31 protein-coding genes are annotated in these 44,738 nt (G+C 64.9%); 18 read left to right on the forward strand and 13 right to left on the reverse strand.

Translation table 11 applies throughout. The features are described 5' to 3' along the window. From PHP91_RS08665 to PHP91_RS08710, 10 genes are all read left to right on the forward strand, one after another. The coding region (locus PHP91_RS08665; protein ID WP_300139602.1) for a calcium-binding protein at window positions 1–4,864 on the forward strand (4,864 nt) is incomplete at its 5' end. Window positions 4,865–5,002: 138 nt separating this feature from the next. Further along, a complete protein-coding gene (locus tag PHP91_RS08670) occupies window positions 5,003–6,016 on the forward strand; it encodes a glycosyltransferase (protein WP_300139604.1) in 1,014 nt (337 codons plus the stop codon). 13 nt (window positions 6,017–6,029) lie between these two features. Continuing rightward, on the forward strand, window positions 6,030–6,650 hold the full coding sequence (locus PHP91_RS08675; RefSeq protein ID WP_300139606.1) for a class I SAM-dependent methyltransferase: 621 nt from the start codon (window positions 6,030–6,032) through the stop codon (window positions 6,648–6,650). 12 nt (window positions 6,651–6,662) lie between these two features. After that, window positions 6,663–8,363, forward strand: coding sequence for a tetratricopeptide repeat protein (locus tag PHP91_RS08680; RefSeq protein ID WP_300139608.1), 1,701 nt, complete (start codon window positions 6,663–6,665; stop codon window positions 8,361–8,363). A 452-nt stretch (window positions 8,364–8,815) separates the two neighbouring features. Beyond that, complete coding sequence (locus PHP91_RS08685) at window positions 8,816–9,208, forward strand: LysR family transcriptional regulator (protein WP_300139610.1); 393 nt, start codon at window positions 8,816–8,818, stop codon at window positions 9,206–9,208. A gap of 147 nt (window positions 9,209–9,355) precedes the next feature. Then, complete coding sequence (gene fdnG, locus PHP91_RS08690) at window positions 9,356–12,397, forward strand: formate dehydrogenase-N subunit alpha (protein ID WP_300139612.1); 3,042 nt, start codon at window positions 9,356–9,358, stop codon at window positions 12,395–12,397. 15 nt (window positions 12,398–12,412) lie between these two features. Then, a complete protein-coding gene (locus PHP91_RS08695; protein WP_300139614.1) occupies window positions 12,413–13,147 on the forward strand; it encodes a 4Fe-4S dicluster domain-containing protein in 735 nt (244 codons plus the stop codon). A gap of 66 nt (window positions 13,148–13,213) precedes the next feature. Next, window positions 13,214–14,128, forward strand: a complete 915-nt coding sequence (locus tag PHP91_RS08700; protein ID WP_300139616.1) for a formate dehydrogenase accessory protein FdhE — start codon at window positions 13,214–13,216, stop codon at window positions 14,126–14,128. Window positions 14,129–14,135: 7 nt separating this feature from the next. Next, the gene (locus PHP91_RS08705; RefSeq protein ID WP_300139618.1) at window positions 14,136–14,963 is read left to right on the forward strand and encodes a formate dehydrogenase accessory sulfurtransferase FdhD; all 828 of its coding nucleotides are present in this window, start codon (window positions 14,136–14,138) and stop codon (window positions 14,961–14,963) included. Between the two features lie 61 nt (window positions 14,964–15,024). Beyond that, window positions 15,025–15,705 (forward strand): M15 family metallopeptidase, encoded by a 681-nt coding sequence (locus PHP91_RS08710; protein ID WP_300139620.1) that lies wholly within the window; start codon window positions 15,025–15,027, stop codon window positions 15,703–15,705. 35 nt (window positions 15,706–15,740) lie between these two features. Here the strand turns inward: PHP91_RS08710 and PHP91_RS08715 are convergent, their stop codons facing one another. Further along, complete coding sequence (locus PHP91_RS08715; RefSeq protein ID WP_300139622.1) at window positions 15,741–16,682, reverse strand: sulfite exporter TauE/SafE family protein; 942 nt, start codon at window positions 16,680–16,682, stop codon at window positions 15,741–15,743. 144 nt (window positions 16,683–16,826) lie between these two features. Here PHP91_RS08715 and PHP91_RS08720 point away from each other — a divergent pair, with 144 nt between their 5' ends. From PHP91_RS08720 to nhaB, 8 genes are all read left to right on the forward strand, one after another. Further along, entirely contained in the window at window positions 16,827–17,849 is a 1,023-nt protein-coding gene (locus PHP91_RS08720; RefSeq protein ID WP_300139624.1) for a TOBE domain-containing protein, read from the forward strand. Window positions 17,850–17,958: 109 nt separating this feature from the next. Next, window positions 17,959–19,359 (forward strand): sigma 54-interacting transcriptional regulator, encoded by a 1,401-nt coding sequence (locus PHP91_RS08725; RefSeq protein ID WP_300139626.1) that lies wholly within the window; start codon window positions 17,959–17,961, stop codon window positions 19,357–19,359. A gap of 7 nt (window positions 19,360–19,366) precedes the next feature. After that, window positions 19,367–19,705 carry a NifB/NifX family molybdenum-iron cluster-binding protein gene (locus PHP91_RS08730; protein ID WP_300139628.1) on the forward strand — a complete coding sequence of 113 codons (339 nt, stop codon included), beginning with the start codon at window positions 19,367–19,369 and terminating at the stop codon, window positions 19,703–19,705. 213 nt (window positions 19,706–19,918) lie between these two features. After that, window positions 19,919–20,290 (forward strand): response regulator, encoded by a 372-nt coding sequence (locus tag PHP91_RS08735; protein ID WP_300139630.1) that lies wholly within the window; start codon window positions 19,919–19,921, stop codon window positions 20,288–20,290. Between the two features lie 42 nt (window positions 20,291–20,332). After that, entirely contained in the window at window positions 20,333–20,851 is a 519-nt protein-coding gene (locus PHP91_RS08740) for a CBS domain-containing protein (RefSeq protein WP_300139632.1), read from the forward strand. 14 nt (window positions 20,852–20,865) lie between these two features. Then, window positions 20,866–22,341, forward strand: a complete 1,476-nt coding sequence (locus PHP91_RS08745; protein WP_300139633.1) for an SLC13 family permease — start codon at window positions 20,866–20,868, stop codon at window positions 22,339–22,341. 81 nt (window positions 22,342–22,422) lie between these two features. Then, window positions 22,423–23,844 carry a transferase gene (locus PHP91_RS08750; protein ID WP_300139635.1) on the forward strand — a complete coding sequence of 474 codons (1,422 nt, stop codon included), beginning with the start codon at window positions 22,423–22,425 and terminating at the stop codon, window positions 23,842–23,844. A 49-nt stretch (window positions 23,845–23,893) separates the two neighbouring features. Beyond that, complete coding sequence (gene nhaB / locus PHP91_RS08755) at window positions 23,894–25,513, forward strand: sodium/proton antiporter NhaB (protein WP_300139637.1); 1,620 nt, start codon at window positions 23,894–23,896, stop codon at window positions 25,511–25,513. A 76-nt stretch (window positions 25,514–25,589) separates the two neighbouring features. Here nhaB and PHP91_RS08760 read toward each other — a convergent pair whose 3' ends face one another. The 12 genes from PHP91_RS08760 to nifJ form a co-directional block, all read right to left on the reverse strand. Then, window positions 25,590–26,354 carry a transporter substrate-binding domain-containing protein gene (locus tag PHP91_RS08760; protein ID WP_300139639.1) on the reverse strand — a complete coding sequence of 255 codons (765 nt, stop codon included), beginning with the start codon at window positions 26,352–26,354 and terminating at the stop codon, window positions 25,590–25,592. Window positions 26,355–26,582: 228 nt separating this feature from the next. Next, window positions 26,583–26,951 carry a hypothetical protein gene (locus PHP91_RS08765; RefSeq protein WP_300139641.1) on the reverse strand — a complete coding sequence of 123 codons (369 nt, stop codon included), beginning with the start codon at window positions 26,949–26,951 and terminating at the stop codon, window positions 26,583–26,585. 101 nt (window positions 26,952–27,052) lie between these two features. Next, window positions 27,053–27,355 carry a Dabb family protein gene (locus PHP91_RS08770; protein WP_300139643.1) on the reverse strand — a complete coding sequence of 101 codons (303 nt, stop codon included), beginning with the start codon at window positions 27,353–27,355 and terminating at the stop codon, window positions 27,053–27,055. A 130-nt stretch (window positions 27,356–27,485) separates the two neighbouring features. Further along, the gene (locus tag PHP91_RS08775) at window positions 27,486–29,063 is read right to left on the reverse strand and encodes a methyl-accepting chemotaxis protein (RefSeq protein ID WP_300139645.1); all 1,578 of its coding nucleotides are present in this window, start codon (window positions 29,061–29,063) and stop codon (window positions 27,486–27,488) included. A gap of 217 nt (window positions 29,064–29,280) precedes the next feature. Further along, on the reverse strand, window positions 29,281–31,434 hold the full coding sequence (gene ldhH, locus PHP91_RS08780; protein WP_300139647.1) for an L-lactate dehydrogenase (quinone) large subunit LdhH: 2,154 nt from the start codon (window positions 31,432–31,434) through the stop codon (window positions 29,281–29,283). Window positions 31,435–31,436: 2 nt separating this feature from the next. Beyond that, window positions 31,437–32,063 carry a lactate utilization protein gene (locus PHP91_RS08785; RefSeq protein ID WP_300139649.1) on the reverse strand — a complete coding sequence of 209 codons (627 nt, stop codon included), beginning with the start codon at window positions 32,061–32,063 and terminating at the stop codon, window positions 31,437–31,439. Between the two features lie 75 nt (window positions 32,064–32,138). Continuing rightward, window positions 32,139–33,341 carry an acetate kinase gene (locus PHP91_RS08790; protein WP_300139651.1) on the reverse strand — a complete coding sequence of 401 codons (1,203 nt, stop codon included), beginning with the start codon at window positions 33,339–33,341 and terminating at the stop codon, window positions 32,139–32,141. Window positions 33,342–33,371: 30 nt separating this feature from the next. Then, window positions 33,372–35,489 (reverse strand): phosphate acetyltransferase, encoded by a 2,118-nt coding sequence (gene pta / locus PHP91_RS08795; protein WP_300139653.1) that lies wholly within the window; start codon window positions 35,487–35,489, stop codon window positions 33,372–33,374. Window positions 35,490–35,516: 27 nt separating this feature from the next. After that, window positions 35,517–36,797: a (Fe-S)-binding protein gene (locus PHP91_RS08800; RefSeq protein ID WP_300139655.1), complete on the reverse strand. Its 1,281-nt coding sequence runs from the start codon at window positions 36,795–36,797 to the stop codon at window positions 35,517–35,519. A gap of 9 nt (window positions 36,798–36,806) precedes the next feature. Then, window positions 36,807–38,186 (reverse strand): FAD-linked oxidase C-terminal domain-containing protein, encoded by a 1,380-nt coding sequence (locus PHP91_RS08805; protein ID WP_300139657.1) that lies wholly within the window; start codon window positions 38,184–38,186, stop codon window positions 36,807–36,809. A gap of 139 nt (window positions 38,187–38,325) precedes the next feature. Then, window positions 38,326–40,035: an L-lactate permease gene (locus PHP91_RS08810; RefSeq protein WP_300139659.1), complete on the reverse strand. Its 1,710-nt coding sequence runs from the start codon at window positions 40,033–40,035 to the stop codon at window positions 38,326–38,328. Between the two features lie 111 nt (window positions 40,036–40,146). After that, a complete protein-coding gene (gene nifJ, locus PHP91_RS08815) occupies window positions 40,147–43,737 on the reverse strand; it encodes a pyruvate:ferredoxin (flavodoxin) oxidoreductase (RefSeq protein ID WP_300139661.1) in 3,591 nt (1,196 codons plus the stop codon). Window positions 43,738–44,738 lie beyond the last annotated feature (1,001 nt).

Raw genomic sequence — 44,738 nt, forward strand, 5'->3', positions numbered from 1 at the left:
CGGCGGCGACGGCGCGGATACCCTGGCCTTCGACGGCGCGTCCGACACCCTGGCGCTGAACAACGTCACCTCGGTGGAATACCTTCAGCTCGGCACGACGTCCGTGGACATCGAGTCCACGCCGGACGCGCTGGTGGGCGCGGGCGGCACCCTGACCCTGGACGGATCCCAGACCGCCAGCGTGACCTTCTGGGCCTACAACGACACGGACAGCCACTTCTACCTGCTCGGCGGCGGCGGCAAGGACTACCTCAAGGGCGCGGACCTCGCCGACACCATCTTCGGCGGCGACGGCGACGACACCCTGCGCGGACTGGGCGGCGACGACAGCATCTTCGCCTACGGAGACGGCAACGACTCCATCGACGGCGGCGATGGCGACGACAGGATTTACATGGGCGTCCGGCTCGACGGCAACGACACCATCGACGGCGGCGCGGGCGACGACTCCCTCTACTACACCGACGCCGGGGGGACCTCCGAGCTCGACAACGTAAGCTTCGTGGAGCACGTCTACCTGGACGACGTGGACAACGTCATCGTCTATTCCGGCTCCGGCCTGGATGACGAGGAGACCATCACCATCATGGGCGACGACGTGGGCGCGTCGCACACCATTTCCTATGACGGCTCCTCGGCGGCCAAGTACCAGAACGTCATCGGCGGCCACGGCGACGACGCGCTGACAACCGGCGCTTACGACGACACCATCGAAGGCGGCGACGGCGCGGACGTCCTGACCGGCGGCGACGGCGACGACGCCTTCGTCTTCAACACCGGCGACGTGGACGCGGGCGAGGAAATCCACGGCGGGGCCGGCAACGACCGCATCCTGGTCCAGACCTCCACCTCCTTCGCCGACGCCGGGACCGTGGACGGCATCGAGGAACTGGCCGTCTCCGCCTCGCAGACCGCCACCCTCGATTTCGGCATGGAGAACGTCCTGACGGGCCTGACCGCCATCTACGGCGACGGCCAGGGCAGCTCCACCGGCGAGACCGTCCTGGTCCGTGACGTCGGCGGGGTCGACATCCTCAACCTCGGCGGCGACACCATCGCGATGAACGAATGGGACGCGAACGACCTCTTCAAGATCGAAGGGCTCGCGGGCGACGACGTCATCACCACCTGGAACGCCGCCACCTACATCGACGGCGGCGAAGGGGACGACTCGCTGACCGGCGGCGCGGGCGACGACACCCTGAAGGGCGGCGCGGGCGCGGACACCCTGGTCGGCGGGGCCGGGTTCGACATCCTCTCCTACGAGGGCGACACCACCGGCGTCACCATCGACCTGAACAACCTCACGGCCACGGGCGGCGACGCCACGGGCGACGTCATCTCCGCAGGCGACTTCGAGGGCGTCCGGGGCGGCGACGGCGACGACCAGTTGACGGGCACCTCGTCCGACGAATTCTTCGCGGGCGGCGCGGGCGACGACACCTTCCATGGCGGCGGGGGCGAGGACACCATCCTCGGCGGCTCCGGCACCGACTGGGTCTACTTCGAAAACGGCACCCCCTCGACCCTGGACAACATCGAGGGCGTCGAACACATCGTCCTCTCCGACGACACCGACCTCACGGCCCACGACGGTCTGGCGGACGCCGGATCGACCCTGACCGTGGACGGCATGGCCCTGACCGACGGCCAGGCCCTGCTCTGGGACGGCTCCACGGTCGGAAGCTTCGACCAGATCATCATCGGGGCCGAAGCGGACGACGCGCTCGTCGGGGGCGCGGGCGACGACAACCTGGTCGGCGGCGACGGGGCCGACTCCCTGGACGGCGGCGACGGGGCCGACTCCCTGGACGGCGGCGCGGGCCAGGACTGCCTGATCGGCGGCGCGGGCTCGGACTCCCTGGCCGGCGGCGACAACGACGAGGAGCGGCGCGAGCTCGACCTGGCCTCCTACGAGACGGCGGACCAGGCCATCAACGCCAACCTGACGACCGGCATCGTCACCTGCGGATCGGACACCGACACCCTGACCGGCATCGAGGCCGTGCGGGGCACCGCCCACGACGACACCTACACCGGCGACGACGGCTGGGCCAACGTCTTCTTCGACGGCGGCGGGTCCGACTCCATCAACGGCGGCTCGGTCCACGACTCCGATGCCGGGACGGGCTTCGACATCGTCTCCTACGAGTACGCCACGGGCGGAATCTCCGCGAGCATGACCGGCGCCAACGGCACGGTCGACGCCAGCGGCGAGACCGATACCCTGACCAACATCGACATGGTCTGGGGCTCGCACTTCGACGACACCTTCTCCGGCGACGGCGGCGACCAGGAGTTCATGCCCGGCGAGGGCGACGACATCGTGGACGGCGGCAGCGACCCCCTGAACGGCGGCGACTGGGACAAGGTCACCTACTGGGCCCTGAACAACGGCGTCACCTTCACCTGGGACGCGGGCGACAGCCGGTGGATCGTTGAAGGCGGGGACGCCATGTGGAGCGACACCCTGACCAACGTCGAGGAGCTTGAGGGCACGGCCGGGGACGACACCTTCACGGGCGGCGGCGGCAACGACTATTTCGGCGGCTGGGACGGCGCCAACACGTTCGACGGCGGCGCGGGCGTCGACACCGTCACCTACGAAGAAGACCCCGACGCCATCCAGGTCTGGCTGGGCGACGGCTACGTCGTCAACGGCTGGGGAGAGACCGACAGCGTGAACAATGTCGAGGTCATCGTCGGCTCCGACTACGGCGACACCCTGCACGGCAATTACGACAACAACACCTTCTACGGCGGCGACGGCGGGGATTCGTTCGGCAACATCGTGGGCGCGGACTCCCTCTACGGCGAGGATGGCGACGACACCTTCACCATCGGAGGCCAGGTCGGCGACGGCACGGTCATCGACGGCGGCGACGGCTCGGACACCGTCGAGATAAACGGCTCCGACACCCTCGACCTGACCAACCTCGCCACCCTCGACAACATCGAGAACCTGAGCATCTCCGGCGGCACCGTGGCCCAGCTTTCCGGCAACCTGCTCGACGGGCGCGACTGGAAGCTGAAGGGCCTGTCCGATTCCGGCAGCATCGCCACCCTTTCCGTGATCCTGGCTGCGGGCGACGTGGTGGACCTGACCCATCTCGACCTCACCGACTGGAACTACTTCGACGCCCTCTCGGTCCTCGGCTCCTCGGGCGACGAATCCGTCACCGGCACCGGCCATGGCGAGACCATGGCGGGCGACGAGGGCAACGACACCCTGTTCGGCAACGGCGGCCGCGACACCCTGATCGGCGGCCTGGGCAACGACAGCCTCTCGGGCGGCGACGGCGACGACCTGCTCATGGCCTACGGCGGGCAGGACACCAGCACGGGCGTCCACAGCTCGGACACCATCGACGGCGGCGCGGGCAACGACACCCTGACCGACACGGCCAGCGTGGACTTCTCGAACATGACCCTGTCGAACATCGAGGTCATCGAAATCCCGGACTACCAGGCCTTCACCTTCGGCGCGAGCCAGGTCTGCGGGTCGGGGTACGAGTTCGACGGCTCGGCCGACGCCACCCTGCTCATCCAGGGCACGGCGGGCAACGACGTCCTCTACCTGGACAGCATGGACTTTTCGAACATGCTCGGCGAATGGACCGTGCACATGGGCGACGGCAACGACGCGGTCTACGGCAGCAGCGAGGACGACTTCATCTACGGCGACGCGGGCAACGACACCCTCCAGGGCCTGGCGGGCGACGACTGGCTCGACGGCGGCGACGGCGCGGACCGATTCGTCTACCAGTATGCGGCGAACGTCATCCAGAGCACGAACGGCGACACCATCGAAAACTTCGAGGGCGGGACGGACATGATCCTGCTCACCGGCGACATGGCCGACACGCCCCTGCGCTGGTACGTGGACGACTCCATCCCCTACGACGGCGTCATCGACGGCGAAAGCACCGACCAGCCTTACCTGCACTTCGCCACGGACGGCAACGTCCTGACCTACGACGAACACCCGACGGACGCCGACGGCGCATATCAGGGCGTGGTGGCCAACATCTTCGGCGACTCGTTCAGCTTCAACGACGTCTTCGCCCGGGGCTCCACCATCACCAACCCCGGCGGCGACATCAACTGGGCGGGCGACACCACCGACGACACTTACGAGGGCACCACGGCCAACGAGCGGCTCTTCGGCGACGACGGCAACGACACCCTGCACGGCAACGACGGCAACGACGCGCTGATCGGCGGCAAGGGCGCTGACGTCCTGGACGGCGGCGTCGGCGAGGACACCATCTGCCACTCCTACGACCCGCAGGGCGTGACCGTGAACCTGTCCACCGGCCAGGCCACGGACGGATGGGGCTACACCGACACCTTCTCGAACATCGAACACGCCGTGGGCTCCGCCTACAACGACGTGCTCATCGGCAATTCCAGCGGCAACACGCTCTTCGGCGCGGGCGGCGACGACCTGCTCTCGGGCGGGGACAGCGCGGACAACCTGAGCGGCGGCCTGGGCAGCGACACATTCTCCATCCAGACCATCCCGGCCGCAGACTACGACGAAATCATGGACTTCAACGCCAACGTGGACAAGATCGGACTCAACGCCACGGCCTTCGACTTCTTCGACGGCGACACCTTCAACACCGACAACTTCTGCGCCCTCACCAGCTACGACGGCACCAACGCCACCTTCGGAGCCGGCGAGACCTCGGGCCTCGTATACCTCAGCAATGGCGACACCGGCCTGCTCTGGTACGAGTCGGACACATCCAACGACAGCACCCCGGACTACCTGGTTGCCCTCATCCACGAGGTGGACGACAACATGCAGCCGACCGACAACAACATCGACGCCGCCAGCTTCGTGGCGACCGCGATCTAGCCCCTGCTCCGCACGGATCACGACAAGGGCGGGCCCGCCTCCAAGGACGGGCCCGCCCTTTTTGCCGCCCCTCCGGAAACGCCCGCCGCCTTGACCCGCAACCCGCTTCCCTTTATCAACCTGGTAATGAATGAAACGGTGGTCATACTGATCCCGGCCTACCAGCCCCAAAACGCCCTCGTGACGCTCGTGGACGCGCTCCGGGCCAACGGCCCGCACCCCGTGGTCGTGGTCAACGACGGCAGCGCAGCCGGAACGGCCCCGGTCTTCGCCGAACTGAAAAAACGGAACGGCGTCACCGTCCTCATCCATGAAAAGAACATGGGCAAGGGCCAGGCCCTCAAGACCGGCCTCAACCACATCCTGCACGGCTTTCCGGAAGCGGTCGGCATCGTCACCGCCGACGCCGACGGCCAGCACCGCCCCGAGGACATCCTGGCCGTGGCCGACGCCCTGGTCCGATCGCCCGGCTCCCTGGTGCTCGGCACGCGGGACTTCGGCGGCGGGACCCCGCTGCGCAGCCGCATCGGCAACCTGCTGACCTCGAAGCTCTTCCGCTTCTTCCTGCGCTGTCCGCTGACCGACACCCAGACCGGCCTGCGCGGGCTCCCCCGCGAGTTCGCCCGCGACATCCTCTCCCTGCCCTCCTCGGGCTACGATTTCGAATTCGAGGCCCTGGCCAGGGCGTGCCGCCAGTCCGTCCCCCTGATCCAGGTGCCCATCGCCACGGTCTACCTCGACGGCAACCGGGGGTCGCATTTCAATCCGGTCCTGGATTCGATGAAAATATACTTCGTCTTCTTCCGGTTCATCACCTCCTCGCTGTTCGTCAGCCTCATCGACACCCTGGTCTTCTCGGCCTTTTTCTTCGCCTCGGGCACGCTGCTGTCGAGCATCCTGGCGGGCAGGATCGTGGCCGGGCTCTCCCAGTTCATCCTGTCCAAGAAATTCGTCTTCAACTCCGACCGGAGCATCCTCTGGGAGCTGCTCAAATACGCGATGCTCGTCACCGCCCTGACCACCGTCGCCTACCAGGGCATCAGCCTGCTCGTGGCAGCCGGATGCAACCCCTACCTCGCCAAGATCCTTGTCGACACGCTCCTGTTCTTCACCAGCTTCGCCCTCCAGAAGATCCTCGTCTTCATCCACTGACAGGACCGCGCACATGCAGACAGACTGGGACAAATACTACGAAACGCCCTTCTGGGCCTCCCGCTTCACCCGCGCCTACACCACCGGGCGGCTCGTCCGCCTGATGAGGCTCCACGGCCCGGCCCGGCCCTCGATCCTCGAATACGGCGGCGGCAACAGTTGCTTCTTCCGGGCCCTGCGCGACGCCCTCTCCCCGGCCGCCTACACCGTGATGGACAGCAACGCGAAGGCGGTCCGGATGTTCGCCGACGCCACGCGCGACGACCCGGCCGTCCGCGCCGTGCAGGGCAGCGTGCTGGACGCCCCGGACTCGACGATGCGGGCCGACATCGTGTTCAGCGCCGGGCTCATCGAGCATTTCGACCCGGCGGGCACCCGGCGGGCCGTCGAGACCCATTTCGCCGCCGCCCGGCCCGGCGGGCTGGTCATCCTGACCTTCCCCACCCCCACCCAGCTCTACCGGGCCATCCGCCGGGGAGCGGAGCGGCTCGGGCGCTGGGCGTTCCCCGACGAGCGCCCCCTGTCCGCCAGCGAGGTGGCCGACGCCCTCCCGCCCGGCGCGTCCGTCCTGGCGACCGGCATCCTGTGGCCCCTCCTGCTGACCCAAGGGATCATCGCCGCCCGCAACCCTTAACCACCCATGCCCATGCAGCCGAGACAAAACGACCTTTTCACCCGCTGGTTGCCCCTTGGCGTCATCGCCCTGGCGACCGTCGCCGCCTATGCGAACAGCCTCCAGGGAGGCTTCCTCCTCGACGACGGCAACTGCATCTACCAGAACCCGTCCATCACCCGTTTCTGGGACTCCTTCACTCCCCCGAGCTCGGTCAACATCTTCCGGCGGCAACTGGTCAACGTCTCCCTGGCCGTCAACTACGCCATCAGCGGCCTCGACGTCTGGAGTTACCACCTGCTCAACATGCTCATCCACCTGGGAGCGGCCCTGGCCCTCTTCGCCATCCTCCGGCGCATGCTGGCAGGGGAACGGACCGGCCGGTACGCGGCGGCGGCTCCCTGGCTGGCCATGGCCAGCGCCACCCTGTGGGCCGTCCATCCCCTCCAGACCCAGGCCGTCACCTATATCATCCAGCGGTGCGAATCACTGCTGGGGCTCTGCCTCCTGGCCAGCGTGCTCCTGGCCATGATCTCCATGGACCGGGCCAGGCCCCGCCCCTGGCAGGCGGGCTCCGTCGCCTGCTGCCTCCTGGGCGTCTTCGTCAAGGAGGCGATCGTCCTGGCCCCGGCGCTCATCCTGTTCTATGACCGCTGGTTCGTCAGCGACTCCCTCAAGGAGGGGCTGCGCCGACACCGGCTCCTCTACGCCGGGCACCTGGCCTGCCTGGCCGTCCTGGCCTTCAACCTCGGCCAGTACGTGTCGAGCGACACCACCGCGCAAAACTTTTCCGTGCTGGACTACGCCCTCTCCCAGCCCGAGGTCATCCTGCACTATCTGCGGCTGGCCGTCTGGCCGGTGGGGCTCTGCCTCGACTACCAATGGCCCGTCTCCCCCGTGGCGCGGGCCCTGCCCTTCGCGGCCGTGATCCTGCTGTGCCTCGCGGGCACGGTCCTGCTGATCCGTCGGCGCAGCGTCTACGGCTTCTTCCTGGGCTGGTTCTGGATCTGCCTGGCCCCGTCGTCCAGCTTCCTGCCCATCAACGACCTGGCCTTCGAGCACCGCATGTACCTGCCCCTGGCGGGGCTGACGACCCTGGCGTGCCTGGCCGTCCACGACCTGGCGCGCCTGGCCCGCCAACGGACCGGCGTCAACCTGACCATCGCGGCCCTGGCCCTCTGGGCGACGGCCGTCGCCGCCTGCGCCATGCTGACCTTCGCCCGCAACATGGACTACGCCCAGGGCGAGCTGTTCATGTGGCGGGACGTCATCGCCAAGCGGCCGGAGAACGCCAAGGCCCAGTCCCTGGTGGGCAAGGGGCTGGCCCAGTTGAACCGGATGGACGAGGCCATTCCCTATTACCTCACGGCCATCGGGCTGGAGCCGGACAACTTCTTCTTCCGCAACGACCTGGCCCTGATCTACGAAGCCGGAGGCGACCTGGACAAGGCCGAGGAGCAACTGCGGGCCATGATCCGGCTGCGCCCGGAAGTCCCCCTGCCCTACATCCGGCTCAGCCGTATGCTCTTCGCCCAGCGCCGCCAGGCCGAGGGCGTGGCCCTGCTTGAAGAGGCGGTACGGGCCAACCCGAAGCTGATCTCCATCCGGGCGAACCTCGCCCAATACTATTATCAGACCGGCCAGTACGCCAAGGCGGTCCCCCACCTGGAGGCCTACCTGGAGGCGACCCCGGACAACGCCGCCGCCCGGCGAATGTTGGAACAGATTCGCTGATCCGGCCCGCATCCTGAAAAAAACTGGAGGGTTGCGACGTCATGCCGCAACCCTTTCGTTTTTCTTTGCTTGCCGCCGACAGACGGCGGGCCTCCCCCCGAGCCCCCCGGACTCGTGTGCCGCACAGGTCGATTTCTCCTGTTTACCGGACTGCCCCACGGTTTGGCATAGCTATTTTCTTCTTTTTTCTCGCTCCCGTAACAATTTAATAACACGCTGAATCCACTGACTATATTCAGAAGAACATTCGTTTTTGCATTTCACCGTCATCGGGGAGCAAGCCTATAACCATCCTGTTATACACACAAAAAAATATCCGGTGCCAAAGCACGAGCAAGTGGTGAGCCATTGTGACGCGTCACGTCTTTTCCTAGGAATGCATTATGTCAAACGGAGCAGAATGCGCCCTTGCCCGAAAGTCGCCGGGCTCTCGCAGCCGCAAGGAGGCCGCCATGCATGAACTCGAAACCGTGCCCACCGGTCCCGAATGTCCTGAGCGCCCCGTCATGCGCCTGCACCTGTGGCTGGAGACGGGCGACGGCGTCCTCTTCGGCCTCGGTCGGTTGCAGCTATTGCGCAAGGTGGAGCAATGCGGCTCGCTGAAAGCCGCCGCCGAGTCCCTGGGCATGTCCTACCGGGGCGCCTGGGGCAAGATCAAGGCCACGGAAAAACTCTTCGGCGAAAAGCTCATCGAACGGGCCGGGAGCCGACGCGAGGGCTACCACCTGACCCTCTTCGGCAGCGGCCTGGCCCACGACTTTGACGAGTGGTTCCGGGAAGTGGAACGCTTCGCCCTGGAGAAAAGCGGCCAGTATCTTCCCTTCGCCCCGGTCAAATACCGCTGAAATGTTTTCGCCGTTTTTGCTATGTGTTAAATTTAACACATTGATATAATTTACTTTTATGCTATCGTGGCAATACCTGGGCGGCGTGCCCGGGACGAACGCTGCCGCGCCGCCCTGGCGGGGCACAAATTCAGGAGGCCACTGTTTATGCAACTCGACCGCCGAAGCTTCATGAAGCTCGCGGGCGTGGGTGCGGCGTCTCTCACCCTCGGCCAGCTCGGAGTCAGCCTGACTCCGGTCAAGGCCTATGCCGGTCAGCTCAAGATCACCGGCGCCAAAGAGGTTGTGACCGTCTGCCCCTTCTGCTCCGTAAGCTGCCACGTCATCGGCTACGTGAAGGACGGGAAGCTCGTCAGCACCGAAGGCGACCCGGACTACCCCATCAACGAGGGCGCGCTGTGCGCCAAGGGTGCGGCCATGTTCTCCATGACCACCGAGCACAACCGGCTGCACAAGCCCCTGTACCGCGCCCCCTACAGCGACAAGTGGGAAGAGAAGCCCTGGGACTGGATGCTCGACAAGATCGCCCGGCGCATCAAGGACACCCGCGACAAGGACATCATCCTCAAGGACAAGTCCGGCAAAACCGTCAACCGTCTCGAATCCATGTTCCTGCTGGGCACCTCCCACGCGGGCAACGAGGAATGCGCCATCGCACATCAGGCGATGCGCGGCCTGGGTGTCGTCCACATGGACCACCAGGCGCGTATCTGACACAGCGCCACAGTTGCGGCTCTGGGAGAGTCGTTCGGACGCGGTGCGATGACCAATCACTGGATCGACATCAAGAATGCCGATTCCATCCTCATAATGGGCAGCAATGCTGCCGAACATCATCCGATTTCCTTCAAGTGGGTGTTGCAGGCCAAGGACAAGGGAGCCACCGTCATGCACGTGGACCCGAAGTTCTCGCGCACGTCCGCCAGATCGGATTTCCATGTCCCCCTCAGGTCCGGCACGGACATCGCCTTCCTGGGAGGCATGATAAAGTACATCGTCGACAACGAGAAATACTTCAAGGAATACATCGTTGAATACACGAACGCCTCGCTCGTGGTGGGCAAGGACTTCGGATTCAAGGACGGCATTTTCACCGGCTACGACCCCAAGACCAGGACCTACGACAAGTCCAAGTGGGGCTTCGAGCTCGATGAAAACGGCGTGCCCAAGAGGGACAAGACCCTCAAGGACCCCCGCTGCGTCTTCCAACTGCTGAAGGAACACTACAGCCGCTACGACCTGGACACCGTCTCCACCACCACGGGCGTGACCAAGGAGAACCTGCTCAAGGTCTACAAGGCCTTCGCCGCCACCGGCAAGCCGGACAAGGCGGGCACCGTCATGTACGCCCTGGGCTGGACCCAGCACACCGTGGGCGTCCAGAACATCCGCTCGGCGGGCATCATCCAGCTCCTGCTGGGCAACATCGGCGTGGCGGGCGGCGGCATCAACGCCCTGCGCGGCGAACCCAACGTCCAGGGCTCCACCGACCACACCCTGCTGTACCACATCATCCCGGGTTACATGGCCATGCCGCACAACGGCTGGCAGACCTACGACGAGTATATCAAGGGCAACACCCCGGTGAGCAACGATCCCATGTCCGCCAACTGGTGGCAGCACAAGCCCAAGTACTTCGCCAGCCTGCTCAAGGCCTGGTACGGCGAGCACGCCACCAAGGAAAACGGCTTCTGCTACGAACTGCTGCCCAAGATCGAAAAGGGCGAGGACTATTCCTACCTCTTCCTGTTCGACCGCATGTACCGGGGCGAAATTCGCGGCGGCATCATCATCGGCCTCAACCCGATGAACTCCGTGCCCAACACCAACAAGCTGCGCAAGGCGCTGGACAACCTGGAGTGGCTGGTCACCTCCGAACTGCACAACACCGAGACCACGGACAACTGGCACCGCCCCGGCATCGACCCCAAGAAGGTCAAGACCGAGGTGTTCCTGCTCCCGTCCGCCCACCGTCTGGAGAAGGAAGGCTCGGTGACCAACTCCGGCCGCTGGCACCTCTGGCACTACAAGGCCGTGGAGCCCGCATACGAGGCCAAGCCCTTCGGCGACATGTTCTGCGGCTTCATGAAGCGCGTGCAGAAACTGTACGCGAAGGAGGGCGGCAAGCTCCCCGAGGCCGTGACCTGGCTGGACTACCCGGACAAGTACGACCCGGACGACCTGTGCGCCCGCATCAACGGCCGCTTCACCAAGGACACCGAGGTCAAGGGCAAGCTGTACAAGGCGGGCCAGCAGGTTCCGTCCTTCACCGCGCTGGCGGACGACGGCTCCACGTCCAGCCTGAACTGGCTGTACGCGGGCAGCTACACCGAGGAGGACGGCAACAAGTCCAAGCGCCGCAGCACCAAGCAGACCGAGATGCAGAAGAACATCGGCCTGTACCCGAACTGGGCCTGGTGCTGGCCGGTCAACCGCCGCATCCTCTACAACCGCGCCTCCGTGGACCTGAACGGCAAGCCGTACAACCCGGCCAAGGCCGTCATCGAGTGGAAGGACGGCAAGTGGATCGGCGACGTGCCCGACGGCGGCTGGCCGCCCATGGCCACCGGCAAGGGCAAGCACCCGTTCATCATGTCCAAGCACGGCTTCGGCCAGCTCTACGGCCCCGGCCGTCAGGACGGCCCGTTCTCCGAGCACTACGAGCCGGTGGAGACTCCCGTTGACAGCAACAAGTTCTCCAAGCAGCTCAACAGCCCGGTCTACAAGTTCGTGGCGAGCGAGATGGACAAGCTGGCCAAGCCCGCGGACCCGAACTACCCCATCGTCCTGACCACCTACAGCCTGACCGAGCATTGGTGCGGCGGCGGCGAGACCCGCAACGTGCCCAACCTGCTCGAAGCCGAGCCGCAGCTCTACGTCGAGATGAGCCCGGAACTGGCCAAGGAGAAGGGGATCAAGAACGGCGACGGCGTCATCATCGAGTCCATTCGCGGACGGGTCGAGGCCATCGCCATGGTGACCATCCGCATACGGCCGTTCCAGGTGCACGGCCGCACCATCCACGAAATCGGCATGCCGTTCTGCTTCGGCTGGACGACCCCCGGGACCGGCGACTCCACCAACCGGCTCACGCCGTCGGTGGGCGACCCGAACACCACCATCCCGGAGTTCAAGGCCTGCTGCGTCAACGTCCGCAAGGCCGACAAGCTCACCGAGCTCGCAACCTAGCGAAAGGAGAACGCCATGCCCAAGACCATACTCGTAGACACCTCCCGCTGCACCGCGTGCCGCGGATGTCAGATCGCCTGCAAGGAATGGCATGAGCTGCCGGCCAACAAGACCACCCAGTACCACTGGGGCAGCCACCAGAATCCGCAGGACCTCAACGCCTACAACTACAAACTCGTCCGGTTCAGCGAGCACCTCGACAACGGGACGGTCCGGTGGAACTTCTTCCCCGACCAGTGCCGCCACTGTGAGATCGCTCCCTGCAAGGAGACCGGCGACCTGTACATCGAGAACGCCATCGTCCAGGACGAAAAGACCGGGGCCATCCTCTACACGGAGAAGACCCGGAAGTTCAGCGACGAGCAGTTCAAGGAGATCAAGGAAGCCTGCCCGTACGACATCCCCCGCCGCGACGCCAAGACCGGCCTCCTGGCCAAGTGCACCATGTGCAACGAGCGCGTCCACGCCGGGATGCTCCCCGCCTGCGTGAAGGTCTGCCCCACCGGGGCCATGAACTTCGGCGAGCGCGAGGAGATGCTGAAGCTCGGGCAGGAACGGCTGGCCAAGCTCAAGGAGAAGTGGCCCGACGCCATGCTGGCCGACCCCGACTCGGTCAACGTCATCTACCTGCTCATCGACAAGCCGGAGAACTACCATAAGCACTCCGTGGCCGACGCGGGCCTCGGCCCGATGTCCAAGCAGCAGTTCCTCGCCACCCTGGCGAGGCCCTTCAAGGCCATGAAGGCCTAACGACAACCCGCCCTTCCGGCCGGGACGCGTCGCGCGTCCCGGCCCGGAAGGGTCCAAAGGACGCACATGCGCACGCAATCCGCCCTCGCCCGGGTCAACGACACCCTCACCCTCCTCACCGAACGCACCCCCGCCTACCGGGAGCTGACCGAACGGTTCGGCCCCCTGCTCCGCGCGGTGGCGCAAATGGCCGACGAGCTCGCCGACACCATGCCGAAACTCCCGGCCCCGGACCCGTCTCGGCTGGCCGCCGGGGTCTCCCTGCTGGTGGACGCGGACCTCGCCCCCTGCGGCGAGGCGCTCAAGCGTTCGGCCGCGGCGCTCCTGCCTGTCCTGGCGGACGCCCTGCGGCTGAACGGGGAGACGGCGGACCGGATCGCCGCGCATTTCGCGGCCTCGGACAACCTCGTGGGGCTTGCCCAGGCCAGGATTGAGGGCAACGCAAAACGCTTCGAGAACACCTCCGCGGAGCTGGGCGTCCAACCGGCGGCCACGCTCCTGTTCCTTTCGGAGACCATTTTCGCTCCCGTCCTCCGTGCTATAATCTCGGGCCTGGACAAGCCCCTGACCGACTCGGACTGGGATCAGGCCTACTGCCCGGTCTGCGGCTCCTCGCCGTCCATCTCCTACCTCTCGCCCAAGGAGGTCACGGGCCTCGACCAACTGGTGGGCGGCGGCGGCAAGAAGTATCTTCACTGCTCCCTGTGCGGCCAGAACTGGCGATACAAGCGCAACGCCTGCGCCGCCTGCGGCAACGACGAGAATCAGTCGCGCGAGGTGTTCACCTCGGACAAGACCCGCTTCGAACGGGTGGAGGCCTGCCACAAATGCGGGCACTACTGCCTGAGCATCGACCTGCGCGAGTGCGAGCCGCACCCGGACCTGGACGCCATCCAGGTGGGCCTGATCCACCTGGATATCTTCGCCCGCAAGAGCGGCCTCGTCCCCGTCACCGCCACGCTGTGGAACAGCGCGGAATAAAGGCCCCATGGGCACGCCGCACCTGAAACCCGTCCCCGCCCCTCCCCGGCAGCCCCGCGCCGGGGAAGGCGGGCTCTCGCGCCTGCATCCGACTACCCTGCAACGGTACGAGAACGGCCGACTCGTCTTCCGTGACGACGCCATCGCCGAGGAATCGACCCTGCGGCTGCTCATCAACGGGCAACAGGAGGCCCTGCTCTCCCGGACGCCTGGCGACGACCTGAACCTGGTGGCGGGCTACCTCTTCTGCACCTCCCGCATCCGCGAGGCCGGGGACTTGGCGTCCGTCGGCTTCAGCTACCGGGGCGTGGCCAGGGCCGAGGTCGGGCTCGACGCCCCGGCGGACATCCGGCGCATCTTTCCCTCGCCCCGGCCCGTGCGCATCGGGGCCCACCGGCTCTTCGAGTTCAAGGCGGCTTTCGAGCGCCGCCAGAACCTCTACCGCGACACCGGCTCCACCCACGCGGCCGCCCTGTTCACGGCCGACGGCCAGCTCATCGCCTTCGGCGAGGACGTCGGGCGACACAACGCCTTCGACAAGGCCATCGGCCGCGCCCTGCTGGAGGGGACCCTCGGGCAGGCGGCCATCGCCATGCTCTCCTCCCGCCTGGCCCTGGAGCTGGCGGTCAAGGCGGCCACGGCCAACATCCCGGTCCTCTGCGGCTTTTCCGCCGCCACCAGTTCGGGCGTCCGCTATGCCGAGGAGAACAACCTGACCCTGGTGGGCAGGCTGCGCAAGGAATCGTTCAACATATACGCCAACGGCTGGCGCATCCTCACCGGCGAGTCCGACAAGACAGAAAGGGCCGGCATCTTTCCCGCGCCCGCCCCTTGAATCCGGCAGGCGATTCGGGGTATCGTGGGGGCCATCACTCCCCGAAACCAAGGATGCGCCCATGCGACTTCCACGCCTGCTGCCCTTCCTCCTGGCTCTTTTCTGCCTCGCGGCGCCGGTCCGCGCCGCCGAACTGCCCGAAGGCTTCGTCCACGTCGGGGACCTCGTGCCCGGCGCGGTCCTCGACGTCCGCTACTGCACCGCCCACAACTTCGTGGGTGCGCCCGTAGACGGCTACCTGGCCCCGCAGGTCATCCTCAGCCGACCGGCGGCCGAAGCCCTGGCCGGGGTCCAGGAGGACCTCAAGGCCTTCGGGCTCGGGCTCAAGATTTACGACGGCTATCGGCCGCAACGGGCCGTGGACCACTTCGTGCGCTGGGGCCGGAACCTCAAGGACACCAAGATGAAGGCGGAATTCTATCCGGACGTGGACAAGAAGAACCTGTTCCGCGATGGGTACATCGCCACCCGGTCGGGCCACACGCGCGGCTCCACCGTGGACCTGACCGTCATCGACCTGCGGACGGGCCTTGACCTGGACATGGGCGGCCCCTTCGACTTCTTCGGCCGCCTCTCCTGGCCCGGCAACCTCGACCTGCCGCCGCAGGCCAGGGCCAACCGCGCCCTGCTGCGCGAGGCCATGGCCCGCCACGGGTTCAAGCCTCTCAGCGAGGAATGGTGGCACTTCACCCTGATCGACGAGCCCTTCCCGGACACCTACTTCGACTTCCCGGTGGAGTAGGGCCCGCCGCGACAGGCAGGCCCTACAGTCCGGCCCTACAGTCCGGCGATGAAGGCCCGCAGGTACTTGAAGGCGGTGAACAGGATGATGGCCACCAGCATCCACTTGATGACCCTGGCCGGAACGTGCTTCTGGCAGCGGGCCCCGAAGTACATGCCCGCCATGCCGCCCAGGCCGAAGAGGATGCCGAGCAGCCAGTCCGGCGAGACCGACATCTCGGGATAGATGGGGGCGATGGCCTGGAAGAAGACCACTCCGGCGATGGACGTGACGAAGGTGCCCATCAGGGCCGCCCCGGCCACGATGTAGACCGGCAGCCCGTACACGGCCACAAAGAACGGGGCGATGATCGAGCCGCCGCCGATGCCGTAGATGCCGCCCACGATGCCCACCCCGAAGCTCAGGGCGAAAATGCCCGGCGTGTGGATGACGAATTCCTCGCCATGGAAGCAGAAGGCGATCTCGCGCAGGTTCATTCTGCGGACCGACACGGCGGCCCCGGCGCCGCACGCGTCCCCCCGGTTGCGCACCAGGTCCTGGAACCGGCGCTCGGCCGCGGCCCGGTCCTGCCTGCCGTTGCGCCCCCTCGCCAGGTCCCAGACCATCCGGCCGCCGATGTAGAGCATGACCAGGGCCGCGAACCCCTTGAAGTTTGCCGGATCGGGCAGATACGCCACGCGCACCACCGCCCCGACGATCACACCCGGCAGGGTGCCGAGGATGACGACCCAGGCCAGGGGCCAGACCATCCGCCCTTCCTTCAGGTAGCGGTACACCCCGCTGGGAATGGCCACGATGTTGAAGAGATGGTTGGTCGCGCTCACCGACGGGGACGTGAACCCGAGAAAGCTCATCTGGAAGGGAAGAAGCAGGAATGCGCCGGAAACCCCGGCCATGGAGGTGAAAAAGGAGATGCCGAACGCCACCAGCGGCGGAATCCAGGGATCAACGGTAATGCCTGCGGTCGGGAAAAACATGGCTGCCTCCGATCATTGACACGATTATATAATATTCGTGTCAATGATAGATGTCTCGCGCTGGAAGTCAAGGGGAAAATCGTGTATGCAATTCCGGTTGGCGGGACTGGCCCGCCCGACGCAACGGAAAACACGGAGTGTTCCATGGCCGGAACAGGGACGGGCGGCGAAATCTATCTGGATTCGGTGCAGATGCAGACCCTGGAGCGGGCGTTCCGGGAGTGGGCCGAGGCGTCCCCCCGGCAGGACGTCCGCCTGTCGCGGCGGCGCATCCTGCTCCTCTTCCTGCTCATCCGCTACACCGGGGCCAAGCTGAACGAGACCCTCTCCCTGGACCTGCGGCGGGACATCGACACCGCCGGGTGCCGCGTCCACCTGCGCGGCGGGGACGAGGACGGCGCGTCGCGGGACATCCAGCTCTCGGAGAGCCTGGCCGGGGAGCTGCGCCGCGCCATGTCCGACCCGGACTTCATGGACTCCATCGACCACAGCTTCGACGTGGACCCGGCCTTTGTACGGCGCAAGTTCTACGAACGGGCCGAGGCGTGCGGGTTCGACAAGCGGCTGGGCAGCCCGGAGATGCTGCGCAAGGCCAGGGCCGTGGAACTGATGCAGGGCAACCTGCCCCTGCCCGCCGTGCAGCTCATGCTCGGCCAGTCCGTGGTTAGCCAGGCGGCGTCCAGCGGCTCCTTCTCCGAGTCCGACCTGCGCGAGGTGACGCGGCTCTACATGGACCGCGAGTCCGACCGCCGCACCAGCGCGCGCAACGCCTTCTACGGCAAGGTCACGGCCATCGCCAGGGGGGACATTCAGGCGCGCGTGGAGCTGGCCACGGCCGACGGCCACGCCGTGGCCACGCTCATCACCCTCAACAGCCTGGAGCGGCTCTGCCTGACCCCCGGCAAGCTGGTCACGGCCGAGGTCAAGGCCCCCTACGTCATGCTCGAACGCGGCGGGACAGCGTCCTCCAGCGCGGACAACGTCTTCGAGGGCGCCGTGGTCCGCATCGCCTCCGGAAAGATCAGCACCGAATACATCGTCCGCATCTCCGAGGCGGCCGAGCTCTGCTCCGTGGTCTCCACGGCCAGCGCAAACCGGCTCGACCTGCGCGTCGGCGATCCGGTCCGCGCCCTGTTCAACGGCTATTCCGTGGTCCTGCACGCCTAGCCGCCCGACGGCAGCAGACGCTCCCCACGGGAACCGCTTGCCACGGCGGCGACGTTTCATTACGGTTCACGTTGCATCGAAATACGACAGTGAACAGGAGCGGCCCCCCGTGCCCACCCTCGATCCCGCCATCCTCAAGTGGCTGCTGCCCGACACGGACAGCCTCACCGACCTCCTCGACGAACTGCCCCTGGGCGTGGCCGTCATGGGATGGGACGGCACCCTGCTCGCGGTCAACAAGACCTACGAGACCCTGACCGGGGCGGACCGCCAGTCCCTGGTGGGCCTCAAGTGCCTGCACGGCCTGCGCTGCGACTACTGCTTCAAGGGCTGCCCGGTCCTGGCCGGGTGGAAGAAGGTGGACGCCCGCAGCGCCGAGGCCAACATCATCAGCCGCAACCGCAACAAGGTCTACGTCCGCCTGACCATTTCGCCCATCCTTGGCGACAAGGGCGAGGTGCGCGGTGCGGTGGAGACCGTGTCCACCCGGGCCACCCACACCCTGGAGGAAGGGACCGCCGGGCTGACCGGACTCGGCAACCTTGTTGGCAACAGCCCGGAAATACAGCGCATCTTCACCATGGTCCCGGCCATCGCCCAGACCGACTCCTCGGTGCTCATCACCGGCGAAACCGGCACGGGCAAGGACATGCTCGCCGAGGAGATTCACAACGCCTCGGACCGCAACGACGGCCCGTTCATCAAGGTCAACTGCGGCGCCCTGCCCGACACCCTGCTGGAGTCCGAGCTCTTCGGCCACGCCAAGGGCGCGTTCACCGGCGCGGACCGGGCCAAGCCCGGCCGATTCCGCATGGCCCACGGCGGCACCCTCTTCCTCACCGAGATCGGCGACCTGCCCCTGGCCCTCCAGGTCAAGCTCCTCTCCTTCCTGGACGACAAGGTCATCTATCCCCTGGGCTCCACCAAGGGGTTCCACGCCGACGTGCGCGTCATCGTGGCCACCCACCGCGACCTGGAGGAGATGGTCCGCCAGCGCAGGTTCCGTCAGGACCTCCTCTACCGCCTGAACGTCATCCGCCTCCACCTGCCGCCCCTGCGCAACCGGGGGGACGACATCCACCTCCTCCAGGACCACTTCCTGAAGATGTTCCAGGCCCGGTTCGGCAAGAAGGTCGAGGGATTCTCGGCCAACGCCCAGGCCCTGCTGGAGGGCTATCCCTACCCCGGCAACGTCCGCGAGCTGCGCAACCTCATCGAGTACGCGGTCAATTTCTGCGACGGCAAACAGATCCACACCCACCACCTGCCCGGCTACCTGCTGCGCGCCCCGGCCGCCCCGTCGCCCGAGCCCGAGCCGGAGCCGGCCGGCCCCTCGGCCGCGCAGCCCGACGTCCGCCCGGCCCGGACCGAGAGCTGGGAGGAGGTGCAGCGCCGGATGGTCCTCGACGCCCTGGTCAAGACCGGGGGCCGCAAACGGCAGGCCGCCGAGCTGCTCGGCTGGGGCCGCTCCACCCTGTGGCGCAAGATGAAACACTACGGCATCGACTGAGGCGGCCATGGAAAAGATACTCATCCCCCTGCTGGACAGCGACGTGGCCCCCCGGTTCGACCTGGCCACCGACGTGCTCGTGGTCTCCTTCTCCCGCGAGACCCTGACCATGGGCACCATCAAGGAAAAGGTCGTGGTCCTGAACAACGCCTCGTCCGAGGCCGCCTGCCGCCTCGCCCTGAGCGAAAACGTCCGCACGGTCATCTGCGCGGGCATCGAGGCGGAATACCACGACTTCCTGACCTGGAAAGGAATCAAGGTCCTGGACGACGTCTGCGGACCCGTGGACCTGGTACTCGAATCCTACCTGACCGACGCCCTGGAAAAGGGCATGTGCTTCTACTGAGCCGACACCGTTTCTATACGTTTCAAAATGACACTTGGCCAAAAACGCGTTTTGGACCAAAACGTTTCATTTTGCTTCTAAGCGTTTCCGCACCCCATTCTCATTTTTCATTCAACATCCGGCAACAACTGAAAAACTTCATATTGGCATAGCCATTGCCTATAAGGGGCCAGTCGCGTGAGGAACGACAACCGCTTTTCAGGCAAGGGTATCATGCACGTATTGCTCATCGACGCCGACGACGACTTTCGCCGCAACCTGGCGGACAGACTGTCCAAACGCGGACTGACGGTTCTGGACACCGGGGACGCCGAAGAGGCCGCCCGACTGGCGCGCGGGGAAAACGCCGAGGCGATTCTGGCCGGGCTCTCCAGCCCCAAGGAACCGCTGCTCTATTTCCTGTCCGAACTCCGGCAGGAACGCCCGGAAAGCACCGTCATCCTCATCAACCACTCCGGCGAGGTGTCGCTCTCCATCGAGGCCATGAAACTTGGCGTCGTTGACGAGGCGGGCGTCCCCGTGGACCTGGAGGACCTGCTCGGGAAGCTCCGGGCGGCGGTTGCATCGAGGAAAAGCGGCCATTAGGGGTTTGTGAAGTTGTTACCGTTTGTTGGGAGGAAGGAAGATATGAAAGTCAAAGACCTGATGATCCCCGTGGGCGAGTACCGCACCGTCGGCGTGGACGCCATCTTCGGCGAAGTGGCCGCCGCGCTGGCGGACAGCGGCCACCGCGACGTCATCGTCGTGGACGGGGACGGCAATCTGGCGGGCGTGCTGACCATGATCGACATCATGCTCGCCCTGGAGCCCAATTACAAAAAGCTTGGCAAGAAGGACCTGGGGTCCGACACACTGTCCAACCGCTACGTGGCGGACATCTTCAAGGAGTTCGGCCTCTGGTCCGACACCCTGACCAAGGTCTGCCAGAACGGATATGGCACCAAGGTCTCCGAGGCCATGCACGTGCCCGCAGAGACCGACTACCTGGACGAGGAAGACGCGCTGGAGCACGCCATCCACCGCTTCATCATCGGGACGCACCAGCCCCTCATCGTCCGCAGGGACGGCGCCATCACCGGCGTGCTGCGCATGGGCGACGTCTTTGGCGAAATCACCAGGCGCATGCTCGCCTGCCACGTCAAGTAGGGGAGGAGGAAACCATGGAAGCAGCTCCCGCCATCAAACCCGCCTTTGACTGGAAGCGCCTGGTCTTCATGCTCATCGGCGCGACCCTGTTCACCGTCGTCTATTTCTCTCCCTCCTGGCCCGACGCCATCGACCCGATGGGCCAGCACTTCATCCTGTCCAAGGAGGCCAAGGGCGCCATCGCCGTCTTCCTCCTGGCCGGAACATGGTGGGTCTTCGAGGTCGTGCCCATCGGCGTCACCTCGCTGATGATCGGCATCCTCCAGGTCATGTTCCTGATCCGGCCCGCCAAGGTCGCCTTCAAGGACTTCATGGACCCGTCCGTGCTCTTCATCTTCGCCTCCATCATGATCGGCCTGGTCTTCACCAAGACCGGCCTGACCAAGCGGCTGGCATACAAGATGCTCGACATCGTGGGCGAGCGGACCTCCATGATCTATCTCGGCGTCTTCGTGGTCACGGCCGCGCTGACCCACATCATGGCCCACACCGCCGTGGCAGCCACCATCTATCCCCTGCTCCTCGCCATCTACGCCCTCTACGGCGAGGGCGACCGGCCCACCAAGTTCGGCAAGGGACTGTTCATCGGCATGGCCTATGTGGCCGGCGCGGGCTCCATCATCACCCTGCTCGGCGCGGCGCGCGGCGCGGTGGCCCTCGGCTTCTTCAAGGAAATCGTCCACGTCGAGGTCGGATTCTTCGAGCTCACCTACTACATGGCCCCCATCGGATGGGGCATGACCTTCCTGCTCTGGCTGTTCTTCATGATCTTCCTCAAGCCCGAAAAGGACCGCATCCCCGGCCTGCGCGAAAAGGCCCGCGAGCTCAACGCCAAGATGGGCAGCCTGACCCGCAACGAAATCATGGCCGCCGTCATCGTGGCCACCGTCATCATCATCATGTCCCTGCGCGCCTTCGTCCCCGCCCTCAAGGCCGTGGACAAGACCGCCATCATCCTCTGTTCCTCGGTCCTGTTCTTCGTCTTCAAGATCCTGGACCTCAAGGACCTGGAAGACATCCCCTGGAACATCATCCTGCTCTTCGCGGGCGCCATGTCCATCGGCTTCTGCCTGTGGGAGACCGGCGCGGCCAAGTGGATGGCCGTCAACTGGCTGGTCATGTTCCAGGAGGCCAACTGGTTCGTCTTCATCATGTCCATCGCCTTCTTCGTGATGATCATGACGAACTTCATCATGAACGTGGCGGCGATAGCCATATCGCTCCCGGTCGCACTCGTCATCGCGCCCTACCTGGGCGTGGCTCCTGAGGTCATCCTCTACGCCTCGCTGGTCATGGCGGGCATGCCGTTCCTGCTCCTGGTGGGCGCGGCTCCCAACGCCATCGCCTACGACTCCGGCCAGTTCACCCCCGGCGAGTTCTTCAAGTGGGGCGTCCCCGCCTCGCTGCTGCTCATGGTTATGGTGGGCCTCGCCGTGCTGGTCATCTGGCCCCTCATGGGTATGCCTATCACCCTGCCCGCAGGGGGGTAGCCAAGCAAACCAAGATATGGAATAACTACGGTTGCCGTGTTGAACACGGCAACCGTAGTTCTCCACAACCCCCGGAAAGCCATGGAAAAATTAGAAGCCTTATTCGACCATATCGCCTCCAGGGTCAACGTGAACCTCAAGCCGCTCGGCATCGACGTCCGCCCCCTGCTGCAGAATTCCATCCCCAGGGAACGCCACCTGCTCTACTACGCGTTCTACGCCCTGACGCAGGACCACCCCCTCAGCTTCAAATTCCTGAACTCCAATCTGGCCGGGAGCTATTTCCTGGGCAAAACCATGGTCGACCGATCGGTCCTCTACAAGAGCGACATCCGCGGCGACGAGCTTAAGCGCAAGGGCGACGTGGTGGAGTTCAACGGCGTGAAGACCAGGCTCTTCTATGACGAGGTCATCCGCATCATCAATTCGTTCCTGGTCAAGACCCTTGTCCACAACAACTCGAAAAACGCCGAGATGCCCGAGGTGTTCCGCATCCTGAACACGGTCGCCATGCACTTCTCCAACATCCACGGCACCACCTGCGAAGGCGTCTACCTCGGCCCCTTCGCCACCGCCGACTTCTCGGTCATGCACAACTGCGTGGTCGGGGACTTCTCCTACGTCCAGGCGGGCGACCTGGCCAACAAGATCATCGAGCCCGGCAGGGTCTGGATCCGGGCGCGGGGACTCTATGAATTCAACTACGTCTTCCCGGAAGGCGTGGTGGAAAAATACGTCAAACTGAACGAGCACGGACAGCTCTCCGGCAAGTTCATCGAATACGTGGACGAAACCAAGGAGGACTTCGTTCCCGTCTACTCCACCCTCGCCCCCGAGCCGCTGGAGAACATTCCCGAGTCCACTTATGTAAGCCCCTATGCCGTCATCAAGGGACAATGCGAGATAGGGGAGAACTGCCTGATCGTGCAACGCGCCCACGTGGAGAACTCCGTCGTGGGCAAGGGCTCCAACGCCCAGGAAAACTGTTTCATCAAGAACTCCGTCTACGAGGGCAACGACGTCACGGCCCACGGCGGAAAGGTCATCCACGCCCACATAGGCAAAAACGTTTTCGTGGGCTTCAATTCCTTCGTTCATGGAACCAAGGACGCGGCCATCACCATCGGCCGCGACTCCATCGTCATGCCGCACACCATCATCGACGCCGAGGAGCCCATCGAGGTTCCCGAGAACTCGGCCATCTGGGGTTACGTGACACGGCAGGCGGACCTGGCCAACCAGTGCGTGGATTTGGAGCAATTCTCGAAGACTACCGATCTCACGCTCGGAAACGCCACCTTCAAGGGGGATGGCGACGCCTTCGTCAAGGCGTTCCGGCACCGCATCGAGCACATCCGCGAGGAAAACGGCGCCTACTACAACGGCACGGAAAAGACTCGCGGTCACGCACAAAAGACGCAGGATGCCTGCTTCAACATCCTCCAGCCGTTCCAATCCGGTCCGGGGATGGGCATGTATCCGACAATGACCATCGGCGAATAGGTTGCCGGCGGATCAGCGACAACCAGTCACACGAGTTAGGAGAACCACCATGTCCCAGTCACTAGCGGCTGCCTTCGGCAAGAACTTTCTCGGCAATGCGCCGGGATGGTACAAGACGGCGATTCTTGCCTTTCTCATCATCAACCCCATCCTCATCTACACGGCGGGCCCCTTCGTCGCCGGATGGGTGCTCATCGGCGAATTCATCTTTACCCTGGCCATGGCGCTCAAATGCTACCCGCTCCCCGCGGGCGGCCTGCTGGCCATAGAGGCCGTCATCTTCAAGCTGACGACCCCGTTGACGGTCTATCATGAAGCGAAGAACAACTTCGCCGTCATCCTGCTGCTGATTTTCATGGTGGCGGGCATCTACTTCATGAAGGACTTCCTGCAATACACCTTCACCCGCATCCTCACCAGGGTGCGCTCCAAGATCGCCATCTCCCTGATGTTCTGCTTCGCGGGCGCGTTCCTCTCCGCCTTCCTGGACGCCCTGACCGTCACCGCCGTCATCATCGCGGTGGCCTTCGGCTTCTACAACGTCTACCACCGCTTCGCCTCCGGCAAGAACATGCAGTGCGAGCACGACCTGTGCTCCGACAGCACGGTCAAGGAGACGCAGCGCGAGGAGCTGGCCCAGTTCCGCGCCTTCCTGCGCAACCTGATGATGCACGGCGCGGTGGGCACCGCCCTGGGCGGCGTGTGCACCCTGGTCGGCGAGCCCCAGAACCTGCTCATCGGCGAGGAAATGGGCTGGCATTTCATACCGTTCTTCCTCCAGGTGGCCCCGGTCTCCATGCCGGTCCTGGCCGTTGGCCTCCTGACCTGCATCTTCGTGGAGCGGTTCCACATCTTCGGCTACGGCGCGGTCATGCCGGGCAACATCCGCTCCCACCTGCTGGAGACCGCCATCCAGATGGAGGAAAAGCGCGGCGCCGAGGGCAAGGCCAAGCTGATCGTCCAGGGGCTTATCGGCGTCTGGCTGATCGTGGCCCTGGCCCTGCACCTGGCCGAGGTCGGCATCATCGGCCTCTCGGTCATCGTCCTGCTGACCTCGCTCAACGGCTACACCGACGAGCACCAGTTCGGCCCGGCCTTCGAGGAAGCTTTGCCCTTCACCGCCCTGCTGGTGGTCTTCTTCTCCATCGTGGGCGTCATCCATGACCAGCACCTGTTCGCCCCGGTCATGCATCTGGTCCTCTCCATGCACGGCCACATGCAGATGGCGGCCTACTACATCGCCAACGGCCTGCTTTCCATGATCTCCGACAACGTGTTCGTGGCCACGGTCTACATCTCCGAGACCAAGATGCACTTTGTCCAGTTGCTCGGCACCGTCCCCGGCGTCACCGACTCCGTGGCCCTCATGGACAAGCTGACCGACCCGCACCTGAACCGCCCCGATGTCATCGCCTCGCTGCCCCAGGCCATCCAGGGCCAGGTCGGCGACATGATGCGCCACTTCGACAAGCTGGCGGTGGCCATCAACACCGGCACCAACATCCCGTCGGTGGCCACGCCCAACGGGCAGGCGGCCTTCCTCTTCCTGCTGACCTCGGCCCTGGCCCCGGTCATCCGGCTCTCCTACGGCCGCATGGTCATCCTGGCCCTGCCCTATACCATCACCATGTCCATCACGGGCCTAGCCGCCACCTACTACTTCCTGTAGCCCCGGCGGAAACACGCAATAAAAAAGGGCTCCGCACGAATGCGGAGCCCTTTTTTTCACGTCCTCGGTCCGACCGCTACCGGCCGGGGAAAATCATCTCCAAATACCGCGCCTGGACGTCCCCGGCCGATATCCGCCGCAGCCCCTCGTTGAAGACCCGGAGCAGCTCCCGGCCCCGCGCCCCCCTCTTGAAGCAGACGTGCAGGGAGTTGATCCCGAGCAGCCGGTCGTTGAGCTTGAGCAGGTGCGCCCGCGACCGGAGCGACTCGTCCGTCAGGCACAGGTAGCGGAAGACATTGACATCCACCGCGGCCATATCCACACGGCCGCCCAGGACCTTGCGCAGGTTGAACAGGTCGTTGACCGACGTGTCGACCTCCAGCTTGCCGTCGGCCACCATCCGGTCGAACGGCTCCGTGTTCACATAGCCCTTGACCGTGCCGATGCGCAGCCCGATCAGGTCCTCCAGCCGCTTCCACGCGAAATCGTGGCCGGCATACTCGGCAAAGCCCAACGAACTGGAGCCCATGGCCTCGGAATAAAGGAAAAGCCCACTGCGGAGGCTCGATGCGTATTCGGGATAGAACCCGTCCACGTCGGGGTCGTGCAGGGCGAGGTCGACGGCGCGCTTCCAGGGGAAATACCGGACCTCGACGACGTAGCCCATGCTCTCGAAGGCGGTGCGGACCACCTCGCCGCTGGCTCCGCCGCGCGTCAGGGCCGCGCCCGTATAGGGCGGCCACTCCAGGGAAGTGAGGACCACGGTCCGCTCGGCGCACCAGCCGGACGTCGCGAATCCGATGGCGAGGGAAAGGAGAAGGAGGAACAGGCGACGACTCATCCAGCTCCGCATACTTCCTCCATGGCGACGGTCATGCGTGCACTGCCCGACCCGTGGCGCACAGGGGGGACGGAAGGATCGAAAACGAGGCTACCGGCCTGCGCCAATGCCGACCAACTGCGACGCCGATTCGGCGGACGCTTCGGACAACAGCTACCGCCTGCAATGAATCATATCACAACTCCACCGGGGATGCCCGAAAAAAATCCGGGCGCCGGTGGAGCCGCGTCAGGCGTTCACCTTGGGCGATTCGGTCAGATGTTCGCGGCACAGCCAGATGATGGACTGACGATTAACGTCGAAATGCGGACTGACGTCGCCGGTCGCCCCGCAGATGGCGCACTGGTGCCCCTCCTCGCACTGCGGGAAGCAGTCGATGGAATTGAGCATCTTGTTGAAGCGATCGATGTAGCGAAACATCGGATGCTTGCGATGGCGGCGGATATCCTTGCTGTTCAGCTTGCCGTTGTCGTTGACCTTGACCGTGATCATGCGGGAGCGGTTGATGAGCCCCTCCTTCTTGTTCATGACCACCTTGGTCGGTTCTTCCCAGCGGCAGATGATCCGCTTTCGTTCCTGATCATAACGCATGGACATGGCGTTCTCCTTTGGTTGACCCTTTTCAAGCCTTCCCTGTCAGCCATCGGGAATAGTTGCTCGTATCCACACCCCCGGACCGGGCCCCAACCGGTCCTTGACTACATCACGAAATCGACGGCCTTGCGGCTGTTCACCACACCCTTGATGAAGGCGACGCACGCCTGGTGCTCGGGGTGGCTCTGGTAATGATCCAGGGCGGCCGCGTCGTCGTGATCCGAACACAGCAGGATATCGCAGCACGGCTCTCCCCCCAGGATCTCCATGCTCACGGCGATGTCACGCAGCCCCTCGATACGCCCTTTCAGCGCTTCGAGCATACCCTTCATTTTTACGGCGTTTTCCTTGGCGGTGACGCCGTCCACTTCCTCTTTCAACGTCCACATGACGATGTGTCTGACCATTTGTCTCTCTCTTACCTGTGCAATTCCAGAATGTTGCGAGCCACCAGGGCCAATGCGCAGTTTTCCTTAATAGGAACTGTAAGCATTAACCGACCACTTGTCAGCATTTCCGATCAATTTATAAAGGCTCTCATTGCATTTCGCGGATGATGCGGCCGAGATCACCCGAAAGCTGGGCCAGCCGCTCGATGGCCTGTGAGGCGTCCTGCATCAGCAGGCCGGTCTCGCCGCAAAGCTGGTTCATGTCTATGGTGGCCCGGTTGATTTCGTCGCTGGTGGCGGACTGCTGCTCCGCCGCCGTGGCGATGGAGCGGACCCGGTCGGACGTGGCCTGGGCCACCACGACGATGTCGGCCAGGGCGTCGCCGGACTTGCCCGCCATCTCGGTGCTCCGTCCCACGGCGCGCACGGCGGCCCCGGTGGCCTCCACATTGGCCCGCGCGCCCTCCTGGATGCCGGTGATGGCGGCGTGCACCTCGTTGGTGGCCTGCATGGTCTTCTCGGCCAGCTTGCGGACCTCGTCCGCGACCACGGCGAATCCCCGGCCCGCCTCGCCCGCCCGGGCCGCCTCGATGGCGGCGTTGAGGGCCAGCAGGTTGGTCTGGTCGGCGATGTCCTCGATGACCCCGAGCACCTTGCCGATCCCGTCGGCCCGCTCGTCGAGCTCCTCCATGGACTGGCGCAACTCCTCCGCACGGCCCGCCACTTCGTTGATCGCCGTGACCGCGTCGGCCACGATGTGCGAGCCGTCCTCGGCGCTGGCGCGGGCCTTTTCGGCGTCCTCGGCCGCCTCCTGGGCATGGCGGGCCACTTCGAGGACCGTGGCGTTCATTTCCTCCATGGCCGTGGCGGTCTCGCCGGTGCGGGCCGTCTGGAGTGCGGCCCCCTCGTGCGCCCTGCTCACCAGCGTGCGCAGTTGGGTCGCGGCGTCGGCCAGCTCCTCGGACACCTCGGTGGCCTCGGCGGCGGCCTTCCCGATGCGCTCGTTCTGCTGGGTGATCGCCCGCTCGTGGCGCTTCAGCTCCGTGGTGTTCAGGTACAGGCAGCAGCCTCCGGTAACCTCGCCCTCCACGTCGGTCAGGGGGAAAAGGTTGATGAGCACGTGAATGTCGCTGCCGTCCTCGTGGATGAACTTGGCCTCCACGTTCATGCCCCGGCTGTTGTGCTCCATGCAGTCGGCGATCTTGGAGCGCCTGTCGTCCTTGTAGAATATCCGGGAAATCTGCTTGCCGTAGAAAAACTCCGGCTCCCTGGGGGAACCGAGCATATCCAGGCACTCGCGGTTCAGGAAGGCCACGTTCGAGTCCGTATCCACAATGCAGATGGGAATGGGCAGCCCCTTGAGAAAGCTCTCGGAAAAGCCCAGGCGCTCCTTGAACCGCTCCGACAGCTCGCGGATGCCCGCGCCCAGGACGGGCAGCGCGCGGGCCAGCCCGTCCCCGTCCGTCTCGGCATAGCGGGCGTCGAGAATGCGCCGTACATATTCCGAGGCCAGGGTCAGGGGGAGGCCGACGCTGCGCCCAAGCAGCAACGCCAGCGCGACGCCGTACAGGCAGAAGACGGCAAGCAGGATGCCGAGGGCCCCGCCCGAGCCCAGGCTGTCGCCCAGCCAGGCAACCGCCCCGAACGAGAGCGCCGCGCCCAGGGCGAGCACGCCAAGATAAGTAATGAAAACAGTACGAATCGGGGAATCTGTCTTTACCGACATCAGCTTTCCCTCCCGGATCGGTTCAATGAACTCTCGTTATCTGGATACACGTCCGGCCTATGGAGAAAAAATGGACTCCCCGCCCCGCAGCGGGCGGGGAGTCCGACATGAAGGCTCGGTCCGGAGGAAGCGGTTTTGCTTCGAGGAATTGCGGTCCAACCGTCAATAAGCCTCATGCCAAATATGGCGCGGCGGCCGCATAGCGGCCGCCGACGGGTTATTTCTTCTTGCTGTCGTCCAGGAGCTCGGCCACGTGGCGTACCTTGATGCTGGAGCCGCGCCGCTTGAGGCCGCCGCGCAACTGCATGATGCAGCCCGGACAGTCGGTATACAGCTCGGAAGCGCCGGTGGCCTCCACGTTGTCCAGCTTCTTGCGCAGCAGCTCGGCCGAGAGTTCCGGGAACTTCATGGAGAAGGTGCCGCCGAAACCGCAGCAGACCTCTTCCTCGGCGCAGGGCACGTACTCCTTGCCCGCCTTGGCCAGCAGCTCGCGCGGGGCCTCATGCACGTCCAGCCCCCGGCAAAGGTGGCACGGCGCGTGGTAGGTGGCCTTGCCGCCGCTGCCCTTGAACTCGTCCGCCTTCACCTTGAGCACGTCGTTGACGAAGGAGGAATAGTCCATGATCTTGGCCGAGAAGTCGTCTGCGCGCAGCTTGAGGCTCGGCTTGCCCATGACCAGCTTGGGGTAGTTGTGCTTGAGGTGCGCGGCGCAGGAGGCGCAGAGCGTGATGATGTAGTCGTACTTCGAGGGATCGAAGGCCGCCAGGTTCTGGGCCGCCACGTCGTGGGAGGCCTTCATCTCGCCCATCATCTGCACGGGCAGGCCGCAGCAGGTCTGGCCCATGGGATAGTCCATGGACACGCCCTCGGCCTCGAAGAGGCGGACGGCGGACTGCATCTGCTCGGGATAGACGAAGTCCTGCACGCAGCCCGAGAACAGGGCCACGCGGTACTTCGGGTTCTCCACGCGCGGCGCATTCTGCTGCCACCAGTCGCGGAACGGCTTTTCCGCGATGGTCGGCAGGGCCCGGAAGGAGTGCTCCTTGGAGAAGATCATGGGCAGGTGGCGGATGAAGCCGTCTTTCTCCGCCACGGGGCGCTGCCCCCACTTGGCGGCGCGCAGCAGGCCGTGGAAGAGCTTGCGGTTGCGCAGCACCTGGCCGAGCAGCACCGAGGGCAGCGGATGCCCGTCCTCCTCCATGATCCGGGCATGGATGGTCTTTATCAGGCGGGGCAGGTCGATGCCGCCCGCGCAGACGTCCTTGCACGCCTCGCAGTTGATGCAGTTCTGGACCAGGTTCTTGGCCTTTTCCTTGCCGTGGAAGAAGTAGGTCAGGATCAGGCCGATGGCGCCGATGTAGATGTGGCCCATCTTGTGCCCGCCCACCAGCCGGTAGACCGGGCAGACGTTGGCGCAGGCGCCGCAACGCACGCAACGGTTGACCTGGGAGAAGAGCGGGTCCTTGACCAGCTCGCTGCGCCCGTTGTCCAGAAACACGTAGTGGATTTCCTTCTTGCCGTCCTCGGCCGCCAGGCACTCGTTGGCCCCGGTGATCCAGGTCACGTAGGACGTGATCTGCTGGCCGGTGGCGTTGCGCGGCAGGACCTTGAGGATGCGCAGTGCGTCGTGCAGGGTGGGCAGCAGCTTGTCGATGCCCATGAGCGCGACGTGGACCCGGGGCAGCGTGGTGACCAGGCGGGCGTTGCCCTCGTTGGTCACGATGCCGATGCCGCCGGTCTCGGCGATGGCGAAGTTGGCGCCGGAGATGCCCATGTCCGCTTCGATGTACTTGCTGCGCAGCTCGCGGCGGGCGACCTTGACCAGCTTTTCGATCTCGGTGTCCTGCTTCTTGCCGGTGACCTCGGTGAAAAGGTCGCCCACCTGGAAGCGGGAGAGGTGGATGGCGGGCATGACCATGTGGGACGGGCCCTCGTGGCGGAGCTGGATGATCCACTCGCCCAGGTCGGTCTCGGTCACTTCGATGCCCGCGGCCTCCAGGTCGTGGTTGAGGAGAATCTCCTCGGCGGTCATGGACTTGGATTTGACGATCTTCTTGCACTCGGCGTCGCGGGCGATCTTGGTGATGATCTTGTTGGCCTCGTCGGCATCGTGGGCGAAATGGACGTGCACGCCCGCCGCCTCGGCGTTGGCCTTGAACTCGGCGTAGAGGCGATCGAAATCGGCGGCCGCGGCGTCCTTGGAGGCGGCGATCTCGCCGATCAGCCCCTTGACGTCTATTCCCTTGAAGGCGTTGGCCCGGCCGGCGCGGTAGGCGACGGCGAAATTGTCCAGGGTGGTGCGCAGGAAGTCGTTGTCCAGGGACTCGCGCAGTTCCTCGCGGTATTCCTTGAGATCGTGAGCTTTCTGCATGGCTAGTCCTCCAGGAGCAGGATGTGCAGTTCAAGGGGGCCGTGCACGCCCAGGGCGAGCACGCGCTCGATATCCGCAGTACGGCTCGCGCCGGTGACGAAGGCCAGGTAGTCCGGCGTGTTCTTCATGCGGGTGAGCATCATCTTTTCCACGGCGTAGGTGTTGGCTCGTATCTTGGACGCGGACAGCATGCAGACGTGAAATTCGCTGACCATGGTCGCCAGTCGCAGGTCCTCGCTCGGGCAGTCGATCATCAGCGTGCCGGTGTCGGCAATGCCGTACTCGGCAACGGTGAACCCGATGTCCAGACCGGCCAGCTTGTCGCGCAGGCCGCTGTTGATGCACTCGAAACCGGCCTTCTTGGCCTTGGTGGCGAGCTTTTTGTAGAGCTCGGGCTTCAGGCCGGGCGCGGCGATGACCTTCCGCTGCTTCTCGTCGCAAAGGTCGCCCGCCTTGTCGGAGACCGCCAGGTCGCAGCCGCTGACCAAAAGCTGGCAGGCCTCTTTCCGGTCACACAGGTCGACGACGTAGGCGATGGCCTCGTCCTCGTTCGCTATGGCGACCACGGTGGCGGAAACGAGCTCCGCCTTTTCCTTGAATCGCTGGGAAATGGATTCCTGCGAAGACATTGATATTGACCTCCTCCGTATGCCCCAAGCCCCCTCCCTCCGGAGGGGGCTCCGCAACGGGCTTGTAGTTATACCCTAACCAGCGACAAGCGCCAGGGTCTCACGGGCAATGGCCAGCTCCTCGTTGGTCGGGATGACCCATATGGAGACGGGGCTGTCGTCCGTGCTTATCTTGCGCGGGTCCTTGGAGCGGACCGCGTTGGCCTCTTGGTTGATCTTCATGCCGAAGGGCTCCAGCCCCTCGATGGTCTTGGCGCGCACGACGTCGTCGTTCTCGCCGATGCCCGCAGTGAAGACCACGCCGTCCACACGGCCGAGAACGGCCATGTAGGCGCCGATGTATTTGCGGCTCCGGTAGGTCTGGACGGCCAGGGCCAGTTTGGCGCGCTCGTCGCCCTTCCCGATGGCCGCGTGGATGTCGCGCATGTCGTTCATGCCGCACAGCCCCTTGAGGCCGGACTCCTTGTGCAGGATGTTGTCGATGGCGGCCACGTCCAGGCCGCGGTTCACGGCCAGGTAGTTGTGCACAGCCGGGTCCACGTCGCCGGAGCGGGTGCCCATGACCAGCCCCTCCAGCGGGGTCAGGCCCATGGAGGTGTCCACGCACAGGCCGTTCTTGACGGCGGCCATGGAGGCGCCGTTGCCCATGTGGATGGTGATGAGGTTGGTCTCCTCCAGGGGCTTGCCCAGGAGACGGGCGCACTCGCCGGCCACGTACTTGTGGGAGGTGCCGTGCGCGCCGTAGCGGCGGATGCGGTCCTTCTCGTAGTACTCGTAGGGAATGGCGTACATGTAAGCGTGCGACGGCATGGTCTGGTGGAACGCGGTGTCGAACACCAGGATCTGGGGCACGCCGGGGAACAGTCTGGTGGCGTCCTTGGCCCCGCCCAGGTTGGCCGGGTTGTGCAGGGGCGCCAGCCGCTCGGTTTCGGTCAGGGCGGGCCACAGGTCGTCGGTGATGATGAGCGAGGCGTTGAACGGGCCGCCCGCCACCACGCGGTGGCCCACGGCGCTGATCTCGTCCTTGGAGCAGACCGCGCTTTCGCCCTGGGTAATGAGGTCGATGACCATCTGGAGGCCCACCCCGTGGTCGGGGATGGGCTGCTCCAGGTTGACGACCATCTGCCTTTCGGTGCCGGGGTGCGCCTTGTTGATCAGGCTGCCCTGCTCCTCGCCGATGCGCTCCACCAGTCCGGAGACCAGGACGGACTCGTCTTCCATGTCCAGCAGTTGATACTTGATGGAGGAACTGCCGGAGTTGATAACCAGAATCTTCATTATGCTGACGCCCTTTCTCGGTTGCTTAAACTACTTGCCCTTTTCAGCCTGGGCCTGGATGGCCGTGATGGCCACGGTGTTGACGATATCCGGGACGAGGCAGCCGCGCGACAGGTCGTTGACGGGCTTGTTCAGTCCCTGCAGCACCGGGCCGATGGCCACGGCGTTGGCGGCGCGCTGCACCGCCTTGTAGGTGTTGTTGCCGGTGTTCAGGTCCGGGAAGATGAAGACCGTGGCGTGTCCCGCCACGTCGGAATCGGGCATCTTGACGGCCGCCACGTCCGGGTCCACGGCCGCGTCGTACTGGAGCGGCCCCTCGATGGGGAAGTCCAGGCCGCGCTCCCGGCACAACTGCTTGGCGATGGCCGCGGCCTCGGTGACCTTCTCGACGTCCTCGCCCTTGCCGGAGGAGCCGGTGGAGTAGCTGAGCAGGGCCACGCGCGGCTCGATGCCGAAGACCTTGGCGGTCTCGGCCGAACCGATGGCGATCTCGGCCAACTGGCGGGCGTCCGGATTCGGGTTGACCGCGCAGTCGCCGTAGACCAGGACCCGGTCCTTGAGGCACATCAGGAACACGGACGAGACGATGGAGCATCCCGGCTTGGTCTTGATGAACTCGAAGGCGGGCCGGATGGTCTGGGCCGTGGTGGTCACCGAGCCGGAGACCATGCCGTCGGCAAGGCCCTTGTACACCATCATGGTGCCGAAGTAGGTCGGATCGGACATGCGGTCCCAGGCCATTTCGGCGATGACGCCCTTCTTCTTTCGCAGCTCCAGGTATTCCTCGGCGAAGCTGTCGAGCAGCGGCGACTCGGCCGGGTCGATGATCTGCGCCTGGGAGATGTCCAGGCCGAACTTGGAGGCGTTGTCGCGAATGACCTGTTCGCGGCCGAGCAGGATGATTTCGGCCACGCCGCGCCGCAGCAGGATGTCGGCCGCGCGCAGGATGCGCTCGCCGGAGCCCTCGGGCAGGACGATGCGCTGCTTGTCGCGGGACGCCTTGTCCACCAGGAAGTACTCGAACATCTTCGGGGTGATCCGGGTGTCCCGCTCCTCGACCACGCGCTCGCGCAGCTCGGTGGCGTCGACGTGGCTGGCGAAGTCGCCCAGCGCGGTGGCGATGCGCTGGTAGTCGTCCTTCTCGATGCGTCCGTAAAGCCGGTTGAGCTCCTGGACGTTGTAATAGGTGTGGCCCTTGACCGAGAGCACGGGCACGGGCACGCCGGTCCAGCCCTCGATGAGCCGGTGCACCGACTCGGACACGGGCAGTCCTCCGGTAAGGACGATGCCCGCAATGTCCGGGTAGGCGCTGGAGAGCCGGGAAGTCAGGCAGGCCAGGATGATATCCGACCGGTCGCCGGGGGTGATGACCAGGCTCCCCTTCTTGATGTACTGGAGGAAGTTGCCGATCTGCATGGCCGCGACGAGGTAGTTGTCCACCAGCCCGGACATGCCGCTGTGCCCGTAGAGGACGTCGGCGTCCAGCCAGCGCTTGACGTCGCCCATGGAGGGCTTGCCCAGCGCTTCGTTCTCGGGAATGACGTAGACCGGCATGGGCTCCTTGCAATGGACCTTGCATTGGATGTCCTTGGCCATGTCCCGGGTCATGCCCGCCGGGGCGCGGTTGATGATGCAGCCCACCAGGTCCACGCCCTTTTCCTCAAGGGTGTCCACCGTGGTCTGGGAGAGTGAGACCACCTCCTCGGGCGTCTTTTCACGGCCCGAGGAGATGATCAGCACCGGTGCGCCGATATTGGCCGCGATCTCCGCGTTCAGGTCGAACTCGAAGGCCGGGTCCTTGCCCTTGAAATCCGTGCCCTCGCAAAGCACGAAGTCGTACTCGCCTTCCAACACCTTATACTTGTTGAGGATGTTCTCAAGCATCAGTGCGTGCTGGCCGGAGTTGGTCAGCTCGCGCGCCTGCTTGAGGGTGTAGGCATAAGTGTCGCGATAGGGGATGGAGAGCTTGAAGTGCTCGATCAGCAGCGAGATGTCGTGGTCTTCCCGCCCCTCGCCGGGGTCGTTGATGATGGGACGGAAGATGGCGACGTTATCCACTTCCTTCAACAACATCTGCATCACGCCGAGGATGACGGCGGACTTGCCGCTACGCTCCTCGGTTGCACTCACATACAGATTCTTGGACATTTTTCTTCTTTCCTTAGGTTGACCGTTTTATCGGCACCCGTCCGCGTACAGTTCGATGACATGCTTGACGCCGATTCCGGCCTTCTTTCTGGAAAGCATGTCGGTGAGCTGCATCATGCAGGCGGGACAGCTCGTGGCCACGATGTCGGCTCCCGACGCCACGACGTTGTCCGCCTTGCGGCCGCCGATCTTCTTCGACAGCTCGTAGTGGGCGAGGTTGAAGCTGCCGCCGCATCCGCAGCAGGTGCCGGCTTCATTCATTTCCTTGAACTCGCACCCGGCCGCACGGATCAGATTCCGGGGCTGGGCGGTGATGCCGAGTCCGTTCTTCAAGTGGCAGGGATCGTGATAGGTCACAGTCCTGCCGCCTCCTTCACGAGGAGCCACTTTGAGAACATCAACCAGGAATTGGCTGATGTCCATGGTTTTCCGCGCGATGTTCGCGATGTCGAACTGCCGCGCGGAGGCGCCCTTGTACATGGTGGGCCACAGTTCCTTGATGGTCGAGGTGCAGGAGGCGCACCCGGTCACAAGGTAGTCGTACTCGCCGGAGCGGAGCACGTCGACGTTCATGCCCACCAGGGTGTTGAAGGTGTCGGTGTCGCCGCTGGACAGGACCGGAATGCCGCAGCAGGCCTGGCCCTTGGGCATGTAGACGCCCACGCCGTGGCGCTCCAGCACTTCGAGAATCGCCTGCCCCACGTGGGGGAAGATCTTGTCGATGACGCAGCCGACGTAGAAGGCGACCTTGATGCCGCTCTTGCCCGCCGGAGTGTTCAGCTCCGGCACGATCTTGTGCAGGGGCTTGTCGGCCAGGGCGGTGAAGTGGCGGTCGCCGATGACAGGGGCGTTGAACCGGGCGCAGGAGGAACCGAGCAGGTCGTCCTGCTTCTTGGTGAACACGCCCTGGAACTTGGAGCCCATGTCGATGAGCATGTTGAACAGCCGGGGGTTCTTCAACATGCCCCGGAAGATGGCCTTCTTGACCGGGGACAGGCCGAAGTAGCCGGTCATGATCGCCCTCGCCTTGAGGAAGATGTCCATGACCTTGACGCCGCTCGGGCAGTTGGCCTGGCAGGTGCCGCAAAGCAGGCACCGGTTGAGTTTGTCGTTGACGCCCTCGGGGTCGGTCAGCATCTCGTTGGCCAGCCCCTCCAGCAACGCGATCTTGCCGCGCGTGACGTCGGCCTCGCGCCCGGACTGGGCGAACACCGGACAAACCGCCTGGCACATGCCGCAGCGCATGCAGCCGACCAGCTGGTCGTCCAGCTCCTTGAACATTTGCGCAAGCTGATGAATGTCTGCCATGGGAACCACCTACCCTATGATCTTGCCGGGGTTGAGGATGCCCTTGGGATCGAGCACGGACTTCATGCGACGGGCGTAGGCCAGGGTGCCCTTGGAGGTTTCCATCTCCATGTACTTGGACTTGGCCAGGCCGATGCCGTGCTCGCCGGAGAGCGTGCCGCCCATGGACAGGGCCTTGTCGAAGATCATGTCGATGGCCTTTTCCACGCGCGCCCATTCCTCCTTGTTCCGCCGGTCGGTCAGGATGGTGGGATGCAGGTTGCCGTCGCCCGCGTGGCCGAAGGTGCCGATGGTCAGGTCGAACTTCTTGGCGATCTCGTCCAGGACCTCGATCATGGCCGGAATCTTGGAGCGGGGCACCGTGGCGTCCTCAAGCACGCAGGTGGGCTTGAGGTTGGCCAAGGCGGGCAGTGCGTCGCGGCGGGCCTGCCACACGGCGTTGCGCTGGGCGGCGTCCTTGGCGACGTTGATGGCGGTGGCGCCGTTCTCCTTGCAGATGCGCTCCACCACGGCGGCCTCGTCCTCGACCTGGGCGGGGTGGCCGTCCACCTCGATGAGCAGCATGGCGGCCGCGTCGACGGGCAACCCGGCCCCGCGGAAGTTCTCCACGGTGCGGATGGTGAAGTTGTCCATCATCTCCAGGGTGGCGGGCACGATCTTGTTGGCGATGATCGCGGCCACGGTCTCGGAGGCGGCCTTCATGGACGGGAAGATGGCCATCATGGACTTGGCGGCCTGCGCCGGAGGCACGAGCTTGAGGATGATCTTGTCGAACACGCCGAGCGTGCCCTCGGAGGCGACCATGAGGCCGGACAGGTTATAGCCGGTGACGCACTTGACGGTGCGCGAGCCGGACTTGACCAACTCGCCGTTCACGTCCCAGAACTCGATGCCCATGACGTAGTCCTTGGTCACGCCGTACTTGAGGCCGCGCAGGCCACCGGCGTTCTCGGCCACGTTGCCGCCCAGGGTGGAGACGGCCTGGCTGCCCGGGTCCGGGGGATAAAACAGACCGCGAGCGGCCACTTCGGCAGCGAACTTGGCCGTGACGACGCCGGGCTCGACCACGGCGTACATGTCCTCCTCGTTGATTTCGAGGATGCGGTTCAACCCGTTGGTCAGGACGACCACTCCGCCGGGATGCGGGATGGTGCCGCCCGACAGGTTGGTGCCCGCGCCGCGCACGGTGAGATGAGTGCCGTTGTCGTTGCACAGCTTCACGCACTTGCCCAGCTCCTCGCTGGTGGACGGACGGACGACCAGGGCGGGCATGACGGAATCCAGAACCGCCGCATCGTAGGAATAGGAATGGCGGTCCGTTTCGCTGGTCATGACGTTTTCGGCGCCGACGATCGCTTCGAATTCCTTGGTGATGGCGTCTTTGCTCATTGCTAGCTCCTTGACATGAAATTTGTTTTGCCGGGCACCACGCCCGGCTTCCTGACATTATTCGGCTAAAGTGCCCATTGACTCAACACAATCCGACCGGATCGGGAGAGGCGGTCGCCCGCCCCTCCCGAAGGATCGACTAGAACAGGCCGGGCATGAACACGAAGCTCATCAGCGAGGCCACGACGCCCACGACCAGGCCGTAGAGCAGGAAGGGCCACACGGTGCGCTTCAGGATCGCGCCTTCCATGCCGGAGAGGCCGACCACCGCGCAGGCGGCGACGATGTTGTGGATGCAGATCATGTTGCCCATGGCGCCGCCGGTGGCCTGAGCGGCCACGATGATCTGGCGCGGCAGATCCAGGTTGGCGGCGACGCCCCACTGGAACTCGGCGAACAGAAGGTCGGAGACCGTGTTGGAACCGGTGATGAACGCGCCGAGACCGCCCACGTAGGAGGCCACCATGGGCCAGGCGTTACCCGCGATGGCGGCGACGGCCTTGGCCATGGCCAGCGGCATGGACGGGTAGGAGTTCGGGTTCAGGGCCGCGTCGGCGATGCCGGAGCCGCGGAAGATGGAGACCAGGGCCACCGCCGCAAACAGGGCGATGGTGGGGTTCTTCATGGTCTTGAAGGCCTGCTTCCAGGCGAGCGAGACCTTGGGACCGGGCATGCCGTGGATAAGGACGGTCAGCAGGGCCACCAGGACGAACGGGATGGTGCCGGGCAGGTAGAGGTAGGCGATGGACGCGTTGACGCTCTTGAAGCCCAGGATGTTGTTGAACTTGATGGCCTGGGCGGCGAGGATGCCCTTGAGGCCCAGTTCGGGGATGCGGGTCACGACCAGGATCAGGCCGATCAGGATGTACGGCAGCCAGGCCTTGAACTGGCTCATGTGGGCCTTGAACTCGGAGGCGTCGGCGGAAACGGAGCCGGTCCATTCCGGGTCCCACTTGTCGGAGGGGCCGAAGTCCCAGCTCTTCGCGGGCATACAGAAACCGGCCTTGGCGCCGGCGATGATGACGCCCAGGCCGACCAGGCCACCGATCAGGGCCGGGAACTCGGGACCGACGAACCAGGCGAAGATCATGTAGGGAATGGTGAAGGAAACGGCGGCGAAGACACAGAACTTCCAGGCGGCCAGGCCGGGCTTCCAGCTACGCTCGGGGCCGAAGAAACGGGTGATGAAGCCGAGCATGAAGACGGGCAGGATGAAGATCATGCCCAGGTGCATGAGGGTGGCCCACTGGCCGACCAGGCCGATGAAGCCGCCCATGCTGGTGAAGTTGACGCCGGCCGCGCCGGAGGCGATGGCCTGGTCAACGCCCGGAGCCAGGAACTTCAGGCCCAGGACGACCGGGGTGCCCACCGCGCCGAAGGTGACCGGGAAGGAGTTGAAGACCAGGCAGATGATGGCTGCGGCGAGGGGCGGGAAGCCCAGGGAGAGCAGCAGCGGGGCGGCCAGGGCGGCGGGGGTGCCGAAGCCGGCCGCGCCTTCGATGAAGGCGGCGAACATGTACCCGATGATGATGGCCTGGATGCGCCGGTCGGGCGTGATGTTCTGCATCCCGTGCTGGATGGTCTCCATGCCGCCGGAATGCTGCAGGGTGCGCAGGATCAGGATTGCGCCGAAAACGATGATCAGAATGCCGATGGCGGTAACGAAGCCCTGCAGGGTGAGGGCGGCCACGTACTTGACGGGAAGGCCCCAGACGGCCACGGCGCCGGCCGCGGCGGTAAGCCACGCGAGCGGCATGGCTTTGGTGGCGGGCCAACGCATGCCCACCATGAGAACGAGCGCCACCAGAATCGGCAGCAACGCCACGAGAGCGAGAACCTCAATAGACATTACAACACCTCCATTCGGAAAACACGGAATCCACAGTTTGACACATTTATGTGCGGGGCGGAGCCAGACAAGGCCTCCGCAAGGGCTCCGCCCCGCACGAACATCAGACGATTATCTGCCGTCGTCACACGGCTCGCCGGAGCCGGTGCTTTCGGCGGAAACGCCGGTCTCACACACGTCCATCGCCGGGGCCTCGGGCTTGCCGAAATCGGCGGCGGCGAGGTGGCTCAGGAGAGTGTAGCGGTCGGCGTAATCCTTCTCGATCCGGGCGCGGAACACCTTGGAGACCTCCGGGTGGAAGCGCTCCAGCATGGCGTAGCGGTTTTCGCCCGACAGGAACTCCTGCAGGGTGCCGTCGGGAGCCTTGGACTCCAGGGTGAAGGGATTCTTCCCTTCGGCGGCGAGCTGCGGGTTGTAGCGGAACAGCGGCCAGTAGCCGGAGCCCACGGCCAGCTTCTGTTCGAGCTGGGTCTTGCCCATGCCCTTCTTGATGCCCTGGTTGATGCACGGGGCGTAGCAGATGATAAGGGACGGTCCGTGGTAGGCCTCGGCCTCCTCGAACGCCTTGAGCAACTGCTGCTTGTCCGCGCCCATGGCGACCTGGGCCACGTAGACGTAGCCGTAGGTCATGGCCATGCGGGCCAGGTCCTTCTTGCCGGTGGCCTTGCCGCCGGCGGCGAACTTGGCGATGGAGCCGAGCGGCGTGGCCTTGGAGGACTGGCCGCCGGTGTTGGAGTACACCTCGGTGTCCATGACCAGGATGTTCACGTCCTTGCCGGAGGCGAGGACGTGGTCCACGCCGCCGTAGCCGATGTCGTAGGCCCAGCCGTCACCGCCGAAGACCCAGACGGACTTCTTGGTGAACAGGTCGGCGTCGGCCGCGATGGCCTTGAGCTCGGGGTCGGTGGCGCTGGCCAGGACGGCCTTGAGGGCGTCGCCGGTCTCGACGGAGGCGGCGGCCTCGCCGCGGGCGGCCAGCCAGCCTTCCAGGGCGGCCTTGACGTCGCCGGTGGCGGTCGCCGCGGCGGCTTCGCACTTGGCGGCCAGGATCTCGCGGCGGCGGTTCACGCCCATCTCGATGCCGAAGCCGAACTCGGCCGCGTCCTCGAACAGGGAGTTGCCCCAGGCCGGGCCGAAGCCGTCACGGTTGGTGCAGTAAGGGGTGGACGGCGCGGACGCTCCCCAGATGGAGGAACAGCCCGTGGCGTTGGCGATGATCATCCGTTCGCCGAAGAGCTGGGTCAGCACCTTGACGTACGGGGTCTCGCCGCAACCGGCGCAGGCGCCGGAGAATTCCATGAGCGGCTGGCGGAACTGGGAGCCCTTGACCGAGTCGCGCTTGAAGGCGTCCTTGTAGGACACGGTCTCGGCGAAGTCGAAGTTGGGCACCTCGGTCTCGGTCTGGGTGGCCAGGGGCACCATGACCAGGGCCTTTTCCTTGGCCGGACAGATGTCGGCGCAGTTGCCGCAGCCCAGGCAGTCGAGGGTGTTGACCTGCATGCGGTAGCGCATCCCCTTGACCTCCTTGCCCTTGGCCTCCTGGGTGGCGAAACCGGCCGGAGCGGCCTTGGCCTCGGCCTCGTCCAGCAGGACAGGACGCAGGGCGGCGTGGGGACAGACGAAAGCGCACTGGTTGCACTGGATGCAGTTGTCGGCGATCCACTCGGGCACCTTGATGGCCACGCCGCGCTTCTCGAAGCGGGCCGTGCCCAAGGGCATGGTGCCGTCCTTGGAGAAGGCGGAGACCGGCAGGTCGTCGCCCTTCTGGGCCAGGACCGGGCGCATGACGTTCTTCACGTAGTCCGGCTCGTCGGTGGCCTTGGCCGGATCGTCGGCCAGGCTCGCCCAGGCCGCGGGCACGTCGATGGACACCAGGGCGTCGGCGGACTTGTCCACGGCGGCGCAGTTCATCTCGACGATCTTCGGGCCCTTCTTGCCATAGGCGGCTTCGATGCCGCCCTTGAGCAGGGCCACGGCCTGTTCGAACGGGATGACGTCGGCCAGCTTGAAGAAGGCGGTCTGCATGACCATGTTGATGCGGCCGCCCAGGCCGACATCGCCGGCGATCTTCACAGCGTCGATGGTGTAGAACTTGAGGTTCTTCTTGGCGATGGTGCGGCGCATGGCGGCCGGGAGCTGCTCGTCCATCTGGTCCTGGGTCCAGGCGCAGTTGAGCACGAAGGTGCCGCCGTCCTTGATGCCGTCCAGCACGTCGTAGAGGTGGACGTAGCTCGGGTTGTGGCAGGCCACGTAGTCGGCGGCCGTCACCAGGTAGGTGGACTGGATGGGCTTGTGGCCGAAGCGCAGGTGGGAGATGGTGATGCCGCCCGACTTCTTGGAGTCGTAAGCGAAGTAGCCCTGGGCGTACATGTCGGTGTTGTCGCCGATGATCTTGATGGCCTGCTTGTTCGCGCCCACCGTCCCGTCGGAACCGAGACCCCAGAACTTGCACTGCACCGTGCCTTTCGGCGTGGTGTCCAGGGTCTCGGTAACGACTAGGGAGGCATTGGTCAGGTCGTCGTTGATGCCCACCGTGAAGCGGGTTTTGGGGGTGCCGTCCGCGAGGTTGTCAAAGACGGCCTTGACCATGGCGGGGGTGAATTCCTTGGAACCGAGGCCGTAGCGGCCGGCGACGACCTTCGGGCCTTCGCCCTTCTCCAGGAAGACCGTGCAGACGTCCTGGAACAGCGGATCGCCCAGGGCGCCCGGCTCCTTGGTGCGGTCGAGCACGGCCACGGTCTTGGCGGTGGCGGGCAGGACGGCCAGGAAGTGTTTGGCGGAGAACGGACGGTACAGGCGAACCTTGAGCAGGCCGACCTTCTCGCCATTCGCGACCAGGTGGTTGACCACTTCCTCGATGGTCTCGCAGGAGGAGCCCATGGAGATGATGACGCGCTCGGCGTCGGGCGCGCCCACGTAGTCGAAGGGCTTGTAGGCCCGGCCGGTCAGGGCCGAGACCTTGCCCATGCACTCCTCGACGATGGCGGGGATGGCGTCGTACTCGGCGTTGGTCGCCTCACGGCCCTGGAAGTAGATGTCCGGGTTCTGGGCGGTGCCGCGCACGTTCGGGTGCTCGGGGTTCATGGAGCGGGCGCGGAAGGCGGCCACCTTGTCCATGTTCAGCAGCGGCTTCATGTCGGCGTAGTCGATGGTCTCGATCTTCTGGATCTCGTGGGAGGTGCGGAAGCCGTCGAAGAAGGAGACGAAGGGCACGGACGCCTCGACAGTGGCCAGGTGGGCCACCAGGGCGAGGTCCATGACCTCCTGGACAGAGGCCGAGGCGAGCATGGCGAAGCCGGTCTGGCGACAGGCCATGACGTCCTGGTGGTCGCCGAAGATGGACAGGGCGTGGGCTGCGATGGCGCGGGCCGAGACATGGAAGACGCAGGGAAGCAGCTCGCCCGAAATCTTGTACATGTTCGGGATCATCAGCAGCAGGCCCTGGGAGGCGGTGAAGGTGGTGGTCAGCGCGCCGCCGACAAGGGAGCCGTGCACCGCGCCGGCCGCGCCGGCCTCGGACTGCAACTGACGGACTTCCACGGTCTGTCCGAAAATATTCTTGCGGCCCTGGGAGGCCCATTCGTCGGCGATCTCGCCCATGGTGGACGAAGGGGTAATGGGATAGATGGCGGCGGTTTCGCTCATTGCGTAGGCCACCCAGGCGGCGGCGCTGTTGCCATCCATCGTTTTCATCTTGGACATTCGATCATTCTCCTGTTCGGTTGAGGCTCGATTTTCCGGTTTCCAGTGGCTCCATCCGCTGCTGCGGGCGCGAATGGCCGAAGCAACCTGACCCTATAACTCAATATTCGTGCCAATTCAGTTATAATCCAATTTTCCCTGCAATGACGGTGAATTGTAACAAAGCGCGTATTTTAGGAACCAGCCCAAAACACCTGCCGCAGTCCGAAAAAAAGGACTCACTCAAGCCGCTTGTATTGAAATGGAACAAGGAAAGCCCCCGGCTCGGGTCTGCCGTGCAGGGAACAGCCCGCCGCAACGGGAAAAACCGACAAGTCCGGAATTCCGGACTCGCCCGTCTTCAAGCGGTGAGCGGGCGGGACACCACCGCATGTCCTCCGCTGCCTCAGAAGTTCCGGGCCGCGTGGGGATAAACGCGGGAAACGATTCCTTCCCCGCCCCGGCCGGAAGCGCTCATAGTATTGTAGTAATGGTACGCCCCCCTCGCGGGACGGCTCCGCGAGCGGGACGGGAAATCGGTTGGAGCCGCCAGGACGCGGCGGCGCTGACAGGACAATCCCGCACGCGGCCGCAGCACCGCCCTTCCAACATGCAAGCGGAAGGAACCGGCATGATCGACGACGCGACTCCCTGCGGCGCTCCGGAAAGGCGCGCGGGGAGCCCCCCTCGTCCACGACGCACTGAACGGATGGAAACACCGCAGCCGGCCGGGAGGCGACCGCTGCAAGGGACTTGATCCCGCTTGGCAAGACGCCGTCCGGGAAAACGGACGTATCCGGCATCGTCTCCCGCGCGCGGGACCATGTCCGATTTGCCGGACAGGCGGGCGCAGGCTGCGTCGGCCCCAGGGCAACCGCGATTTCCCAAAAAAAGAAAGGCCCTCCTGGAACCAGGAGGGCCTTCAAGACCTATTTCTGAAAACCAATCTATTTGATGGCGTCTTTCAGAACCTTGCCGGGCTTGAACTGGGCAACCTTGCAGGCCGGGATCTTGATCTCGGC

The organism is Pseudodesulfovibrio sp. (assembly GCF_028692895.1).
Taxonomy (GTDB): Bacteria; Desulfobacterota; Desulfovibrionia; order Desulfovibrionales; family Desulfovibrionaceae; genus Pseudodesulfovibrio.

Bases quoted from the DNA above. Each gene is read 5' to 3' on its own strand.
- PHP91_RS08675 (WP_300139606.1), top strand. From the start codon at position 6,030: ATGCAGACAGACTGGGACAAATACTACGAAACGCCCTTCTGGGCCTCC.
- PHP91_RS08680 (WP_300139608.1), top strand. From the start codon at position 6,663: ATGCAGCCGAGACAAAACGACCTTTTCACCCGCTGGTTGCCCCTTGGC.
- PHP91_RS08685 (WP_300139610.1), top strand. From the start codon at position 8,816: ATGCATGAACTCGAAACCGTGCCCACCGGTCCCGAATGTCCTGAGCGC.
- PHP91_RS08695 (WP_300139614.1), top strand. From the start codon at position 12,413: ATGCCCAAGACCATACTCGTAGACACCTCCCGCTGCACCGCGTGCCGC.
- PHP91_RS08700 (WP_300139616.1), top strand. From the start codon at position 13,214: ATGCGCACGCAATCCGCCCTCGCCCGGGTCAACGACACCCTCACCCTC.
- PHP91_RS08705 (WP_300139618.1), top strand. From the start codon at position 14,136: ATGGGCACGCCGCACCTGAAACCCGTCCCCGCCCCTCCCCGGCAGCCC.
- PHP91_RS08710 (WP_300139620.1), top strand. From the start codon at position 15,025: ATGCGACTTCCACGCCTGCTGCCCTTCCTCCTGGCTCTTTTCTGCCTC.
- PHP91_RS08715 (WP_300139622.1), bottom strand. From the start codon at position 16,682: ATGTTTTTCCCGACCGCAGGCATTACCGTTGATCCCTGGATTCCGCCG.
- PHP91_RS08720 (WP_300139624.1), top strand. From the start codon at position 16,827: ATGGCCGGAACAGGGACGGGCGGCGAAATCTATCTGGATTCGGTGCAG.
- PHP91_RS08730 (WP_300139628.1), top strand. From the start codon at position 19,367: ATGGAAAAGATACTCATCCCCCTGCTGGACAGCGACGTGGCCCCCCGG.
- PHP91_RS08735 (WP_300139630.1), top strand. From the start codon at position 19,919: ATGCACGTATTGCTCATCGACGCCGACGACGACTTTCGCCGCAACCTG.
- PHP91_RS08740 (WP_300139632.1), top strand. From the start codon at position 20,333: ATGAAAGTCAAAGACCTGATGATCCCCGTGGGCGAGTACCGCACCGTC.
- PHP91_RS08745 (WP_300139633.1), top strand. From the start codon at position 20,866: ATGGAAGCAGCTCCCGCCATCAAACCCGCCTTTGACTGGAAGCGCCTG.
- PHP91_RS08750 (WP_300139635.1), top strand. From the start codon at position 22,423: ATGGAAAAATTAGAAGCCTTATTCGACCATATCGCCTCCAGGGTCAAC.
- nhaB (WP_300139637.1), top strand. From the start codon at position 23,894: ATGTCCCAGTCACTAGCGGCTGCCTTCGGCAAGAACTTTCTCGGCAAT.
- PHP91_RS08760 (WP_300139639.1), bottom strand. From the start codon at position 26,354: ATGAGTCGTCGCCTGTTCCTCCTTCTCCTTTCCCTCGCCATCGGATTC.
- PHP91_RS08765 (WP_300139641.1), bottom strand. From the start codon at position 26,951: ATGTCCATGCGTTATGATCAGGAACGAAAGCGGATCATCTGCCGCTGG.
- PHP91_RS08770 (WP_300139643.1), bottom strand. From the start codon at position 27,355: ATGGTCAGACACATCGTCATGTGGACGTTGAAAGAGGAAGTGGACGGC.
- PHP91_RS08775 (WP_300139645.1), bottom strand. From the start codon at position 29,063: ATGTCGGTAAAGACAGATTCCCCGATTCGTACTGTTTTCATTACTTAT.
- ldhH (WP_300139647.1), bottom strand. From the start codon at position 31,434: ATGCAGAAAGCTCACGATCTCAAGGAATACCGCGAGGAACTGCGCGAG.
- PHP91_RS08785 (WP_300139649.1), bottom strand. From the start codon at position 32,063: ATGTCTTCGCAGGAATCCATTTCCCAGCGATTCAAGGAAAAGGCGGAG.
- PHP91_RS08790 (WP_300139651.1), bottom strand. From the start codon at position 33,341: ATGAAGATTCTGGTTATCAACTCCGGCAGTTCCTCCATCAAGTATCAA.
- pta (WP_300139653.1), bottom strand. From the start codon at position 35,489: ATGTCCAAGAATCTGTATGTGAGTGCAACCGAGGAGCGTAGCGGCAAG.
- PHP91_RS08800 (WP_300139655.1), bottom strand. From the start codon at position 36,797: ATGGCAGACATTCATCAGCTTGCGCAAATGTTCAAGGAGCTGGACGAC.
- PHP91_RS08805 (WP_300139657.1), bottom strand. From the start codon at position 38,186: ATGAGCAAAGACGCCATCACCAAGGAATTCGAAGCGATCGTCGGCGCC.
- PHP91_RS08810 (WP_300139659.1), bottom strand. From the start codon at position 40,035: ATGTCTATTGAGGTTCTCGCTCTCGTGGCGTTGCTGCCGATTCTGGTG.
- nifJ (WP_300139661.1), bottom strand. From the start codon at position 43,737: ATGTCCAAGATGAAAACGATGGATGGCAACAGCGCCGCCGCCTGGGTG.